Source organism: Terriglobus sp. RCC_193, assembly GCF_041355105.1.
Classification (GTDB): Bacteria; Acidobacteriota; Terriglobia; order Terriglobales; family Acidobacteriaceae; genus Terriglobus.
Genome location: NZ_JBFUPK010000002.1, coordinates 993,708 through 1,051,378, shown reverse-complemented (window position 1 = coordinate 1,051,378; position 57,671 = coordinate 993,708). Strand labels below are relative to the sequence as shown.

The following is a 57,671-nucleotide window of genomic DNA, read 5'->3' as shown; positions in this document are numbered from 1 at the left end:
AACGATAGCGCAGGATAAACCCCACCGCGCCCGTAAGAAACGCGATCCACGCACCCACCATAAGGCCCAGCGTGGCACCCAGCCGACCACCGATAATGGGCGAGACTTCGCGCCGTGGACGGCTGCGGTGATAGAGCGTAACGGCAGCCACCGTGAGCAGCGGCATAGCCAGAAGCGATAACCCTCCGGCGGAACCGATAGCCACAGCCCCGGGCAGCAGGCTTGGCAGGATCGCCCCTACGGCACCGACAACGGCCACCATACGCAGAGCGATCGCCCAATCCAGCCGTGTCGCGCGATCCGACCGCTTGCCGGGCTCGGCTTCCCCGGATGGCGGTTCCACGACAACAACGGCCTCAGAAGCGACACGCAGTTGCGGCAGGCCGCAGGCCGCACAGAACGCTGCCGTATAACCCTCGACTATTGGCAGCGCGGCTCCGCAGCGAGCACAGTATTCCGTCATATACAAAGGCTATCGCGTTTCAGAGGGCTCTGTCCGGCAACCGTAAAGTTAGTTCGCCTGCTTCGCGTCGTCGCCGTCTGAAGGCAGTTCCAGCGCCACCAAGCCGAACTTTGTGCCACCGTCCCTCGCCTCATATCCCACAATGTGCTGGCGTGACTTGGAACCGGCCTTCAGTTCGGTCTGGTTGACTTTGACATTGATCTTGTTCTTCTCATCACTGTTCACTGCAATGTGATTGTCGCTGTCGCAGGTAAGCCCCTGGGCCGTCCGCGAAGGCGAACCGTTCACCGGGTGCTTGCCCTGGCATTCGATCACGTCCCCGTATTGCTCCAGCGCCTTCTGATAAAAGGCACGCACCTTATCCGGGCTGTCCGTAGAGACATAGCTCTGCGCCAGTACACGCAGATGGAACGGACCGAAGTTCATATTCACGTCTGCGGAGTTCTGGTCGTCGTCCTTCTTCTTCTCAGGCATAGCGCCGGGATAGACCGGAAGGCCCAGCTTCGCGGACACCGCCGCATTGTCTGTCTTGACGGACATACCACCGAGTGGTGTCTGAATATCGACCTTGCTTTCGTTGCCCTTAGCATCCTTCTTCGTCTGGATAAAGCAGCCAGCCAGCGGCAGAAGGAGCGCAGTTACGGCAATCAGGCGAATACGTGCATGCATGAGAGAGCCTCCTCGCCGCGGAAAAAGCACGACGGCGATCCATGGGAAGAATACGGCTGTTTTTCCCTGCCGGTTCCCTGTGGATTTTGTCCACAGAAAAATTGCACCATTTTCTTGACAATCTTGATACCTTACCCCAATATTTAGTGTGGCTGGTGAAGTCCATCCCATCCGTAGCGTTGGCATAGTAGGTTCGGGGTCTTTTCGTCAGGGAGACGGCCCCAGGAGGCAAACCAACGTGGCGCCTGGAATCTCGACTGCCCGCTGTTCCTGTCCATGAGCGAGGCCCCGCCAGTGCGGGGCCTTTTTTTCTCGCTTTTCCGCCACGGCAAGAGGAACCACAGCCGTTCCCTGCCGCAAAAAAGCCGCGCAAACCGCACCTGCGAGAGCTACACTGACCCCAAACACGGCACTCGGAGCAGGCATTTTTGGCATCTCCCCAGACAACGCGAACGGACACAAAGCGGAAGCCGAAATCCGTCGCGCCCCTGCAGATTCCGGACAAACTCTACTTCCGCATCGGTGAAGTCTCCAGGCTGCTGGATCTGCCACCGTACGTACTGCGTTTCTGGGAGACGGAGTTTCCGCAGCTGAAACCGGGTAAAGGCGGCACCGGGCAACGACTTTATCGTCGCCGTGACGTGGAAACGCTTGCCGAAATCCGCCGTCTGCTCTACGACGAGGGCTACACCATCCCCGGCGCGCGTCAGGCCCTGAAATCCGATGCGAAGCGTCCTGAGCCAGTACCCGTTGCCGAAACTCAGCCTCCGAAGAAGGTGGCTGCGGAAGACACCACGGCGCTACGGCTGCGCAAACTGCGTTCTGACCTGAATGAGATTGCCTCACTGCTGGATCAGCCCACGCCGGGGCAGCGCAACACACATGCCGCACCGCATCGTGGACTCTCCGTTGCACCACGCCGTCGTTCCATATTGGAAATGCCGCCGCCACTCTTTGCGCAGCCGAACGATTCCAGCGGCGAATAGCGGTTCTTTCCCGCAAACATGGATGCGAAAGCCGCCCCGTGTGCGCTAACCTCAATAGCGACAGCCGGGCACAGCAGCGCCGCGGACTTACACGAAAGAAGATCTCGCCCGATGGCTTTTGCCGCCCCCACCTCCGGCTCGAATCATTTCCGCCGCACACAGACCGATTACCGCGCGATGACCATCGCGACCACGCTGTTCTTCATGTGGGGATTCCTCACCTGCATGAACGACATCCTGATTCCCCATCTGAAGAGCATCTTCTCGCTCTCCATTGCGGAGTCGGCACTGATTCAGACAGCGTTCTTCGGTTCGTACTTCCTCTTCGCTCTTCCGGCGGGCAAGCTGGTGGAATATCGCGGCTACAAATACACCATGGTCACCGGCCTAGCCGTAGCTGCTGTGGGTGCGGTCCTGTTCATCCCGGCGGCACGCCTCGCCTCGTATCCGCTCTTCCTGGGCGCACTGGTGATTCTGGCTGCGGGCATTACCGCTCTGCAGGTATCGGCGAATCCCTTCGTTGCCAGCGTTGGCCCGGAAGAAACAGCCTCCAGCCGCCTGAATCTGTCGCAGGCATTCAACTCTTTCGGCACCTTCATTGCGCCCATCATCGGCCGTTACACCATCCTGGCGGGTGTGGGTGCTGCCGCTGCCGTAACCATCGCCAGGTTCACACCGGCGGAGTTGGCAGCGTATCGCGCACAGCAGGCATCCACCATCACGACACCGTATCTGGTGATCACCGGCATCCTGATTCTGCTGGCCGTCCTGCTGTATACCGTGCGGCTCGACAGCAAGGAGCACCTCACCGTTGATCTGCGTCCCATCGCGGGCTTCGGCCCCGGCATCTGGAACCAGACGTGGCTGTGGCTCGGCGCGCTGGGCATCTTCCTCTACGTGGGTGCAGAGGTTTCCATTGGCAGCTTCCTCATCAATTACTTCGGCCTGTCCAACATCGGCGGCCTCAGCGAAGCATCTGCTGCCAAGTACGTCTCCTACTACTGGCTGGGAGCCATGATCGGACGCTTCATCGGTTCGGCCATCCTGCAGAAGGTACGCACCGGCACCCTGCTCGGCATCTTCGCGATGGTGGCGTTTGTGCTGGTACTGTCCAGCGTCTTCTCCAGCGGCCACGTTGCCATGTACACCATACTTTCGGTGGGCCTGTTCAACTCCATCATGTTCCCCAGCATCTTCACGCTGGGCCTGGCCGGACTGGGTGAACTGACCAGCAAAGGCAGCAGCCTGATGGTGCAGGCGATTGTGGGCGGAGCAATTATTCCCTACGTCTACGGCCACTTCGCCGATCACGTGGGCTATCAGAAGGCCTTCCTGATTCCCGCAGCCTGCTATGTGTACATTGCGATCTACGGCTTTGCCACGACGCGCCGCCAGATCCACACCGATCCGCTGGCGGGTCTGCGCATCGATCCGGCGTAACACTTTCTAACAACAAAACTTACAGATAACCCCGTCATGACAAAGTCATGGCGGGGTTTGTTCTTCCAGGCGAACCCTAAACGAACAAAGTTCCATCAGCCTAAACGAACAAAGTTCCATCAGCCTAAGCGAAGCTCATACGCGCAAAGCGCGTCATCCTGAGCGAAGCCGAAGGACCTGCTTTCTTCTCCTCCCACTACAACGCTCCGGGAAGCAGCACTCTTCGCACCAGCATGGGAACCTTACCAGCATTCCCAAGAGCTCCAAAGAAAGCAGGTCCTTCGACTCCGCACTTCGTGCTCCGCTCAGGATGACGACGCTTTGGCACATCGGAAAACTGAAGTGATGACGATACGATGCCTACTGTTGCGGAGGAGGAGGCACATCACCGTTCCGGCGACCTCCTGCACGCGGCTCCTGCACCCGCAGATCAGTCGGCACAAACACCCCGCCCTTCACAGAACCAAGACCGATGACACTGTCGCCCACCTTTACATCCGCCAACGTAATGGCTTCTCCCGCGGCATTCGGGGCCGACCGGTTCCCGCCGTCATTCCGGTTGCCCGGTCCCATGCCGCCACCACCGCCGCCCATGCCCATCATGCCGCCGTCCAGCCCCGCTGCCTGCATGGCTGCGGGGTCCATGCGACCGCCCTTGTGCAGGCTGGTGGTCTCATCCAGCGCAATGGTCTGCGAAACCTTGTCGCTCCGCATAATGGTCAGCTTCGTCTCGTCGATGGACGTGATGCGTCCCACAATGTAGGTCTTACCCAGGTTGGCTTTGGCCTTCGCAACCTCTGCGGCAGGCACATCCATCACCATCATGGCGTGCAGTTCGTGCTTGTCCGCGTCGGGCAAGCCCATGCTCATCACTTCATCACCCGGCTGAATACCGGAGACGGCCAGCGGCTCGCGGCCACGCATCACGCGCGTGTTTTCCGTGGTGACGATGGTCCAGGTGGTTCCTGCTTCATCCTTCACAACGATGTTCGATCCGCTGACCGATGCCACGGTGCCGCGCGTTGCGCTGCCGCGGCGTCCACCCGGACCACCGGGGCCACTTCGCATCCCTTGCGAATCCTGCTGTGGCTGTTGATCCCCGCCGCTGGTGGCGTTCTGCCCCAAGGCGAGCGTGGACAACGTGAGCGCAGAACACAGTACCGCAGACTTCCAGAGCGTTTTCATGACGAACATCCTCTTGCATGTACAGACGCGAAGGCGATAGGAAAGACGCGGTGGGCGCGCGAAAATGCATTTGCAGCGCAGCGGCATAGAATGTGTGGCTGGAGTCTCTTCATGAAAGTATTCCTTTCGGCTGCACTCGCGGCCCTGCTCACGACATGCCCTTTTGTTGTTCCCGCACAGCAGCGCGGCGTGAACACCTTCGCCATCGACAAGGCGGCCAAACCCGGGGATGACTTTTTCAAGTACGCCAATGGCACGTATCTCGCGAAGCTGACCATCCCGGCCGACCGTAGTTCCGTCAGCACTTTCTCCATGCTGGACGACCGCGCACAGAAACTCGTCGCCGCCATCGTTACCGATCCTGAACTGCAACGCGCTCCCGCAGGCTCTGAAGGACGCAAGATTGCCGATCTGTACCGCTCGTATATGGACGAAGCGGCGATCGAAGCCCACGGACGCGCAGCGCTTGACGCACAGTTGAAACCCCTGCTCGCCATCAAGGACCGTCACGAACTGGCCGTTCAGCTTGGCCGTTCTCTGCGCAACGATGTGGACGCGCTGAACAACACGAACTATCACACGGCCAATCTCTTCGGCCTGTGGGTAGCGCCCAGCTTTAACGACCCGGACCACTATGCGCCCTATCTGCTGCAGGGTGGCCTGGGCCTGAGCAGCCGCGATTACTACCTGAGCGATGCGCCGCGCATGAAGCAGGTGTGCGACGCCTACAGCAAGCACCTGACCGCCGTGTTCCGCCTGCTGGGCTACGAAAACGCAGCCGAGCGCGCCACGGCTGTGCTCGCATTGGAAACCGCCATTGCGCAGAAACAGGTGTCGCTGGCCGACAGCGAAAATATCGAACACGCCAACAATCCGTGGACTGTAGAAGACTTCGAAAAGAAAGCGCCGGGGCTGGATTGGAAGACATACTTCGCCGCCGCCGGGCTGGAGCATCAGAAGACTTTCATTGTGTGGCAACCGGCCGCATTCACTGCGGAAAGCGATCTTGTGACATCGCAGCCCATCGCCGTGTGGAAAGACTTCCTCATCGCGCACATGGTCACGGCGTACGGCTCCTACGTCTCAAAGGCATTTGCCGATGAGCGTTTCGAATTTGTGAAAGGCGTAACCGGCACACAGGCACAACGCCCACGCCAGCAGCGTGCGGTAATGCTGGTGGACGACAGGCTGGGCGATGCCGTGGGCAAGCTGTATGCCGCAAAGTACTTCACACCGGAAGAGAAGGCACGCGTGCAGGTGATGGTTACAAACCTGATGACGGCCTTCCGCACACGGCTGGAGACGCTGACATGGATGGCGCCTGCAACGCGCAAGGAAGCTATCGTCAAACTCGATGCATTACAGGTAAGCATCGGCTATGCGGAGAAGTGGCGCAGCTATGAAGCGCTGGAGATCAAGCCGGACGACCTCTTCGGCAACGTGTGGCGCGCGAGCCGCTTTGAATATGAATACGCGCTGTCGCAAATCGGCAAACCGACAGACCGCAAGGAATGGACGATGACACCGCAGACAGTGAATGCCGTGAATCTGCCGTTGGACAACGCACTGAATTTCCCCGCAGCAATTCTGCAGCCGCCATTCTTTGATCCCGCGCGCACCGATGCTGCCAATTACGGCGCCATTGGCGCTGTGATTGGTCATGAAATTTCACACACCTTTGACAGCGAGGGCGCAGCCTTTGACAGCAAAGGACGCGTGCGCAACTGGTGGACCGAGGAAGACCTGAAGCACTTCAACGAATCCACCGCGGCACTGGCAAAACAATATGACGCCTATACGCCCTTTCCGGACCTGCACGTAAATGGCAAGCAAACACTGGGCGAAAACATTGCAGACGTGGCTGGATTGCAGGCCGCATACGATGCCTATCGCGCATCGCTGAAGGGCAAATCCGCACCGGTGGTCGATGGGCTTACCGGCGATCAGCAGTTCTTCATCGCATTTGCACAGAACTATGCGGGACTGGAGCGCGAGAATGTACTGCGTGCGCAGGTGCTTGGCGATCCGCATTCGCCGGGCCAATATCGCGCCGCTACTGTGCGCAATCTGGATGCGTGGTACGACGCATTTGGTGTAAAACCCGGCGATGCGCTGTACCTGAAACCGGAGGACCGCATTCGCATCTGGTAACCGTTTTTGATCGTACTGCAACAAGGGGGCGCTGCTTGGCAGCGTCCCCTTTCTTCTGGTGCGGATAAACTAACAGGGACAATGAGATTAAAGCGCATCCTGCAATTGCTGGTGACGGCCTTCCTTGGCCAGGGACTAACCGTGCTGATGCAGCTGTTAGTGCCTCCCTTCTTTCTGAAGTTTTACGGACAGGGCGTGGAAGTCTACGGCGAATGGATCGCGCTGAGCGCCAGCGTGAACTATCTGGGCACGCTCAACTACGGCGTGCAGACCTATGCCAACAACCAGATGACCATCCTGTTCACGCGCGGCGACATTCCCGGCGCAAAAGCGATTCAGGCAAGCGCTTTCCGTCTTCTGTTGCTGGTGCTGTTCGTGTTTATGGTCGGCGGTCTGATTGTCTTCGTGATTCCAGTGGCAAGCATGTTGAAGCTGCGCCACGTTGGTCCGCAGGCCGCGGCTCTCACGATGTATCTGCTGATCCTGCAGATTGGCCTGAATATGTTCTTCAGCCTGCTGACGAACAGCTACATGGCCGTGGGCCGCCTGCATCGCGGCAACTACATCTCCAGCGCGCAGCGCTTTCTCTGGATCATCAGCATGGCAGTGGGTGTGGCCATGCGCAGTTCGTTCCCGGTGCTAGCGGCGTTGCAGCTTGCCACGCTGGTGATCTTCACGGTGTATGCACTGTTCGATCTGCGCCATACAGAGCGCGTACTGGTGCCTTCACTGCGCGATGGTTCCTGGGCGGAAGTGGGCCGTATGCTGAAACCCAGTGGCCACTTCGGCCTGATTGCCATGGCAGGATTCCTCACATGGCAAGGCCCTGTCATTGTGATTCAGCGGGTTCTTGGCCCTTCCATGGTCACGCTGTTTTCGTTGGTGCGCGTGGTCTTCCAGATGTCGCGACAGATTCTTTCCATGGCATCGAATGTCATCGGGCAAGACATTACGATGCTCGTCGGCAAGTCCGACTGGGGCGAACTGCGGCGACTTTATGATCTGTCAGAACGCGTGGTACTGTTCCTGATTCCGGTGGTCAGCATTGGTAGCCTGCTGATGTGTCCGCTGCTGTTCCACCTGTGGCTGCATGACCGCATCGACTACCATCCTTATCTCTGCATTGAGATGGCAATCGTCTCTGCCGTGCTGGGCCTGAAGGAACACAAGACGCAGTTCCAGTCATCAAGCAACGAGCATGAGAAGCTGTCGACACGCATCTTCATTGGCTACGCGATCATGCTTGCCATCTCGGTATTCACCATGCGCACATGGGGCGTGGCCGGATTCATTATGACGTGGCTGGTGTGGGAGGTTCTGCAGACCGCGTATGTGGTCTATCTGAATCACAAGCTCTTTCCCGATGACGCAATGATCGACAACAGTCTGCTACGTCGCTTTGTGATCTTCATCGTGGCCGCATTCGCGCTCACTTCATTCCCCGCAATTGCAGCCGCACACTGGACATTGCCAGTATCCACCGGCGTTGCGCTTGTATCCACTCTGCTGCTGGCTGTGGCAGCGTATGCCACCTTCCGCATGGATGAACTGCGTGTGATCCTGATGAGCCGCTTCCAGCGCAATCGTCCCACGGAGGCCGCATAGTCATGCGCTCTGGCGTGGCACTGAGCAAGCTGCTGGCACGCATGCACCTGTGGTATCCCGCAGCCGTGGTGCTGGCACAGACACCGCTGCGTGAGCTGGATCGCCACTCCATTGGAAGGCTTTCGTATGCGTTGATGTTGTCGCACCGCATACGGCCCGGCAGCGTACATGCTCTCTTTCGGCGCATTGTGGAAGACAATGGTGAACGCTCGCCCGAACTCACTCTGGAACTCGCCGAGATGGCGACGCGCATCGAAGAACCGACCCTGGCCGATGACTTTCTGGAAGACGCGGAAAAAAACGCGACCGCTGCAGGAAATGTCTTCGTTGCCGACACAGCCCACAAGTTACGCGCTCTCTCCGATACGTTGCGAGACGGTTCACTCCAGGCGCACATCCGCGATGAGGTGCAATCGATTGCCGCCAGCAGCAATGGCCCACCCATTGTTCTTGTACCGCTAAGCGGAGGCTATCTTTCGCTGTTTGAACTGTGGATGCAACAGGTGCGAAAGCACATTGGTTCACGTGTTGTGGTGTTGGCTATGGATGACGCCGCACTGCACGCCACGGAGACATACGAGGACACGCACGTCGTAGATTGCCGCCGTTTCTTTGCGTGGAACGAAGGCAAGCTGCATCCGAAGACACGCGGTGTTTTGTGGCTGGTGCGTGCGCTGTACCTGCGCGCACTGATTGCAGCAGGCCACTCCGTGATGGTGCTGGATCTGGATGCGATCCCCGTTGGCGACGTGCTTCCTCTGCTTGCCTCGCTTCCAGATGCGGATGTGATTGCACAACTGGATCACAGCATTCCCATGGACGTGGATCGGGCGCTGGGCTTTGTTCTTTGCTGTGGCTTCATGCTGTGGAGGCCTACGGTTGCCGCACAAACACTGCTGGATCGCTTCGCCGCAGCAACGCAGGTGGAACGCGACGATCAGCTCGCGCTGAATCATCTACTGGTAGCGGATGGCGTAGTGGAAAAAACAAACGGAGCCAACGCGATGCGTTTCGGCTCCGCTGGTGTTCAGTTTGCCTGTCCCGATCCGTCGCTGGTATCACGCACGCTGCATACCGGCAGCGTGGTACGACACTTCCATCAGCAGGGTCAAAGCATAGAGCAGCTGCGAAAGGCCCTCGGACTCCCAACAAGTTAGGAATCCTTCCTTACTTCTTCGCTCCAACCTTGATTTCGAAGATGGTGGGCCACTGCTTGCCGGTGACAAAGATGCGGCCTTTCGCCTCGTCATACGCAATGCCGTTCAGCACACTCTCATCATCTCGTTTTTCCGTTGCGGGCAGGATGCCGGTAAGGTCCACCCACGAGATCACCTTGCCATCCTTCGGCGAAATGCGCGCAATGCGTTCCAGGTGCCACACATTGGCCCAGATTTCGCCGTTGATGTACTCCAGCTCATTCAACTGCTCCACCGGCTTATCTCCATCGTGCACGTCAATGTGGCCAATCTCCGCAAACGTCTCCGGATTGCGAAAACGCAGTGTCGCCGTGCCGTCGCTGGTGATCAGACGCTTGCTGTCACGCGTCATGCCCCATCCTTCCCCGGTGTAGGTGAAGGTGTGCAGCGGCTTCAGCGTGGCGCGGTCCATCACCACACCAATGTGTGTCTGCCACGTCCACTGCAGCATGTTCGGGCCCCAGTCCACAATGCCTTCGCCGAAGAAATTGTTGGTCATCTTCCGTTCCTGCAACACCTTCGCCGTAGCCGGATCCAGCACCTGGATGCCACTGCGGCCCTCCATGCCGGTGCCTTCATAAAATTTGCCGTCCTTGTACAGAAAACCTTCCGTATAGCTATCTGTGGAGTGCGGATACTTTGCCACGACGCTGTAGCCGTACACCGGCGCGACCGTGGCAGGAGCAGCAGGCGCTGCAGCGACCTTCGCAACAGCTTTCGGGGCATCGGTAGGGGCCGCAGATGGCGCGGAAGCTTTGCATCCACAGGCGGACACGAGCAGGAAGGCGGCGGCGGGCAGAAGGGCGGAAAACGAACGCATGATCACGACAACAGATTAGAGCCTGCTATGCCTTTTGTGTGAGCTTCCGTTGCGGGTGGAGCGTGTTCCGGCGCGACGGAGGACGCAGACATTGGTAATTCCAGGGCATAACAAGCCCTGCGCGGCCCCCGGGGTGGATGCAATCCCATAGATGCCGCACAATAGAAAGCAGAGAGGTCTTACCACCGTGATCCTGATCCTGATGGGTGTAAGTGGCACCGGCAAAACCACACTGGGCACCATGTTGTCGAAGGAGACGGGATGGCCGTTCCTGGACGGCGACGATTTTCATCCCGCAGCAAACAAGGCGAAGATGGCCGCCGGACATCCGCTGGACGACAACGACCGTGCACCGTGGCTGGCCATTCTGCATGGCAAGATTGACGAATACGCCCAGCGCGGCGAGGGCATGATCATGGCCTGTTCTGCGCTGAAGGCTGCGTATCGTGATGTGCTTCGCGGTGACCTTTCGCTGGACACGGTGCGTTTCGCCGTGCTGACCGCGCCGCAAGAAACCATTGCAGACCACCTGCACCATCGCGCGCATGAGTTCATGAATCCGAACCTGCTCACCAGCCAGTTGGCAACGCTGGAAGATCCTTCCGAAGACGAGGCATGGCACATCTCCGTCGCCGGAACGGCGCAACAATCACTGGATCAACTGAACGCGAAACTGCGCGAAGTGGGAGCCATCGCATAGCTCGGTCATTCTGAGTGGAGCGAAGAATCCCAGCTGAAACATCACCGCCACCGCATTCGAACCCTTCCGGGCACGAATGTATTCACCCGAATAGCGTGGGTTCTTCTGCCGGAACAGGCAGGCCGGGCTTGCCACCATCGCACACCGGGCATTTGCGCTGATGCACGCGGATACCCGCCTCACCGTACTCATGCCCACAGCCTTTGCAGCGCAGCACGTAAACGCTTTGGCCGGGGAGATCATTCACGGCACGCGATGCCTTGCGCACAACGGTCTGACCGTGGTGGTTTGTGGTGCCTGGCTCAACGGTGGCTGCACGCGGAGCGGAACGCGCTGCACGTGCCGGGGGAATATAACGGCGTAACTGCATTCCCAATAGGATAAAGATCAGATGTCCACAACGCCTACTTACGATTGCATTGTGCTTGGCGCAGGAGCCGCTGGAATGTTCTGCGCGGCGCAGGCTGGCGCACGTGGCCTGCGTGTGCTGCTACTGGAAGCAGGCGAACGCGCAGGACGAAAAATCCTGATCAGCGGTGGCGGTCGCTGCAATTTCACCAATATCCATGCGGGCCCCGCGAACTACCTCAGCGAAAACCCACACTTCGCCAAGAGCGCCCTGGCACGCTACACACCGCGCGACTTCATCGCGCTGGTGGAGAAATATCGCATTGCCTATCACGAGAAAACCCTGGGACAGCTTTTTTGCGATGGCAGCGCACAACAGATGGTTTCGCTGCTGGAATCGGAGTGCCGCAATAGCAATGTGGAGACAAAACTGCGAACAGCCGTGGAGCGTGTGGAACCGATCGACGGCGGTTTTCGCGTGCATACCTCCGCAGGCGAATTCACATCGCGCAACGTAGTGGTGGCAACCGGTGGACTTTCCATCCCGAAGCTCGGAGCTGCCGGGGTCGGTTACGACATTGCACGCAGCTTCGGCCTGCGCATTGTGGAACCGCGCGCGGCGCTCGTTCCCTTTACGTTGAGTGATACGGAACGCGAACGCTGGTGCGATCTTTCGGGATTGTCCGCAGAAGTGATTGCAACCACCGCACCACGCAAGAAGGGTGCGGCACCTGAGTTTCGCGAAAAGATACTCATCACGCATCGTGGATGGAGCGGCCCTGCCGTATTGCAGATTTCGTCTTATTGGCAACCAGGCGAAGCAGTGCTATTTGATCTGGCACCGAAAGCAGATGTATTCACGCCGATGCTCACAGCCAATTACCGTCGCGATGATGCCACCGCGTTTGCGCTGTTGCGTGCTCATCTTCCGCAACGCATGGCGGAACGATGGCTGTATGAAAATGCCCCGCCAGACTGGAAGAACACCTCCATCACCAGGCTTGAAGAACGGCTGCACGCGTGGCCGGTAACACCCGCAGGAACAGAGGGCTTTGCCAAGGCTGAAGTCACCGCAGGCGGCGTCAGCACAGCAGAGTTGGACAGCACAACGATGCAATCGAAGAAGATACCAGGGCTTGCCTTCATCGGCGAAGTTGTCGACGTGACGGGTTGGCTTGGCGGTTACAACTTTCAATGGGCATGGGCCAGCGCCCATGCTGCAGCAATGGCACTGTAGCTACTGCACCTTCAGTGTGAGCGGCACAGTATGCGTCACACCTGCAGCAGTTGCAGAAACGGTGATGGTATAGCTGCCCGACGGCGTGGTGCCACTGCCGCCAGAGGAGCCGTCGTCCACCATCTTCCTGCCAGAGCCGCAGCCCTGCACGCCTGCAAGAACGGTGATCGCCATGAACGCAAGGGCCATGCCACGTGTAACTCTTCGACGCAGGAACCACAACGGAAGTGGCACAAGCGACAGAAACAGCGTTGTGCCGCTAATGGCGTTTGCAGTGGTACCCGTTAACAACGTCACCGTCACAGTGCCCGTCGCAGAGAGATCACGATACTGCGGCGTGATGGTGCACTTGGTAGAAGCAGGCACTCCGGAACATGCAAACGCAACCGCATCGGAGGTATTCACAGACGGTCGCAGCAGCAGCGCATAGGCCGCACTCTGGCCATTGCTGATGGTCACAGAACTTGGACCGGTCGCGGCAAAGCTAAAGTCGATTCCCATGCCGGAAAGTTGTGTCGTTTGCGTGGCTGCATTGCTGGTGATGACGACGCTGCCCGTGCGCGCACCAGCACCATCCGGAAGAAACGCAATGGCCATAGAACAACTGCCACCAACAGGAATCGCGGCTGAGGTAGTGCATGTGCTGCTGCCAGAGACAATGCCAAAGTTTCCCGTCACCGCGACGGCAGAGATCAGCAGTGGCACGCCGCCATTATTGGTCAGTGTCACTGTTTGTGCCGTACCCACTGTACCGACACCAGTATTTGCAAAGGTCAGGCTGGAGGGAGAAAGAGAAACACCCGCACCGGCAATCGCGGTACCGTTGAGCACAACCGTCTGCGCACGTTGCACATCGATTATTTGTAAAACGCCAGTCAAAGCTCCTAAATGTTTGGGAGCAAACGCTACGCTGACAGCACATGACACATGCGCCGGCAATGTTGGGCCACACGCATTCACTGCACTGAAATCACCCGCGAGTATCTGTGCACTCAGCAACGTCAGAGGAACATCACCGTTGTTGGTAACGGTAATGGTCTGCGATGCGCTGTTTGTATTCACCACCTGCTGACCAAAGCTGAGCGCCAATGTAGAAAGGGTATCGGTGGCTTGAGCGGTTCCCACACCCGCAAGAGGAACGATCTGTGTTCCTGCGTCGCTGACAATCGTGAGCGTTCCGGTTCGCGAACCGCTTGCCGTGGGCTTGAAGACGAGAGAAACGGTGCAGCCAACCTGCGATGCCAGAGACGTCCCGCAAGTGTTCGCTTGCACGCTGTAGTCACCGCCGGATACGGAGATGCTGCCCAGCGCGCCACCGCTGGTACCTGTATTGGACACGGTAACGTTCGCGGTCGCGCTGGTGCTTCCAACAAGTTGCGTCCCAAAATCGACGGACGTTGGCATCAACGTAATGTTGAATGCACTCTTGCCATTGCCGGTGAGAGCCACGGTAGCGACACTGCCCGAAGTTCCATTGCTGTCGCTTGGGATGGAGATAGAGCCGACATGCGTGCCTGCTGACTTCGGTGTGAATGTCACGGAGAGTGTGCATGTACCACCACCGGCGAGCGAGACACCATTGCAGTTGCTGCTCACGGCAAAATCGTCTGTCACCGTGATGCTGCCCAGTCTTAACGAACTGTTGCCACTGTTGGTCAGCACAACATTGCGCACGGCTGTGGTGGTATTCAGCGCGGTGTCATAAAACGCAATGGAGGCGGGCGATACGGCAAGCGTTCCAGCTACGCCCGTTCCCTGCAAGGAAACGGAATGCAACGCATCCGCATCGGCAAGGGAGAGGATTCCGGAACGGGTACCCGATGCCGTCGGCGCAAAGACAACCGCAATGCTGCATGATGCTCCGATGGCCAGGCTGCTGCCACAGGTGTTCGAGGCCATACGGAAGTCGCCATTGACCGTTGCCGCAGCAAGCGTAGCTGCAGCTGTCCCGTTATTCGTAAAGGTTACGGTCTGCGCTGCGGAAGTATTGCTCACCGTAGTATTGCTGAAGCTGAGCAAGGAAGGCGTAAACGTCAGCGATGCACTTCCTTTACCGCTTCCAGTTAATGCCACGGTGTGCGTACTCGCGTTGTCTGCCAGCGACATCGTTCCAGCGCGCGCACCATTGGCGGCGGGCACGAACGCAACCGTGACAGTGCAGGTGGCGCCTGCGGCAATACTGTTGCCACACGTAGTCGCGGTAACGCGGAAGTCGCCGGTTGCTGCCGGGCTCGCAAGACCGATCGATGCATCTCCCGTATTTGATACGGTGATCGTCTGACTTGCACTTTGGCCCAGCAGCACCGTCCCAAAATCAACAGCGCCTGGCGACAGCGATACCGCAGCCTGTCCCTGCCCGTTTCCACTCAAAGTAACTGTGCGCGTCCCCAGCCCATCCGTCCAGGCGAGCGTTCCGGCGCGACTACCCGAAACAGTCGGAGCAAAGGTGATGGATAACGCACACGTTGCACCCACCGCCAGGGAGGAACCGCAGGTATCTGCGGCGATATGAAAGCTGCTATCGCCGCTGATGCTTCGCCCATTCAATGCGAGTGCAGCCGTTCCGGAATTCGCAATCTGCACGGTTTGCGCCGGGCTGACACTACCGATGCCCACATTACCGAACGCCAGCGTGGAAGGCGAAACAGCTACCTGCGCTGTGCCGCGTCCCGTGCCACTCAGCAGTGTGGTCGCAACGGCACCGCTCGACGCCGTATCGGACATGGTGATGAAGCCATTTCGCTGTCCGTCCACAGTGGGTGAAAAAACCACCGTAAGCTGGCAGGAAGCACCTGCGCCTAAAATCCCATTGATCGCCGCGGTGCAGGTATTTGCCGTGACACCGAAATCTCCGTACACCTGCGTGATCCCAAGATTCATTCCATAACCCGAGGAGTTCGTCACGGTGATGATCTGGCTTGGAGACGTGCTGTTCACATTCGTCGTGGGAAAGGTGACCTGCAGAGGCATCACAAGCGATGGAGAGATCAGCCCCAATCCAGACAACGCAATCGAGTGACTTCCTGCATTGTCGACAAAGGTCATGCTGCCCGTTCGGACTCCGGTTCCCGAAGGAACAAAATAGGCGATGATCGTACAACTGCGTCCGGCAAAAAGAACCGTATCGCAGGTATTGCTATGTGCGCGAAAATCTCCCACGAATACCGGACCACTTAACGTGCTGGACGCGGTTCCGGTATTCGAAATGGTGAACAGGGCGACCGTCGCTGAGCCAATGGCCGCACTGTGGTAGACCAACGACGTTGGAGAATACACAACATTCGCTGTACCAACACCATTGCCACTGAGAAATATCGTGTTGGTTCCAGCGTTATTTGTCAGCGTAAGACTGCCGTTATTGGCGCCATCCGCTGTTGGCGCATAGGCAACAGCGAACGTGCATGTCGAGCCTGCATCCAACGTGGTACTACAGGTGCTGGCAGTCACACGATAATCCGCAGTAAGGACCGGCGTATTCAGTGTTGCTGCAGCAGTGCTGGCATTGCTCACCGTGATCGTCTGCGATGTGGAAACGGCGTTCACCGCAACATCGCCAAAGGAGATGGACGTTGGCGAAACCAAAACTTTCGCCACGCCTGTAGCAGTTCCGGCAAGCGCCACGGATGCGTAGCCACCCGGAAGATTCGCCGTCACCTGCACTGTGCCCGTGATGTTCCCCGCAGCGACAGGGGCAAAACTAACCGTCAGGGTACACGTGCTATTGACCGGCAGCGAAGTTCCGGAGCAGGTATCCGTCTCCACGAATCCTGCGCTGGGTGACACGCCTGTAATCTGCATGGCGGCTGTGCCAGTGTTCTTAAGTGTGACTGTCTGCGATGCACTGGCCGTACTCACAGCCTGGGTGCCGAATGTGAGCGACCCAGGCGAGAACGTTGCTGCCGGAGCGCCTATTTGACCTGCTGTGAGCAGGGGGACTTGCCAGATGCCGCGACCATAAGTGCCGGCACGGAGCACACCCGTTATGGAGCTCCCGGGGATACTGATACCCGGTGAGGCAAACAGCGATGTCACCGGCGCATTCGGCAACGACGTACCGTAGACGCTCCAACATGCCCCCGTGGTTCCGGTCACTGTTGCGACGCAAGTGGTCACATCCTGCGCCACGTACACCCCCGTGTCCATCGCAACGTACACCACCGCCGGATTATTCGGGTCAACCGTGACGGCATTGGCCGGTGCATTCGGTAAATTCGCCGAGATATTCAGCCATGTGGCACCGCCGTTCGTGGAGCGATACACATGTGGATAGCCAAAGCCCTGGATCGTCGCGTAGACCGTCAAGCCTGTGGGGTCACTGGGGTCGACGGCAATGCCGGACACATCCACACCACCTGCGTTGAAGCGGCGAGAGGTGTCATTGGTGACGGCGTTCGTGGTCAGATCGGTCCACGCAGTCGACGATCCCGCAGTGGAAGCCGATGTCGTGCTGTAGATATGCCCCGCAGAGATAGAACCACCATCCAGCGTGCCACTTAACCCTGCATACAGAACGGACGAACCGCTGTTCTGCGATGCGCTGCTGAACTTCGCCTGTCCGCCTGCTGCCAGGGAACGAATCGTCGTATCACTACTATTGCAAGGACTATGTACCGTACTGCCCATCGGCGAACTGATCGCGTTTGAGGTGCTCCACAGGCCACCGCCATCTTCCGGCCCGCGCCACACACGGCATGTGCCCACCAGCGCATTGGTGTTCAAGCCGGGGTCAAGCAGAACAGGTGGATCGGTAAGCGATGTGTCTCCACTCACCTGCGAAGATCCGATGGTCGCGGGGCCACTGAAGTCCGTCGCGGTACAGAGCTTTCCGTTGGTGCATGCGTGCAGGGCCACGCCCGCGCCTGCCTGCAACAACCAGTTGCGACCGCTGCCTTGATCAATCGCCACCACACCGCTTTCAGCAGCATTCAACTGCGTCCACGGCGCAATGGAAGAGGCCTGAGCCAAAGTCGTACTCGCGGCGCTACCATTGGCACCCAGCGCCACAAGAAGCACGCTCGCATCGGCTGGATCCGATGCCATTCCCGAGACCTCCGCAAGCGACCCCAGCGAACCGTTCAGGTTGTCAAAGTGCGTGGCATCGTCAGCACTGCATACGCCTGCCTGCTGCCGCACACCATCCAGCGACCGCCAAAGACCACCGTCGTTGCCGAAGAACATGGTGGGCGTGGCAGAGTTCGCCGCATTCACGCCCCACGCCACTGCATGTTGCGCAGGAGCCACTCCAGCAGGAGCCGCACAACCTGTAGTTGCGTTGGTCGTATTGCGCAGCGAACATCCGCCGGACAAGCTGCAACGATACAGATCCGATGTTCCCAGGAAAAGCAGCGTGTCGCTGGTGGAAAGCGATGTGGCTGCAGGAATCGCTGCCAGCGTCAGGTTGTAATCGCCCTGCGGAATGCTGCCACCGCTCTCCACGGCGGAGGTATCAATCTTTGTTGCCCACGCCACCGTTGTGGACGCGCAAGCCGTGCCGGATTTCGCGCAGGCATCCTGCCATAAACCCTGGCTACCGTTGTTCGAATCGACCGTTACAGCAAACATGTCGCCCGACGTGGGCTGCACGGTTAACGTGCCCCGAAAGAGGGGGCAGGACAGCAGACCATAATCACCCGGACGCGAGGGACAGTTTGCCGTCGTCAGTCCGACGCCGGGCTGATTCGTCATGCGTGTCCACGTAACACCGTCGCTGGATTCGTAATAGCCGTGCAAACGAATCGCCGCATAAAACTTCTTGCGGATGGGATTCCACACGACAGACGTAGCTGCATTGCCGCGAAAGCTGGTGAAGCTGGTGGTACGGTTCTGCACGATGGTGCTGCCATCCTGAATGGTGGCAAGCGTCCACGTCTGACCTCCATTCGCAGAGTAATAAAGACCGCGCACGCCCGGATAGTTGGTGGCGCGAACATTCGCAGCCTCTGCCGACGCCGATACCGCCGCCACCACCAGTTGCGGAGACGAGGTACTCCATGCAAACCCGGCAATGCCCTCACCCACGAACGAAGCACTTCCTGCCGTTTGTATCAATGACCACGTCTGGCCGTTGTCCGTCGACCGGAGAACGCCCTCACCGTAGTAGCTGTCCAGCGCATCGTTCGGGTCGCCGGTTCCCGCCAGGATCACACCGGTGCCACCCGGCTGCACAGAGACGGCGCCAATGGACAGTGAAGGGATTGCCGACGTGCCGGCATTTGGCGAAAACACGGAGAGCGTATCAGTCAGCGGTGCAAAGCTGGCCGGGCTGGAAGCAGCATTCGTACTCTTCCAGACACCACCACCGGAAGTCCCTACATACAGCGTGTTGTTACTGGCATCATTCGGGTCCAGCGCCAGCGACGTGACCCGCCCTGTAACCAGCCCATAACTCAGCGACTGCACCTGGACCGGACCGACCGCGATCCACGGCGTTGCCAGCGAAGTAGCCTGTGCCTGAACCAGACCAACCTGTTGCGCCTTTGCCGATACCAGTGCCGCTGCAGGCGAATCCCCCTGCGCCATCTGATGCGACTGGACAAACGCCCTTGCCCTGCGGGCAGCCGCGGCAGGTTCTTCCGCCGCCGTTCGCGCACGCATGGCCTGTGGTGATTCCAATTGCTGGCAACGCACCATGCTCCCGGAAAAGGCAAAAAGGAGCGCAGCCACCGGCAGGCAGCCCATGACAGACCACCGCTGCACACATCTCAAGTGGGCTGTTGCATCTTTCCACAACGGCAAAGTACGAAATCCCCTCAAACAGGAACCTGGTGATACGCAAACGCGCATCAGTGCGCGTTGCACGGCATATGCCGCAACCCAGGGATACCTGTGAGAGAACTCTCAGTTTCAACAGCCACTGAAAGCAGAAACGGGGCAGCTACCCGCCCCGTCTACAGCTCTTATGGCCGATGGTCTACCTTGTTTGCCCGCTGATTCTTAGCAGCGAACAATCTTTGGTGACTGAATATGACGCGTGGCGTTTCTCGAATCTACCACCAGCTTCGCTTCCGCAACAATCGTTTCCATCTCATATGCCGAGTGGTCGGTGGCAATCAAAACGCAGTCAAATTCGCTAACCCGCTCCAATGGCGTGGATTCCATGTTCAGAGCGTATTTCCGACCGTGTCCCACTTTGGGAAAGAAGGGATCGTTGTAGCTGACGTCGCATCCCAGCCCCTGCAATTGCTCGATGATGGCCAGCGACGGCGACTCGCGCAGATCATCCACATCCGCCTTATACGCCACGCCTAGCACCAGCACCTTCGCACCCTTGGTGGCCACGCCGCGAGCATTCAGCGCACGCGCAACCTGCCGCATCACAAACACCGGCATGTCCTCATTGACCTCACCCGCAAGCTGGATGAAGCGTGTGGTGAAGCCGTATTCCTTGGCCTTCCACGTCAGGTAGAACGGATCGACCGGAATGCAGTGACCGCCAATGCCAGGGCCGGGATAGAACGCCTGGAAACCGAAAGGCTTGGTGGCCGCCGCATCGATCACTTCCCAGATGTTCACGCCCATCTTCATGCAGAGCTGCTTCAGTTCGTTTACCAGCGCAATGTTCACGCTGCGGTAGATATTTTCCAGCAGCTTGGTCATCTCGGCCGTGGCAGGCGACGACACCGGAACCGTCTTCGTAAAGATAGAGCCATACAGGGCGCAGGCGGCCTCCGTGGCCGTCGCGTCCATACCACCCACCACCTTCGGAATCTCGCGACGCGGCGTGATCATATTGCCGGGGTCTTCGCGTTCCGGCGAAAACGCCACCAGGACGCCATCAATCTGCTCAATCTCTTCGGGCGGAGCAATCTGCACATGCACGCCGCGCTCTACGCCTGCATCGGTGAGAATGCGCACCACGATCTCTTCCGTCGTGCCGGGATAGGTGGTGCTCTCCAGCACAATCAGCTGGCCGGCACGCACATAAGGCGCGATCGCATGGACCGTCGTCTCCACATAGCTCAAGTCCGGTGCGTGATGCTCCGTAAGCGGTGTGGGCACGCAGATCAGCACGGCATCCATCTCTGCAATGTGCCGGAAGTCTGTCGTCGCGCGAAATCCTTTCGCCTGTGCCGCGGCAATGTGTTCCGGCTCAATTCGCCAGATGTAGCTGGCACCACTATTCAGCGTGTCGACCTTCTTCTCATCCACGTCGAAGCCGGTCACGCGAAAGCCTTCACTGGAGAACAGCAGCGTGAGCGGCAAGCCCACATAACCCAACCCAATGATGCCAACGCGGGCCTGGCGGCTTTGAACCCGCGCACGCCATGCTGCCAGCGTGGTCACTGCGGGAATGCTTCCGCCAGTTGCGGGTGTCTGTACGCTATCTTCCATGTTGCCTGTCGCCATGCTGCTCCTGGGTACACTGTTTCCGCTGGCGAACTGCGCCCGGCGAAACCGTCACCAAATACTTTCCCCATTGGACACCCCCGCCGCCCTGCAAGTTCCGCGCCACGGGCTGCCAAATGCCGCCAATATTTAAGGAAAATTGAAACGAAAGGGTTAAGACCTGTGATGGTGCTGTTCGCAATACCATGCGACGGTGCGCTGTAGACCTTCTTCAAAGCCCACCGACGGCGCATATCCAAAGGCCTGGCGCGCCGCCTGGATACTTGCCAGCGAATCCTTCACATCGCCGCAGCGTTCCGGTCCATAAGCAGGCTCCAGCCTGGATTTCAGAAGTCCTGCGATGACGCGATAGGTTTCATTCAGCGTATGACGTTCGCCACAGGCAACATTGAAAACCTGCCCGGCAACCTTGTCCGCCGGAGCTTCACTGGCCAGCAGATTCGCCTGCACTGCATTCGCAACATAGGTAAAGTCGCGGCCTTGTTCGCCATCGCCATAAATCGTTGGCCGTTCGCCCCGCTGCAGTTGCAGGATGAACTTCGCCATGACGCCGGAATACTCTGAATTCGGCACCTGCCGCGGTCCGAAGATGTTGAAATACCGCAGGCAGACCGTCTCCAGCCCGTATACCTGCCAGTAACTCTTCATGTAGAACTCGCCCGCCAGCTTCTGCACCGGATAAGGCGCAATAGGCATGGGCACCATCGTCTCCACACGCGGAAATCCCGGCTGATTGCCGTACGCAGAGCTGGACGCCGCATACACAACGCGTTTCACACCCGCCGCACGCGCCGCCTCCAACACCTCAAACGTCCCTTCAACATTCGCCACATGCGAACTGCGTGGATCTTTCACGCTGCGCGGCACGCTGGGCAGCGCGGCAAGATGAAAGATCACATCGACACCGCTGACGGCTTTCGCCAACGCTTCACGATCCGTCAGCGAGGCTTCCGTGAACTCAATGCGGTCGCGCACCCCGGCAAGGTTTTCCGCACGCCCGGTCGCAAAGTTGTCCAGTCCACGCACACGCTCGCCGCGCTCCACCAGCGCGTCCACCAGGTGAGAACCAATAAACCCAGCCGCCCCTGTCACCAGAACCGTTCTCATTGCCATTCAGTATCGCAGCAGGGGCATGGCGCAATTAATGTGCAACTTTGAGGTTGCGCAATTCAAACCGCGATGCCATAGTTATTGCAACCGGGAGGTTGCGTATATGCAGGACTGTATCGACAAGGAAATTTTCATTGAAGCGCCCGTTTCACGGGTATGGAAGGCTGTAACCAGCGCGGACGAATTCAGCGCATGGTTTGGTGTGAAGCTGGAATCACAGTTCGCCGAGGGCGCCGTGATGGAAGGCATGATCACAAGCCCGGAATACAGCCACATCCGCCTGAAACTGACGGTGGAAACCATTGAGCCGGAGACGCGCTTTGCCTATCGTTGGCTGCCCTATGCTCTGGATCCCGAGGTCGACTACTCCAGCGAAACACCCACAACCGTCACCTTTCACTTCACACCTGCCAATGGCGGCACACATCTGCGCGTGACAGAATGCGGCTTCGACAAAGTGCCGGAGTGGCGTCGGGAATTGGCCTTCAAGATGAACAGCAGCGGATGGGAGCAGCAGGTGCTGCGCGTCCAGCGGTATGTCCTGACCGGCTCGCCCAATGCGTAAACCAGCCGCAGCCGAGCGGCTACGCCAGCAGTGTGTCCCCATCTTTGCGGCATTGGGCGATGCCACACGGCTGTCACTGCTGTCGCGACTGGGCGAAGAGGGCGAACAATCCATCCAGTCGCTGACGCAATCGACCAGCGTAACCCGGCAGGCCGTGACCAAACACCTGCACGTGCTGGAACGCGCCGGACTGGTGCGCTGCCGGGAGCAAGGTCGTGAGCGGCACTATAGTCTTACCCCCAACGCGCTGGACAGCGCCCGCGATTACCTGGAGGCCATCGCCCAACACTGGGACGACACCCTGATGCGCCTCAAATCGCACGCTGAACGCAAATAAGTAAGACAAAACAGCAAAAAAAGTGTGCTTTTCCGATACGAAATCATGCAAAAAAGCAAAAGTTCAGATTCTGGCGAAGGCACGCTATAATCAAACCTGTCTCGCCGTTCCGCGCTGTTTATGCGCGTTTTGAGCGCGCAAGGCTCCGCGGAGAGTTGGCCGAGTGGCTGAAGGCGGCGGTTTGCTAAACCGTTATAGGGTCAAAAGCTCTATCGGGGGTTCGAATCCCCCACTCTCCGCCAGTCAGTCTCAGTTTGTGTTCTCTGTCCCGATAAAATCGCAAATTCCGCCTGAAATTGCGCTGGAGTAGGGACTAAACAGTTAGTAGAGCGCTTCTGACACGATTAAGGCCTCTACTCGAGCCTTCACTTCATCGCGGATCATTCTTACCTCAACGAGTGGCAATCCCTTCGGGTCACGGAGTGGCCAATCGTCTCGTCGCAGACCAGGCACATACGGACACTTATCGCCACAGCCCATCGTGACAAGAAGTTGGGCGTCCCTCGCGAGTTCTTCGGTTAGCTTTTGCGGTCTGGCTGAGCTCAGATCAATACCAACTTCCAACATGGCGGTTTGCACGCCGGGATGAACACTCGCACCAGGCTCTGTCCCCGCGGAGAGTGCATGGGCCCTTTGCGGGTTCGCAAGGCGGTTGAAAAATGCGGCTGCCATCTGCGATCGTCCAGCGTTATGAACACAGGCGAAGATTACTTTGAACATCTTGTCTCCCTCGCTGCTACGGGCAGCATCCCGGTGGGCAGCACGGTACGCTCGCCTCTATCGTGGGTATTTGGGGCTTAATAGCGTAGATTTTGACGCTTGATGCCGCGGCGTTGACATCATAGTTGCTGAGTAGCTCAGCCAACTCCGCGTGCAAGTTCGGTTCCGGAGCCGCAGGCGAGCAGCAGCATCCTTCCTCCATCGCAGGTGAGCAACAGCCAGATTGGTTTTCAACTTTGGCGTAGGCGTTGAGATCTGCGTCGCTATCCACAATTTCTACGTGACCGAAGCCAGCAGCCAGCAGACCCGCACGGTAGTCTTCGATCTGGATCGCTCCTCCGATGCAACCAACATACGCGGCCATGCTTCGCGCAATTGCCTGGGGCAACTCACCCTTGAGGGCGATATCGCTGATGGCGAGACGACCGCCCGGCTTCAAAATACGGGCAATTTCCCGAAAGACTGCGGGCTTGTCCGGGGCAAGATTCAGTACGCAATTAGAGATGACACAATCCACCGAACCATCCGGCAGTGGGATATTGTCAATCGTGGCTTGAAGGAATTCGACGTTGGTATATCCGCCCGATGCCGCGTTGACGCGGGCGCGATGAATCATCGCCGGAGTCATATCAATACCGATTGCACGGCCCTCCGGGCCAACTTTCTTCGCAGCAAGAAACACATCCAAGCCGCCGCCGGAACCAAGATCGACGACAACCTCACCAGTTCTCAAGTGAGCAGCCGCAGTCGGGTTGCCGCAAGACAGCCCCATATTTGCTTCGGCTGGTATTGAAGTGAGTTCTTCCACCGAATAGCCAAAGGCTTCGGCAACTGACTTGACGCCTTCATCCCTGGTCGAGAGTGTGCTCTCCGCAACCGCACCATACTTCGATCGAACCGATTCGAGAACATCTATCATCTTCCACCCTCAAACATACATGCTTAGGCGAATATATGTCTTGCAAATACATTCGTCAAGGCATATATATAAAACATGGCTCGTAAACAGTTTGACCTGCCGCGTTTCTTCCAGGCTCTTGGCGACATCACCCGCCTCCGGCTCCTCAACCTGATGGGAGATCAGGAGGTCTGCGTTTGCTACTTCGTCGAGATTCTGGATGCTCCTCAGCCGAAGATATCCCGACATCTTGCGTACCTGCGGAGCGCTGGCATCGTCTCGGCGCGGCGTGAGGGCAAATGGATGCACTATCGCATCGAGATGCCTGTGCATGCAGGAGCCGCCCAGATTCTTCGACAGACTCTCGACTCGCTGAAAGACGATAAGTCGATGCAGGGCGATCGATCTCGGCTGAGTAGAGCATGCTGCTCTCCTGCCAAGTACGCCCTTAAAGGTGCACCGCTACCAGCCACTGTTTCCGATGCCTGCTGCGAGGTTTGCGAATGACTGCAATTGCGACACAAGGGCGCAACTGTGCTCCAGCGCAGCGGAAACGCTTATCTTTCCTTGACCGTTACCTGACACTTTGGATTTTTCTGGCGATGGCAGTGGGAGTAGGCATTGGGCACTTCATTCCCGGTTCCGCTGCTTTTGTGAATAGCTTCCAGACCGGGACCACCAACATCCCCATCGCTATCGGCCTCATTGTGATGATGTTCCCGCCGCTAGCGAAAGTGCGCTATGAGAAGCTCGGCGAAGTCTTCCGCAATCGTCGCATTTTAGGTTTATCGCTACTTCAGAACTGGGTGATCGGCCCCGTACTGATGTTTGCGCTCGCGTTGCTGTTCTTGCGAAGCGAACCAGCCTACATGCGTGGACTTATCCTGATTGGTATTGCTCGCTGCATCGCAATGGTATTGGTATGGAACGAGCTTGCCGGAGGGGATACCGATTACGTTGCAGGCCTGGTCGCAATAAACAGCATCTTCCAGATGCTCTTCTACAGCTTCTATGCGTGGGTGTTTCTGGCTGTCGCTCCAACGTGGTTTGGCCTTCAAAGCAGCGTGGTGCATATCGGTATCAACCAGATTGCAAAGAGTGTTGGCCTATACCTGGGAGTGCCGTTCCTAGCCGGTTTCGCGACGCGATGGCTACTGCTCAGAACCAAAGGGGAAGAATGGTATGCCACTCGCTTTCTGCCACGAATCAATCCACTCTCGCTTTTGGCGCTACTCTTCACAATCCTGGTCATGTTCTCACTCAAAGGAGACCTGATTATCCGTCTGCCCTTAGACGTTGTGAGGATCGCGATTCCGCTGATGATCTACTTCATCATCATGTTCCTGATCAGTTTTCTGATGGGATGGCGACTGGGCGCTAACTACTCACAGTCAGCCACCCTTTCCTTCACCGCAGCCGGGAACAACTTCGAACTTGCGATAGCGGTGGCCGTGGCGGTGTTTGGCCTGAACTCTGGAGAAGCATTTGTTGGAGTCGTGGGGCCATTGATCGAAGTCCCAGCGCTCATCGGACTTGTCCACGTGGCTCATCGACTGCGTGACCGCATGAGCTGGAATCTTCCCACGTAGACAGTGACCAGATACGACGCTTCATCGCAAGACTCGGATGCCTATGACACTTCTAAAGTGTCTAAGCTTGATACAGGCCGATACGAAACGACATGCGAAACGTATCGTGAGAATCCCTCACTCTCTCCGCCAGTCAATCTTTCCTTGTCTGCGTTGCCAGCAATCATTCCTCATTGCTGATAACGATCCAGCACGTCCTGCAACGTCAACACACCTTCGAGCACGCCACGCATCGCACGATTGGAAACAGGCAGCAGAGGCCAGTTCTTGAAGTAAGGCAACGCATGCGCCAGCGGCTGATCCGGAAACAACATGGGAGTCCTGCGCGCAGCGACGCTCTGTTCCAGCGTTCTATCACCATTGTCCTGCGCCTGCTGCAATAACGCCTGCATCTCTGTCTGCCGCGCCGCGTACCATCCATCATTACAACGAATCAGCACAACAGAAGCAGCGGCAATCTCCTCGCCCAATTCCTGCAACATCTCACCGCCATTCAGAACCAGCACATCGGCAGGCCGCAGGGCATCCTCCACACGCAGTTCCGAATCTTCACGCTCCTCTTCCAGCGACGGCAGATACAAACCATCCTGGTGCGTAAACACTTCCAGAATCGGCACCGGCTGCAGCGAACGCGAAATGATGTACGCAATCGTGTTCGACACAATGACAGGCAACACAATCGTGTAGTTGCCGCTCATCTCCATGATCATGAACACGCTGGTCAACGGCGCACGGATGAACGCCGCAAAAAAGACCCCCATACCCACCAGCGCATATGACCCCACCGATCCTGTCAGCGACGGAAAGAAGTGATGCTCAAACGTTCCCACTGCGGAACCCAGCATCGCGCCAATAAACAATGCTGGCGCAAACAACCCACCAGGCGCACCGGATGAAAATGAGAACGTAGTCGTCAGCAGCTTTATCCCTGCCAACAACAGCAGAAAGCCAACCGTATACTCCGCATGCATCGCGGCATCCATTGTGCCGTACCCAACACCCAGCACTTGCGGCACACCAAAGTACGCGATCGCGCCCACCAACAGCCCCGCAAGCGCAGGTGCAAAAATCTGCCGATTCGCAGGCAGATTACGTAAACGAGGGCGCATATAAGCAAGCGCACGTGTCAGAGCAAGTGATGCAAATCCGCCGATCACACCCAACACGGCATATGCCATCAACTCGCGCGGATCGCGCAGATTCACATTGGGAACGCGGAACATCGCCTGCGATCCCCAGAACCATCGCGCCACCACCACCGCGGACACAGCCGACAATACGATGGACCCAAGAATCGCCGCGGTCCACTGCCCGATCACTTCTTCAATCACAAACAGCACAGCAGTAATGGGCGCGTTGAACGCTGCAGCCAGACCTGCTGCCGCACCCACCGGTCCAAACAATCGCATCCGTTCGCGCGACAACCCCACATAGCGCCCGATGCGCGAAGCCACACCCGCTCCCAGGTGCAGCGAAGGGTCCTCCGGCCCCAGCGATTGTCCCGATCCAATCGACAACGCGGCCAGCAGAAATTTACCGATCATCGTCTTCGTAGAGATGTAGCCGTTGTGAATATAGAGAGCAGCTTTCGTCTGATTTACACCAGAACCGCGCACGTCTGGAAAAACATAACGCGTCATCAGCCCCAGCACCACACCCACCACCGCGGGCACAATCAACAGCCGCAACTGGTGCGGTGCCGGCGCCGATCCCTGCAGCAACACTGTCAGCCATTCGATGGCCATGCGGAATGAAACTACCAGCAGACCAGAAATCACTCCGATGAAAATACTCAACAGAAGAAACAGTCGGTCTTCACGCTTCGGAGCATGTTCCACCTGCTGTTCTGCCGCGTCCTCCATCACCTGCGAAACCACTGCCGTTTCATGTGTGCTCATGGCTGCCCTCCGAACTGTTTCGCTGGATGGTCCGCCAGGTAGAGCAGCAACGCATCATCGCCCGCAGGCGCTCCGCATATAGCGGCTGCGGTCCGTTCCGTGTTGAAGATCGCCGTTCGATACTGATCCTGCACATCATCGTCGTGCCGTAGCGCTGCACGATTCTTCGCTGTATCCAAAGCCTTCCACTGCACTTGCAACTGCAGCATGTCAGCTTGCCCTGCATGTCGCTCAAGACATCCATTCACCCGCGTCACCGCAATCTGCGCCGCCTCCAACAGATGCTCTGCGCGCAGCGGCGAAGCAACATCATGCGAAAGCATCAACGCCTGCAGCCGTTCCGCATTCTGCTGCATAGTGCTCATGCGCAGCTTCTGCTCCGCCGTCCAGGATGGTTTACGCAAGGCCTGCGTCAACTCCTCCGCAGAACATTGATAGTCACCCTGCGCATAGCAAAGCTCGCCCAGCTTCGCCTGCGCAGTCGCCGCAAACACCTTATCCTCACTCGCATTGCGATAGGCAGTCGCGGCCTCTTTCGGAGCACCTGCCGCCTCCAGCGCTTCACCGATCCGAAGCTGCGAAGATGCATCGGGATTATTCCCCGCCGCAATCAACAGCTCCGCACGCGCCGCTTTGCTTTGTCCCAGCTCCACCAGGTAGCTCGACAGCTCCAGCCGAATATCCCGTCGCCGAGCAGGGCCATCCCCACTCCAGGTGCCGAAAATAGCAGCCCGATAATACTCAATTGCGTTAAATGACTTTCCCTGCTGCCGCGCCAGCCGAGCCAACTCCAGGTTGATGCCGCCGTCACCCGGCTGCATCTGCCACAAGTTCACAAAATAATTTTCCGCCTCATCCACACGTCCGCTCGCAGCCAGAGCATGCGCCAGGGCAAGCTGATTCTCGCGAACATCCGAACGAAACCCCAGCGAAGTACGTAGAGCCGTCACGGCCTGATCCGGTTTTCCCGCTGCCAGCGCCTGCTGCCCGCGCTCGGCCCATCGCACCGCAAGCTCTTCTCGATGCGCTTCAAAGCTCCGAAACAGCAGCGTCGTCACGCCGCTCATGAGCAGTGCGACCAGAGTCAACGTTAAGAACTTAAGGCCATCTCGCAGCATCAGGCGTCGTCGTGCAGTCTGCACCTGCGACGGTAAAGGAGCCACTGCGGCATCGCGACTACGTGCATCCATTAAACCTAATGGTAGCGCGCACGCAGCCGCGGTTGTTCCGGCACACCATGTCAAAACGTGCAGACACGACAGGCTATGAACCTCAAGCCTAAGAAGCAGCTGTCTTTATTAGATAACCGGCGACAAGTGCCATTACCCCGCGGTAGCTCTGGCAAACCATCTTCTGAATCCAGACTCCTGGTTGGGATCGGGCCTGGCTTCCGTGTATCGCATTGTGAAATACATGCTGCAATGCGTTGTATCAAGTCGCCTGAGAGTTCTTCAATGGAAGAGGCATCGTTTGGCTAATGTTGACAGAGAAATTGCGCAATTTCACACAAGAAAAGTTGGATCGCAGCGCTCATTCAAAATGAAACGTACAGGCGATGGGTGTTTCGCGGCTCGCCTATTGTGAGGCCGTCCTCCTATAGTGCCTGTTTGGTGAGGAGCACGAACTTTGATGTGGCGGCGGATGAATGAGGCGTGATCGTTCGTCACACTGCATGAAAGCAAGTTCCACCCTTCAGGAGATGTATGTACCGTCCCATTGCAGCGCTTGTCAGTCTAGGAAGTTTTGCTCTGGTGTTGTGCGGGCATGTTTCGTGTCAGACGCCAGCGGATGCAAGCGCGCAGCATGGTGGAATCGCGATTCCCTATGAGTCGAAGCAGGATGGTTTGTTAACGATTGTTCTGGAAGATGATAAGGGCAATCGCATCAAGAACCTTGCTCCGGACATTCCCGTACATACGGGGCATAACGATATTGCATGGGACGGAAGTTCACTGGATGGCGTGGCTCATCCGGGACGCTACCATGTGCGAGGTTTGCTGCATCAGCGGATTGTGCCGCATCTACAGTACTCCATTTACTCGCCGGGGACGCCGCCCTGGCCGAAGGCGGATGGCACGGGCGCGTGGCTCGCAGACCATACCGCACCGGCATCCGCGCTGTTTCTGCCGGAAGGAAGTGTGTGGCCCACACACTCAACATCGCCGCAGATTTTGTTAGGTGCGCAAGCTGCAGAAGCCGGGCACGCGCTGATGTGGACCGATCTTGATGGACGCAAACTGGATGGCATCAAGATACGCGGATGGAACGGTGGCATTGCTCTTGCGCGTGACGACGGACGTGAGAGAAATCCAGATCACATTGCCTACACGGTGTATGTCGTTAATCCAAGCCGGGATTTTGGCAAGACAGACCCGGGTGGCTTGCAGGTATTCATACTGACAAAGACCGGTCTGACTCCGCTGGAGAAAATTGTTGGCGGAATACAGATGCACGATGCATTCCGCCAGCTTGTAGGGCTTGGCGTGCAGAATGGCCTTCTGCTGCTTGCCAATCCTGCAGCCAATGAAATTGTCGCGTTCGATGTGAGGCATGGCGCACAACCATCATTTGCGAAGATAGCCATGCCACGATTGGGGTCGTTGGCGTTTGAGCCGGATGGTCATCTGCTGGTGGGCACCGATGGTGGCATCACACGATTCGCAGTGCAGAACGATTGGCATACGCTTCGCCTGACGGATCCACAGAAAGTGATTCCTGCATCGCTGCTCGAATCACCGAAGCAGATCATTGAGAAAGATCATGAAATCTATGTAACCGACTGGGGACGCAGCCATCAGGTGAAAGTGTTCTCCGCTGCTACGGGCAAACTGGCGCGCGTTATTGGACGCCCCGGCGGCCCTCAGATTGGCCCTTATGATGAGCAGCGCATGGCGCATCCTCTGGGTATGACGATTGACTCCAACGGCGTGCTGTGGGTTGCAGAAGAAGATTATCTTCCGAAGCGCATCAGCCGTTGGGATGCCAGGACAGGGCGCTTTCTCAACGCATGGTATGGGCCAACGCAATATGGCGGCGGAGGTTTTGCTGATCCGCATGATCTCTATCGCGCCTACTATCCCTCGATCGGCAATCCGGGCAGCATGGGCCTGCTTGAATTTCGTATTGATCCTGCCACTGGCAACGAACGACTTACAGCTGTGCGCTATCGCTTTCCTGATCCACTGAACGACAGCATTAGTTACAGCGGCTATCAGCCCAAACCTATCTTCTTTCCCAACGACATGATTCCCGTGGGTTCACACGGTGGCATTACTCCCGCGCAAAACTTCTATTACAAGGGCCATCAGTACTTCACCGATTCGTACAACACCTACTGGTATAACCAGACCACCGTCACTACACTCTGGATTCTTGAAAACGGTGTCTGCCGTCCCATTGCCAGTGCAGGTTGGGTGGGACCAGTTGGCAATCCGCATCATTGGGCCACACTCGATCAACCAGCTATCCGAAACAGGATGCCATCAGGTGATCCCAGCCAGACGTTCTTCGTGTGGGCTGATCGCAACGACGATCATGCTGTGCAAGCCGATGAAGTCGAATTCTTCCGACCCTCTGCGCACGGTGGCGCTGGTGTTGTCTTTCAGCCGGACCTCTCCATCATCAGCGGCGGCCCTTATCATTTGCCAACGGCATCGGTCGATGCAGCGGGTGTACCCTCGTTTAATCTTTCGAAGCTTGCGCTCCTCTCGAAGACGCCTGCGAACGGTGATGTGGCACTGAGTCCTGATGGTTGGTTTGTCGCGGATATGAGCGGCTATAAAGATGGTCAGTCGCGCTGGCGCATACCAACACGTCCCTCGTCTCTTCCACCTGCAGGTGCTGGCGATATTCAAGATCCCAAACGTATGTTGGGCTATCCCGTTCGCCCCGCTGCAGGGCAGGCAGGATATCTGGTGGCACGCTACTCCTACATGGGTGAGATATACATCTACACCGTGGATGGCTTTCTTGTAGCCACGCTCGGCGGCGATACACGCAGTTCACCCTTCTGGCCTTATCCCAAGCAGACTCGCAACATGGAAGTGACTGGTCTCAGCTTCGACGCCGAACACTTCTGGCCCTTCATGTTTGGCGAGGACGATGGCAACGTTTACCTCGCTGTTGGGAAGTGGCATACATCCATTGTTCGTCTTGATGGACTTGCATCTATCCAACGCGTGGATCTTGGTTATCTCACAGTGAGTCAGAAGGAGATTGTTGACGCTGCGCCCTTGCGTGAAGAATCTGTCCGGCACGAAAAACTGAAGGCTGAAGTAGAGGTTCACCATGTTGGCGCATCGATGAAAGCCTCTGCTGAAAGCTGGCCTGCGAAAGATTGGGCAACGATCGACAAAAATGCGTCCTTCCAACTTGGCACCGATAGCAAAAACCTGATCGTTGCGTATCGCACCAGCTACCCTGATCTGCTGCGCAACTCCGCAACAGAGTTTCCATTCGCCTTTACGCAGGGTGGTGGACTCGATCTGATGGTGCGTGCTTCCGGCGCCAGTGATGATCGTCATGCCACAATCGGTGATGCGCGCCTCTTCGTGACGCGTCGCAACGACAAGCTGCTGGCAGTTCTTTATCATCAGAAGGCAAGTGCACCGGGTCATCGCGTTAGCTTTGCTTCACCTGTAAGTGAAGTTGTCTTCGATGATGTGGAGGATGTCAGTGATCGCGTTACGGTTACTGCTGACGGCGGCTTCTACCAGGTCTCCGTGCCATTGTCTGTTCTTGGGCTTGAGGCGTCTTCTGGCAAGCAGTATCGCGGCGATGTAGGCTTTGTCCTCAGCGATGGCACGCGCGCACAGGCTCGTGTCTATTGGCACAATAAGGTGGATGCCATGACTGCTGATATTCCCAGCGAGGCGAATCTCAACCCCGGCCAATGGGGCCTGTTTCGATTTTGATGATTGATCCAATTCCCAATACAGGCATACGCTGCCTCGCCGCTACCGGAGACCTCTGTGGCGAAGGTTGCGTGTGGCATCCACAACAGAACGCTGTTTTCTGGACCGATATCAATCGCGGTTTACTCCATCGACTGGAGATCGAAAACGGCAATGTAGAAACCTGGCGTTTCGATCAGCCGGTCACTGCTGTCGTTCTCACCAACCGCACTGAGCTTCTCGTTCTCATTCTCGGTGGCAGGATCGTTCTTTGGAATACTCGTACGCATCGAGAGACAGACACTCTTTTCCGCCTGCCTGAATGGCCCGCTCTCCGTTGCAACGATGCACGTGTCGATCCTGCCGGTGTGCTTTGGTTCGGCACCATGCAGAACAATGTGCGAAGCGACGGCACAACCCTGGATATTACGGAATGGTCGGGCGCGCTTTATTCGCTCGCAGCCAGTGGCGAAGTAAAGCAGTGGCACTCCGGCTTTGGCATCAGCAATACACTCGCATGGTCACCGAATGGCGAGACGATGTACTTCGCCGATACGCTTGCGAATACGATCTACCGTGGCCACTTCGACCCTATACACAGCATCCTTGAAGGCCGCGAAATCTTCTTTCGCGGTTTCGAACGTGGACTTCCTGATGGTTCCACGATAGATGCTGAAGGATATCTGTGGAACTGTCGCTATGGCGGATCATGCATTGTCCGCATAGCTCCTGATGGAACTGTTGCGCGGATCATCGATACACCAGCCACCAATCCCACCACATGCACTTTTACTTCAGGCGACAAGGAAACACTGATTTTCACCACAGCGGGTAATGCGATGTCACAAGGCAAACCTGCAGAGTCCCTCTTCGCGTTTGAAAGCGGCGTGCGAGGTTTGCCCGTCACGCCATTTGCTCTATAGACGCACGGCAAGCTGCGCCAGCAACCCACCGTCTGCGCGATAAGACGCTCCGGTAATAAACGAAGCCTTCTCGCTCAGCAGAAACGTAATCAGATTTGCAATCTCATCCGCACGGGCTACGCGCCCCAGAGGATGATCCTCTCCCCACTGCTGCAACGTCTGTTCCAACCCATCGGCTCCGCTAAAGCGTTCTGCTGAGGAGCGAACCATTGGTGTGTCGACTGTCCCTGGCAATACTGCATTGACTCGGATGTTGTCCTTCGCATGATCAACGGCCATCGCACGAGTAAGGGCTTCCAAAGTGCCTTTGCTGGCAGCGTAGGCCGCGACACCTTCCTGGCATGCCAGCGCCTGTACAGAGGAAACCAGAACAATTGCGCCACCGTTGCGCATGACAGGAATTGCCGAATGGCACGCCAAAAAAGCCCCGCGTGCATTGATCGCCTGCACCAGGTCATACTCGTCCACCGCTGTACTGACGACCGATCCGTAGTGCTGAATACCTGTGCTGTACACCAACCAGTCAAGCGGCTTTGTTTCCGTTGCACGCCGCACAGCCTCACTCACCTGTGTTTCATCGCACACATCGCATGGGATATACAGTGCTGCACTGTTTTCCGATGGTGTGCTCACATCTGCAATGACAACCTGCGCTCCGAGATCCATCAGGGCCTTGGCCGTGGCCCACCCGATGCCCGAAGCTCCACCGAAGATCAGTGCGTTTCTATTCAGTAAATCCATCTCTTCTCAGCCTTCCGTCATCCATCGTTCTGCCATCATGAAGGCCCCGCGCAGCTCTGCCAAACCACGCAAACGTCCCACTGCGGGATATCCTGGAGCTGCTCCACGCTCTCGATCATTCAACAGTTCCTGCCCATGATCCGCACGGTACGGCAGGCTACGATTGTCTCCGCGTGCGCTTCTCCGGTGCTTTTCTCGAACCACTTCGAGGATGATGCTGATCAGATCGGCGTCACCTTCAAGGTGTGCCGCTTCGAAAAATGATTCGACCTCCGAATCGGTTCGCTGTTCTCTCTCCGTAGACCGCAGATGGAGAAACCCGATGCGCGGTGCGAACTCCGCGACCATCTCTCGCAACTTGTTGTCGGCTCGCACACCAAGTGCACCTGTGCAGAACGTCAGCGAGTTTGCGTCTCCCACATATTGCTCAAGAATCCAGCGCAGGTCATCGGTGGTGCTTACGATTCTGGGAAGACCCAGCAACGGCCGAGGCGGATCATCTGGATGGATGCACAACCGCACGCCGCATTCTTCCGCTACCGGAGCAACGGTTCGCAAGAACTCTCCCAACGAGGAACGAAGCGCATCGGCACTAATCCCTTCATAACTACGCAGCATTTCAGCAGTCTCTTTGAGAGTCAGCTTTGTATGTCCCCCCGGTAAGCCATCGAGAATTGTTGAGCGCAGTGAATCTATCTGTGCGGGGGAAAGAGCCTTGAAATAGCGGAGAGCCTCCCGGCTCTGATCCTCGCCCCACTCTGCTTCGGCGTTGAGGCGCTTCAGCATGTACATATCAAAAGCGGCAAATGCCAGCGTATCGAACCGCGTTGTGTAGCCTCCGCCCGGCGCAGGCTCATGCAGATGTGTTCTTGTCCAACTGAACAACGGCATCCAGTTGTAAGCAATGGTCCGGATACCGCAATCCGCAAGATGGCGAATGGATTGGATGAAGTTCTCCACGTCCTGTTGCCAGCCGGGTGCGCGCATTTTGATGCGTTCTGTCACTCCCAGACTTTCGACAACGGTCCACTCCAGGCCAGCCGATCGAATGACCTCCTGCCGCTTCTGAATTGTTTGGATCGGCCACATTTCGCCTGTCGGGATTTCGTGCAGAGCGTTCACAATGCCCGTCGCTCCGGCTTCGCGTGCGTCTCGCAATGTGACACGATCCCCTGGACCGAACCAACGCCATGTCTGCTCCAGTACCATCCTCGCCCTTTCTGACAGAGCGGCTTCCGTTCCACAACCGGCCAGCGCATACTTTGCCTACTACACTTGCTTTGCGATAAGTTTCGAGTGCTGAGTTTCAACAGGTCGAAGGAAGTCCCTCCACCAGCCTCAAGATGCTACGGCGCATAACGTGTCACAGAAAATAGAAGTTCGATTGCGAGAGAATCGTTTTACATTGTGAAACATGCTTCTCGCCACCGAAATGTTCATCTGCCGCGGAGGTCCCTCATGAAATCGTCGACGAAGTCTGTACGAAGTGAAGCCAAACCAAAGCGCGGATACACGATTCAGGCTGTCGTACGGGCCGTTTCTATCCTCAACGCGTTTCAATCCACATCGGAGGTGCTGGATCTGCGCGTAGTGGCCTCGCGGGTTGGGCTGCATAAAGCAACAACCTTCCGATTGCTGGAAACGCTGGTGGAAACACATCTTCTGGAAAGAGCCGGGAAGCAGGGTTACCGCTGCTGTGTGCAGTTTGCACGCAACAAGCGATACCGCATTGGTTATGGCTCTCAGACCAGCCTGCTGCCCTTTACCGGAGCAGTAAGTGATGGCCTGGTTGTCGCAGCCAACAATGCAAACATTGATCTGCTGGTGCTGAACAACGCTCTTAGCCCTCGTACCGCATTGCAGAATGCGGATACTTTCGTGTCGGAAAAGGTCGACCTCGTCATTGACTCGCAGATCAATGTCGGTATCGCAGCCCAGATTGCAGTGAAATTTGCCGCCGCTCGCATTCCATTTATCGCCATCGACATTCCGCATCCCGGCGCTATTTACTTTGGAGCAGACAACTATAAGGCGGGCCGCATGGCAGGCCGTCATCTGGCGCGATGGGCCGCAAAAAACTGGAAGAGCGGTCCAGAGCAAATCATTCTTCTCGGCGTCGATGCCGCGGGCCCTCTGCTGAATGCGCGACTCTCTGGCGTGCTCGACGGTATACACGAAGTGAGCCCCACTGCGCATCGCATTCCAACACATCATTACGACACTAAGGGTGGTCAATTCGAAGCTACCCTCGACGTTGTTCGCCGCCACATTCGCCGCCGTGCGCCAGAGCGTGCTCTTATCGGTGCGGTGAATGATTCTGCTGCGCTGGCAGCGTTACAGGCCTTTCGAGAGGCCGGGATCGAACGCTGCTGCGCCATTGCGGGGCAAGATGGAAGTCTCGCCGCGCGCGAGGAGATGCGGAGACGTTCAAGCCGTCTCATCTGTTCGGTCGCGTACTTTCCGGAAACCTATGGGGAAAGACTTATCCGGCTGGCGCTGGATGTGCTCAAACACAAACCCGTGGCCCCTGCCGTTTTTGTGCAACATGAACTACTTACGCCGCAGAGTGTCGACAAAATTTATCCCAACGATACATGGATGAAATCGTCTCCCGAGTCGATCTAAGTGCGGTGTAGCTCCTAACTACAGCACCTGACTCATCTCGCATTGTGCAACGCATGTCGAGACATCTTTGCACCTACATATAGCGAGCGACCTTTCCGCGAATAGTCATACTGGCATTGAAAATACCGTCTCCATAAGCCTTTTCTTGGCCCATGCAACGACGGGCGGTCATTTCACAATGCGATACGGAACCGAGAGTCTGCTTTAGCGAAGCGACATCGTTGACATGCTTTTCTGCGAAGAACTACAAAGCTGCTCGATTCCGACAACGCAGAAATGTACGTGTATGCGCGTTCGTCGTCATACGTGAATTTCCCGGGAGGCCTGATTCAAATGAGTCGACACGATAAGAGAGAAGAACGAGATTTTATGAGAAGGTTACGCATCGGCTCTGCAGCAAATGTAGCGCTATCTTTTCCCTTACCCCGTCACAGCACAGCCATTGCGCTGTTGGCATTCGCGGTCAGTGCGTCTGCCCAGACTGGACAGGGTGCCATCGGTGGTTCAGTAACCGACAACCTGGGGGCTCTCATCCCAGGGGCAAAAGTGGATGTTGTCAGCCAGTCAACTGGCGTGAAACAGACAACGACCACGAACGGCAACGGTCTGTTTCGAATTCAGTCATTAAATCCGGGAATATATACCGTCACCGTTGAGAAAGACGGTTTCCAGCGTGTATCGGAACAGTCCGTCAATGTATCAGCCGTTGGAACCACGCCGCTTGATATTAAGCTGGCCATTGGCACAACGACCGACGTCGTCACGGTAACATCGGATTCCGACCTGCTCAGCAAATCGGAATCGAATGTAACTACTACCGTGGATCACGCCATTGTTGAGAATCTTCCCTACCCAGAACGCAGCTCACTCGAAGCTGCACTGCTGGTGCCCGGTGTCGTTGGCGATCCCCTTCAACCGGGCGGCATCTCGACCGAAAATCCCGGCGCTTATACAAGTTATGTCACTCCAGGCGCTGGCATTGTTGTGGGCGGAGCGCCTCCGGGCACCAGTTCCATCGTGGTGGATGGTTCCGATGTAACACAGCCCAGCCTTGCACGCACGGGTGTCAATCTCTCTGGTCGCATGGTGCAGGAGACAACCGTGATTACCACCGGGCTTTCCGCCAAATATGGCAGAACAGGCGGTGGAGTCATTGTTCAGAGCAGTGCGGCAGGCACAAACCAGTATCATGGCGCAATCACCTATAACCATACTGATCCCTACTTCAACGCCTTCCCTGACGGTAATACAGCTCCAAGCGCGCTACACCAGAATTACTATGGCTTCTACGTCGGCGGCCCTGTATACATTCCCAAAATCTATCCGTTCAAGAACAAGACCTTCTTCTATGTCGGCGTTGAACCTGCCCGCATGAAGAACTCTTTCGGGTTCCGCGGCATCTTCCCTACACCCGATGAACTGGCGGGCCACCTCAACAATTCGCTCACGCTGCTTAACCAAAGCGTCCTAAAGAGTTCTGGTTATGCGGCAGCGCTTGCAGCCCCGCGCATTGGCGCCATCAATTACCAATCCACCATCAACGCGAATGGTTTCCCCAATGGCCCCTATGACGCGTCTCAGATAAGGGCCATTCCGAACAACGATGTATCCGCGCAACTGGCACAGAATTCTTTTGCCAAGTTTGTACTGTCACAGTTTCCGACGCCGTCCAATCCTGGCCCCTATATTAAGTTTGATAACCCCCAAGCCACTTCTCAGAATGACGGCACCAATGCGACTTACAAGCGCGGCGTAATCAACACGGACAATCGCTACTCCATCCGAATCGATCAGCACTTCAACAACGACCAGTTTTTTGTCCGCTATACAGTAATCCCGGTCGGCGCTCAACGCTTCTTTGCCGTCGATGCAAGTAATCCACTGACGATCGTGCCGACTGATGCTGCCTCTACGCACGATGTTGCGATCGGCTATACACACACACTTACCAGCAATCTGATCAACAGCTTTCACTACTCCTTCATGCGCGTCAATCAGCAGAGGCTCGCGCCTCCCAGCACACGCAGCAAAGACTATGCCGGATCTTATGGACTTACACCAGCCTCTTTCGGTTACGGTTTTCCGAGCCTCGGTAACCTGAATGCAAATGGTGTTGGTTACACCATGCAGATGGGTCTTTCCAACGCTGCAATTCAAGTTGATCAGAACTTCATTGCAGGTGACGACATCACCTGGGTACATGGGCTCCATCAGTTCCAGATGGGTGGAGAGGTTCGCTGGCTCCAGTCCAATCAGTACGATCTTGGTGGTGCTACCGGCGGTCGTTATTCTTTCGCAGCCGGACAGACAAACAATGGTTCCACCGGTGGCGCGCCACTTGCCACTTTTATCCTGGGCACGATTTCTTCTTTTTCAAACACACCCGTTGAAATCCCCGGCTACTATCGCTGGCGTTACTACGCGGGTTACTTTCAGGATGACTGGCGCATACTGCCGAACCTCACCATCAACGCGGGCCTTCGCTATGAAATCGAAACACCAAGGATGGAGAAGTTCAACAACCAGGCCTACGTCCGGCTCAATATGCCAGGCACTTTGAATAACCTTACGACCTCGACAGCGCTCTGCTTTTCCGGTGCGTGCGGTAATCCCAAGACGCTGTGGCCCACGAACTATGCAGGCTTCGAACCACGTATTGGCTTCGCTTATGCACCCACGCCAAAGACCACGGTTCGCGCCGCCTATACGTTGCAGCGCCTCCCACTGACTGGCTATGAGAACGTTCCCGATCCCAACTTCAATGTTGCCTCGCAGGCAGTGGGCGGCCAGACTGGTGGCACGATAGCGAACTCGACCGTGAACTACATTACAAATCCTGTTGGCCCTCTTACCTCCGCGTATACGGCGCTCAATGGAAACCGTGGACCCATTCTGTACACAACGGGTTTGACACCTGTTTACGTCAACCAAACAAATAAGGTTCCCTATACACAGATGTGGTCGCTCACGCTGCAGTATCAACCCTTCACGCGTACCGTTCTGCAGGCAACCTATAACGGCTCTAAAGGCACGCATCTAGCGGGTGCATTCGGTGGTGGTGGTTATTCCAACGCGCTGAATGTTCCTTCTCTGGGGACGATCACCAATGCAATCCAGACACATCAGAACCTGGGCGCTTCTGCCCCCAACCCGTGGGGTATTACTCAGAACGGCGCATTGGTTTCCGAAACTGGACTACAGTTACTCAACCCGTATCAGAACTTCTTCAGCCAATCGATCAATGAACTCTTTCCGCGCGGCGGAACGATGGAGTACAACGGCCTATACCTGTCAGTGAACCAGCGCCTGGGTCACGGACTTTCTGTACTTGCCAACTACACATGGTCGAAGACGCTGGATAACATCCCCGACACTAACACCGGCGCTAATGGCGGTGGCTTCGGCTATGTTCTTCCACAGAATCCGTATAACCCTTCTGCTGAATGGTCTGTGGCCAGCTTCGATCAGGCAAGCCGACTCAAGATTGGCTATACCTACGATCTGCCGATTGGCACAGGACAAAGCCTTGACCTGCATAACCGTTTCCTCAACAACATCATTGGGAATATCTCCACTGCTGGAATTGCAACCTATGCGGATGGTCTGCCTAACGCCATTGCTCTCGGTACCGTAGGTAACTTCGTATCTGTGACACCAGGAGGAACCAACGGATGCAATCCAAGCGGCGCTAACAAGTTCTGCACTGCAACTGCATTGCCTACCGGATACAACCTTCGCCCTAACATCATCCCCGGCGTTCCGCTGCTCAACAAGAACTGGAAGAAGAACGCTCTCAATTCGGGCTTTGTTCCTTACCTCAACCCCGCCGCCTTTGGTTGCACAGTGAACGGAGCAGGCATCGCAACAAGCTGCCAGGCTCCCGGCTCATTAAATGCACCTGCGCTTGGCAACGCACCACGTACACTCGCCGGTGCACGTTCTCCGCGCGAAGCACTGTTCGATATGCGCTTCAGCAAAGGGTTCCGACTTGGTGCGCGCTATAACCTGCGGATCAACAGCACCTTTATCAACGCGTTCAACCATCCCGTGTATTTCGGCGTGAATCGCTCACTGTTGAGCTCAACAGTGGCGTCTAACGTCGCGGGTACTCTGACGCATACTGCAGCGGCAAACTTTGGACAGTTCAATCAATCCCAAACCGCAGGCATGTCACGCGTCATCCTGGTAGGTGGCGAGTTCACCTTCTAACAACGAAACAAACGAAGATATGTTTCTGGCCAGCGATCCCGCAGAAAAGCGGATCGCTGGCCAAAGCATTTTAGGGAGATGACGGAGCGTGAAGAGAATGTTGGAGGTTGCGATGTGGGAAACGTACGCCGCTTGTTTTGCTGTTGCCGAAGTGGAAGCACCGTCTTCCGCCTACAACGATTCCACTCTGGTCCGAGACGGTTCCGCTATCAAAAGGATCGACGGATGCAGACCTACCTTCCGTGGATGTCTATCTACCCGTCAAGGACCCTACACAGACCGGTATCCTCGTCATTCCTGGCGGAGCTTAGGGATGTCTGGAGAACAAAACGAAAGGCGCAACATCCTGAGGATGCTGCGCCTTTCAGATCTCGCTCCATGATCAAGCCATAAGAGGATCGGTCTTGGTTGGTGCGCCCGTTTCCACACGTCCTGCGAACTGTGCAAAGGAGCTATCGCCCACACGTTGAATGGTCAAGTCATACCACTGATAACTGTTTGTAAGTGGGATGGTAACTACCTGCGTTGCGCCCGCCACAACTGACTTCTGTATGGGAGCTGCTCCGTAGCTATTGTCCTTAATTGTGAATTGCTGTGGAGTTGAACCCGCGTTGTGGAGGTGCAGTTCCAGCGCACCTGTTGGATTTCCATTGCGCGTCTGCAGCTTCGCCGTGACCTGAGGTGTTGCAGAGTGCGGATTACCCGTAAAGCGACGATAGAATCCATTTGCTGCCAGCACTTCAATTTCATACTGGCCATCGCGAAAATCATCGAGCGCAAAGGACGGCTTCAACGTATCGCCTGCCTTCACGGTATACGTTGCCGCGCGCATACCCGGCTTCGCGATGAGATTGCGAAGATACACATTGAAGGGAGCACCGGCTGCGCGGTCTTGAAAAACCTCTCTTGCCGCAGTCAATTGCAGTTCGAAGTGTTTGCCATCGGCAGACAAGACACCATGCGAATAGAGCTCGTACGGAAGCGCGCAGGATGGCCGTATTCCAGACTCCTGATGCGATGTTGCAGCGGCTTTGCTTGGACGTGCGTTGATGGCGCTAATCTCTTCTGCTGACAGTTCCTTGAATCCCGTAGGAAGTCCCTTATTGCGCGCGTTGACAATCAATTCAATAAATTGGTCGCGCTGCAAAAAATTCAATGCTGCGTCATCTTCCCGATGAGGCCGGAAGCAGGAAGTGAGATCACCCGCAACCGCACGACGCCAGTCGCTGATGTTGTCTTCGCGCACATTCTTGCCAAACTTAGTCTGAATGAATTTCTCCAGGAACTGCAACGTTGACGTGTGATCGCAAAGTTGCGAGTTCACCCAACCGCCACGGGTCCATGGCGAAGCAATGATCGTCGGAATGCGGAAGCCCATACCGATGGGGCCGCTGCGCGCTTCATGGCTGGGAACACCCTGCGCTATCTCATCAGCCCTATAGGTGTATTCCAGCGCAACATCAATCCCTGCCGATGCTGCACCTGTCTCTGGCCGTTTCGGATCAGGTGCGACGTAAGACGGCGAATGATCGAAGTAACCATCGTTTTCGTCGTACGTGAGGATGAAGATAGTCTTCTTCCACACCTCAGGATTCCTGGTAAGGATGTCCATGATCTCAGACACCCACCACGCGCCGTACCACGGCGATGAAGGATGATCAGAGAAATGTTCCGGCCCTGCCAGCCAAGATACAGTGGGTAACTTCCCTGCTTCTACATCGGTACGGAACTGGTGCAGAATATCGCCCTTGGGAACATTGATGGTTTCTTCGTGGCCATCACTGTTGAAGCGAAGCGGCTCCAGTGAACGATAGTTCGGATCTTTGCTATTGGTTACAAATGCAGCATCATGCAGGGAGCGTTCTTTTGCGGAAAGCTGCTTATAGCGCGCATCGCCCGCACTGGCTACCGCCTTCTGCAGATGGGCAACATGTTCCTGCGCCAGGTCAAGTTGCACATGCAGCTCGTCACCCATCTCAGGGTTAGACAATTCTGAAAGCTGCTCCTCCAAACGTGATACCTGCTTTTGTGCTGCCTCTAACTGCGCCTTCAGCAGTTCTGGCGCATAGCGGTATGCATGCACGTTATATGCGGCAAAGCACTCCAACACGTTGCATCCATAGTTGGAAAGCCAGGAACGCTCTTCCGCAGTGAGACCACTCGTCATGGAAAGATCGTTCTGGTAGAAGCGCCATGAGATGCCCGCCTCAGTCAGCCGTTCCGGATAGGTCTTCCATCCCAATGGATCGCGAAAGAGTTCATCGTTGCGCATGTATACACGCGAATCCGCGGACTTCTTATCGCGGATGGTGCCCGTCCAGAACATGGAGCGATTTGGCGTGGTGGAACTCATCACAGCGCAGTAGCTCTGATCGCACACCGTGAACGCATCAGCCAATGCGTAATAGAACGGCAGGTCCTCACGCGTGTAATGTCCCATGGTGATGGGCATATGCTGATAATCCTTGTTGCCGGACTTCTTCGCATCGAGCCAATTGTCATAATGGCCGTCGTTCCATGCATCCACTTGCGAGTTGCGTGAATGCGGAATGGATCCCATCCACGTGATGCGCGTATCGCGCAGATCCAACCGCCACGGCGCAAACGATTTCCCCGTAGCCTTCGATGTCTGTACGAAAACAGAGTTGCCATCCGGCTGGCGGATCGCGCGAGGATCGTTGAATCCACGCACGCCCTGCAGGCTGCCCAATGCATGGTCGAAGGAACGATTTTCCTGCATCAGAATGACGATGTGTTCCGCATCAGCGAAGGTGCTGCCAGGCGCCGGTTCAATGGCAAAAGCGCGCTGAATAGAGTCAGGAACAAAACCAGAGATACCGGTGGCCCCGGAAAGCATGGCGGCAAATTTCAGAAAATCACGGCGCGATGTAGACATGAGAAGTATTAAATCAAAGCGGCAATTTCATTGTCGTGAACTTTAGCAACGTCATCTTACCCCGTGACGCAAAAGCCAATAGAAAAGGCCGGAGCAAAATACTCCGGCCCTCTCATAACCGCTGTTTCCTTAATTACGACGATCGCGTCCACCGCTGCCGAAAAGCTGCAACAGGATCAGGAAGATGTTAATGGCATCCAGATAAATACCCACAGCAAGCTGCGTCGCAGTCATCCCATCGCCACCGGCACGGATGCGTGCAAAATCGGCCACGGTCAGCGCTGTAAAGATGGCCAGCGCCATCCACGAGTAAGTCGTCGGCGACAGGAAATGGAAGAACATGCTGGCCACGCCGACCAGGATCAGCACCAGCAGCCCTGCACCGGCAATGCCGCTGAGCCTGCGGTAATCAATGCTGAATAGATAGGAAACACACGCCAGCGCTGTCATACCCAGGCCCGTGGTCATGGCCGCCTGGAAAACAACGTAAGTTCCAATCATGCGTACGTAGGCGTGGATGATGGGCGCAATCTCCCAGCCCATAAAGAACGCCAGCGCAAGAAACAGTCCCAAAGCCAATACGGGGCTCTGTCGCTTCACGCCGTTGATGGCGAAAACCAGAGCAAGCACCGCGATGAGACCAGGCAGCATGCTCCATGAGGGCGCAGTCGCCACGCCAATGGCAGTAATGAAAAATCCAAGCGCAGTGATACCCAGCACCTTCGCCAGCAGCGGTGCAGTACCTTCGCGCGGAACGTCGATTACGGTGGGATAACCGTTGGTGCGATTCACGTACATCGTATGAACTCTCTCCGGAGCGGCGTCAGGTCACTCGCCGCGCCATACCTTTACAGATTAGACGCATAAGCGCTGGCGAAGCTTCGAAACGGTCAGGAACGCCGTCCGGGCTGGTGCTTTGCCTCTTCCACCGCCTCCGCCGAAAGAGGATTTTCCGGCCACTTATGCCGTGGATAACGCCTCATAAGTTCGCGACGCACTTCAGGATACAGCCGCTGCCAGAATCCGCGGAGATCAGCCGTCGTCTGCACCGCGCGCTGATTTGGCCCCAGCAGATGCATTACCACCGGTGTCCGTTCCGGGCCAACACGCGGCCCATCTTCCATGCCAAAGAAGTCCTGCATTCGCGACGCAATCCACGGCGGTTTGCCCGTTTCGTAATGCACCTTCACCTGCCGTCCGGCCTTCAGCTTCAGCGTTGCAGGAGCCAGTTCACGGAGCCGTTGCGATTCCAGTTTTGCCTCGAGTGTCGGCAATAAACTCTCTGCAACACGTCGCAGCTCTTCAAACGAAAAACGGCTCAGCCCTATGCAAAGCTCCTCCAGTTCCTGCTGCACATCCGGCACGGGAAGCCCTGCAAATACAGCACGCGCCCGCAGATTCTCCATTGCCTCCGCATCCAGAAAACGGCCAACACCCGCAGCCACAGCCTGCTCTGCCAATAGCTTTGAGGCATGTTCCGCATCTGGACCTGCATCGCGCCACTCTTGCAGCAACAGCCCCTCGTAGCGCAATGACGTGACCGCTTCCACACGCTCTGCGTTGCGATTCCACGTGAGCGTCTCTTCTTCTTTCACACGTTCCGGAAACAGGTCGATCAACCAGTCTGGCTCGATACGCGACGCCATGCGCACCAGTGGCAACGGACGATCGCTACGGTCTTCTGCATCCATCACCACGGCAAACTCGTAAGGCAAAGCGTCACCCTGCACTTCCGCAGAGCCACCGCCGCTCAACAGCATCTCTTTACCGTTGCGCCTTCTCGCAACACGGTCGGGAAAACCCTGCAGCACAGAAAGCAGCAGCGGTTCATCTACTGCACCATGCCTTGCCCCTGCGGCAACGCCGGCAATCCGACGAAGCTGCTGCTCCGTCTGCCGTACCTTTGGATCGGGTTGCGCAACCTGTGCGTCCATTGCAGCGAGCAGATCATTGCGCTCAACTTTCCCACCCACGCTTAGCAACGCCGCAGCCGTTGCAGCTTCTGCTGCCACGCCCCGTTCCTGTGCCGCCACCATCATGCGCGCCAGCCGCACCGGCAGTGGGTATCGTGCAAGCTGACGCGCCATCTCATCCTCTGCTCCAAGCCGATCCAGCAATGTCTCTGCCTGCGACAACGCATCCGCGTCCGGTGGTGTAAGCCACGCAACATCTTTCGCGCACAAAGCTGGCTTCATGGCGCGCAATGCAAGTGCAAGCTCTGACAGATCGCTGCGTAGAATCTCCGGCACATCATGGTCTGCGCGCGGCGAGAAATCCATCTCGGAATACAAACGCAATACCTGCCCAGGAGCGGTTCTGCCAGCGCGCCCCGCACGCTGTTTCGCACTTGCCTTACTGATGCGCTTGATCTCCAGCGTGGGCAAGCCCGTCCACGGTGAATGCGATGCAATGCGCGCCAGCCCACTATCAATCACCGCGGTAACCCCTTCCACCGTGACGGAACTCTCCGCAACATTCGTGGAGAGAATCAGCTTCTGCTGCGTCGATGGCCCAACCGCACGATCCTGTTCCGCGGGAGAAAGATCACCATGCAAAGACAACATCAACAAGCCATGACTTTGCGTAACGTTTTCGCATTCACGCATAGCACGACGAATCTCCGCAGCGCCGGGTAAGAACACCAACATGTGACCACGATGTCCTTCGCGCATCAATCGCTGCACTGCCATGCGCACCTGCACATGAAGAGGCTCTGCAGCCTGTGGCGTGTATGCAATCGTCAACGGAAACACACGCCCCGGCGCATCCATCACCGGGCATCCACCAAGAAACTCCGCAATGGGCGCGGCATCCAGTGTGGCCGATATCACCAGTATCTTCAGGTCAGGCCGCGATGTCTGCTGCACTCGACGCATCAGCGCCAGTGCAAGATCACCATCCAGATGCCGTTCATGAAACTCATCCAGCACCACTGCCCCCACACCGCGCAATGTAGGATCGGCAATCAAGCGGCGGAGGAAAATGCCTTCCGTCAAAAAGCGAAGCCGCGTCTTTGCACTGACCTTCTCATCGAAGCGCACCTGATAGCCAACGGTGGCTCCCACCTCTTCGCCCATCTCCTGAGCAACACGCCGCGCTGCCATGCGCGCAGGAAGACGGCGTGGCTCCAGCACAATCACATCGCCCTGCACCACATCCAGCAATGCTGGTGGAACACGTGTTGTCTTGCCTGCACCAGGTTCTGCCTGCAATACCAACGCGTGTGACGAATGCATTACCGCAACAATCTCCGGTAACAGATCGTCGACAGGCAGATGCAGTTTGCGAGACGACAGCGCAGCGCACATTGCTAACTACGCTTGCCCTTCTTCTTTCGGCTTGCTGCAATCAGGTCTTTGTTCTTGCGTCGCCGAGGCTTCACACCATCAATCGTCGCAAACTTCGCAAAGGGAGATTCATTCGACAATTGCGGCTTAGCAGTACGCGACTTACCAGTACGCGACTTAGCGCCCTTCGCAGGACGCAGCCCCTCTGTTCTCGCAGTCGGCTGCTTCTCTTTACGCTCTATTGTCTTGCCTGTCCGCTTGCTGACAAATGGGCGCGTGCCTTCCGCTGCAACTTCTTCATGCGGGATAATCGCAAACTGCAGCCTGCGATTGCCGCGATCAATACGATCAAGCAGGACACGCACCTGCATCCCAGGACGGATCGTCTTACCGCTTTTCGATCCGCGTATTTCGCGAGCATTTTCGCGATATGTGTAGTGGTCGTCTGTAAGGGAATGAATCGGCACAAGACCTTCCACATACAGATCGTGCAATTCCACATACGCTCCGTATTTTGTTACGGAGAGCACCATCGCGGCAAAGTCTTCCCCCACGCGGTCACTCATGAACGCGATCTTCTTCCACTCGATCAGTTCACGTTCCGCATCGGCAGCACGACGCTCCGTCTCGCTGCACTCCTGCGCAATGGCCGCAATCTCTTCGCGCGGATACAGCTCGTCATAACCTTCTGCATGAATTAATTCGTGAGAGTGAGTCGCTGCGAATCGTTGCGCTGAGGACGATGCCGTCTCCTCTGGGCCTCCGAATGGCGAAGCGCCTTCCGCAAGCAGCGTCTTCACCACACGATGCACAATCAAGTCAGGATAGCGGCGAATCGGCGAAGTAAAGTGCGTATACGCAGGCGCAGCAAGCGCGAAGTGCCCCTCATTCTTCTCGGAATACTTCGCCTGCTTCAACGAACGCAGCATCAGATAACTGAGAATGCGCTCTTCCGGCCTGCCCTGTATCTTTGCGGCCAGGCGCTGATACATCTGCGGCTCCACTTCAATATGCGCAGACACTTCATGCTGATGCGGTCTGCGGCCATCGCGGCCTCGTTCACTCTGACGACGCTGATCACGACGATCCGCCTTCATCGTCAACGTCTTCACAGGCAACGCACCAACACCAAGCGATACACCGAATGCCGCCGCCGCATCTTCAAACTCCACAATGCGCTTCGGATCTGGCATCTCATGAATGCGATACATTGCCGGCACACCGCTTGCTTCCATCCACCGCGCCACGCATTCATTGGCGCACAACATGAACTCTTCAATAATGCGGTTGGACCACGCGCGCTCTGCCTTATGCACACCTCGCATCGCGCCGTTTTCGTCGAAATCAATCACCGGCTCCGGCAGATCAAAATCAATCGAACCGCGCTTCACTCGCTTGCCATTCAACTTCTGCGCAAGCTCCAGCATGAGTTCAAACTGCGGCACAAACCCCGCATACTCCGCACGCAGTTCTTCATCGCCGTCGAGGATCTTCTGCACCTTCGTATACGTCATGCGGCGCGCAGAACGGATAACGCCTTCGCATACTTCATACCCCAGCACATTGCCTTCGCTATCGATCGTTGCAATGCAGGACAACACCATGCGATCTTCATCGGGCCGTAGCGAACATTCGCCGTTCGACAGCTCCTGCGGCAGCATGGGCACCGCACGGTCCGGGAAGTACACACTGTTGCCACGCAAGCGCGCTTCCAGATCAAGATCCGTGCCATCAAGCACGTACTCCGCAACATCGGCAATGTGAACCTGCAACTCCCATGTGCCGTCGTCACGTTTGCGCACCAGGACTGCATCATCAAAATCTTTCGCAGTCTCCCCATCAATGGTGACGATTGCTTCGCCGCGAAAATCCCTGCGTGCACGTATCTCGTTGTCATCCAGTGAAGCGACATTGCGCAGTGCTGCGTCCTGCGCCTCGGCTAACACATTCGCAGGGAACACATGCGGTAAGTGATGTTTGCGAATGACAATCTCGACATCCACACCAAATGCATCTGGCGACCCCAGCACTTCAATCACGCGCCCACGCGCCGGCGAATACTCCGTGGGATACTGCGTGATCTCCACATCCACCGCAAGCCCGTGCAGGTTCTGCAATGTGCCATCCCACGCATGCTCTTGCGCGCTCGCCTCCGCGCCAAGCGTGCGATGTGGTGTGATAGCCGCGGCCGGAAGGTCGTGGTCATTCTCAATCAGTACCGGTTGAGGCATACGCACATCCAGAGGCGTGACGTAGCTGCCTCGAAGCCGAACGTCGTCACTGCTGTGATCGATCGCACGACCACGCGCACCTGCTGCATGGAATATCCCAACGACCGTAGGGTTGCGACGCGTGAGCACGCGCACAATGCGACCGCTGCGGCGACCGTCACGCGAAGGAGGAGCAGGCAAAACCAGCACCTGGTCACCCTGCATGGCTCCGTTCAACTCATGCGGTGGAATGAACAGATCGCCATCCGATGATGTGCTATCCGTCGGCCGCACAAAACCATAGCCGTCACGATGCAACTGCAGCTTGCCCGCAATCAGATCCTTGCGGCTGCCCTCACGCGCATCCATGCGTTCCCGCACGCGGCGCTTCAGATCATGCGCGAAGCCACGGCGACCACCAGCAATGCGACTATCGTTCTTTGCACGTTCGACATTTGCTTCCGGTAGCGCCCAGTGCTCCTGGTCGATCTTCACCAGGACGCCACGAGCCGTCATGCGCATGAGTTGCTCCAGCAACATGCGGCGTTCGCGGCCGCCGCCCATGCCCAGTTCGCGAACCAGTTGTTTGTAACCCGCGCGACCGCCAGCGCGTTGAATGCGCCGCAGAATCTCGCGATCCGTGTGCTGATAAGGGTGACCCGGCATCTGCCTGAAGCATACTCTGTGCGCCGCCCGATTGCAGAACTGGCCAGGCCATCCTCATGGACATAGCAGTAGTGCGCGCAACAACGGCGGCTTACTTATGGGCGAACTGTTTCGTACCGCCGGTACGCTCGTTCGTCACACGCATGACTCCATCCGCACCGATGGCAATGACCACATTCCTGCCATCGGTACCTGGTGTATTGGCAATGAAGGCCTCCGGCACATTGTGCTCCGGGCCTTCCTGCGGCGTTTTCCCAGGATTTGGCGAGCCTGCGGGTGGCGCCAGATGAAGTTGATACAAGGCCTCCATTCGTGACGATTTACGAATCGTATCAATCACCGATGTACTCGCCCCTTTGTGCGCGCCGTTATCCATAATGGCCACGCGCGGCGCAATGGAATTGATAAATACCGGGCTGCTGCTCCAGTCCACACCATGATGCGAAACGATGAGCAAGTCGACAACGCCAAGTTTGTTCACGGGGCATACCAGCGAATATTCACGATCTGAAGTGAGGTCACCCGCATCCACAATCTTCCGCCCTGCAAAACGAATCATGATGCCAAGCGACTGGCCGTTCTCCTGCGTATCCGTGGCAGGCTGCTGCACATTCGCGCACAGAGGATTCGAGCCCCTGTGGACTGCGGGAGCCTCACGATCATGATCCATCACGACACCCGCACTGCTAATCGCCACCGCGTCAAAGCCCGGAGCAGGCAGCTTATCTCCCGCCTTTACGACGAAGTGTTTGTACTTGCCGGTCGCCAGCAACTGCCGGTAATTCGCAAGAAAAGACGTGTCATTGGGATCGCTCGGAATGCGCTCTCCATGATCCAGAAAGGCGCCAATGGGAAACCGCTCCGCAAGCTGAGGCACACCGCCGATGTGGTCGTCGTGATAGTGCGTCAACAATACCGTGTCGATGCGCGAAAGCCCCATCGCCTTCGCCGCCGCAACAATGCGGTCCGCATCACGCCCATTGTTCTTGTCCCAACCTGTATCCACCAGCAGCGACTGTCCGGAAGGCGTAACAAATAAGGTTGCCTGCCCACCCTCTACGTCAATGGCCGTAATGCGCAACGAATTCTTCTGCGCAAAGGCACCCAGAGTAAGCAAAGCGGACAGACTGAGCGTGGCAAGAGAGGTAAGAATCTTCATGGTCCAACAGCATACCGTGTCGAATGAACAGTAGACAGCACGATTCATTGGCCGCCGAATACGAGTCGCTCGCAAACGCAGAAAGGGACCGCCGAAACGGTCCCTTTCTGTTGTTGAGTTAGCGGTTAGAAGTTCAGCTTGAGTGCAAACTCCGCCTGGCGAGGAGCACCCTGAGCGAAGGTACCCGCACCACGCAGCGTGCGCTTGGTGGAGTTCACCGCAAAGCTATTCACACCGGTGATGAAGCCGTTTCCGCCAGTGCCGCTGTTGACCGTGCCACCCGCGGTGGTCGTGTTCTGCAGCGTGCCAGTGTAGGTGCCGAAGTTGCTGAAGTTACCTACGTTGTAGAACGCGACTGAGGGTACCAGTTCCATACCTTCACGCAGCTTGTGGAAGCGGATGGGGTAGGAGATGTTGGCATCGAGAGCGCGGTACATCGGGTTATTAGGAGCCAACGCCTGTGGAGTCTGCGCGATGGGCTGAACCACACCCTTCAGCGTGGTGAGCTGGGCGGTTGTCATGAGGCCGCTGCTTACCACAGCCTGTCCGGCAGGTGTCAGCTTGCCAGCGTAGTTTCCATTGAAGTTAGTGATGTAGTTGCTGATCGAGCCGCCGTTGACAGCGTGCATGTAGTCATAGGGCTGGACTCCCGGAGCCTGTGCGTTGGCACCATCGCCGGAGAGGTTGGTCTGGAAGATCGCACCGTTACCGATACCGCCGTCCAGAGTCATGTTGCTTGAGAAAGCCGAGAAGAAGTGGCCGATGAGACCAATCTGCGGACCATGCTTGATAGTGAATGCGCCACCGAACGAAAGCTGATGCTTACGATCGAGAGAGTTGCGGCCCATGTAGGCGCTCGGGTTGTCCTTGTCGTACGCAGCTGAGGAGAAGAACTCGTCAGAAGAGCTCAGGTTCGAGACGATACGCGAGAGGTTGTAGGACACCTGGAAGTTTGCACGATCAATACCAGGAGCGGGATGCGACTGCGACTGACGGTACACAACCTGGAGAGCATCGTAGCCAGACCGCCCCGTAGGACGGATGAAGGCACCCGAACCAAGGTCAGCATTCAGACCAGGGAAGGCGGCCGGAGTAACCGAAGAGGCCGTTCCCTTGGAGTACTTGTAGTTCGTGCTCGCAGTATAGTTTGCCGCCGTATCGAGACCCTGACCAGCAAAGGTATTGATGGTGTAGGTCGGATTCGCCGTGATGATGCACTGCACCACAGCCGAAGCGGTAGCCGTAGTTGCCGTTCCGCAGGTTCCCTTGGTCGCGGCAAGAGCGGACACGCGGTTGATTGCAGCCAGAGCATTTGCTGAGCTGAAGGTACGAGCTGCACCGATGTGGTTGAGATCGATGGTTTGGCCGATCTTCAGCGAGGAGTTATGAATGTAATCCGCAGTGATGACGGCCCCCTTCCACAGTTCACGCTGGATACCGAAGTTCCACTGCAGGGAGTACGGCTGCTTGTAGTTCTGGCCGTAGATACCCGAAGCGCTCAGACGGTTTGCCACATAGGTGGGGTTCGCGGTGGGCGTGTACATCGCCTGATATTTCTGAGCGATGGCCACGATCTGGCCGGCGGCCTGCGATACGGTGGAGTTCTTGCACCACGTCTGCAAGTCCTGACCGCTCGGTGTGGTGGTAGCAATGCTGCCATCCGGATAGGTAATGCTATACGCGGAACAGACCGAGGTCACCGTCGAGTAGCCGTAGTACACGGGCAGGATGTTTCCACGAGCGTTGGAGCTGTTGTTCCAGACAACCGACTCATAGAACACGCCAAAGCCGCCGCGCAAGCTGGTCTTGTGGTTGCCCGGAGCGTAGTTGAAGCCAACCTGCGGTCCGAAGTTCTTCGTCGGCTGATTCACCTTACCGGTCAGGCTGGAATCCCAGAGCGACGAGAGGTAGGTGTTGCTGGCCTTACCGTTACAAACATAGGCCGCATTCGACGTTGCGAAGGGGCTACCCGAAGCATACGCAGCACAAGTAGGCTGATCGATATCGTTGTTTTCACGGTTCGTATCGATGGAGTAACGCAAACCTGCAACCAGGCTCAAACTCGGGGTAACCTTCCAGCTATCCGAAACGTAGCCCGAACCGCGCCAAGAAGCAGAACCACCATACGGGGCATTGAATCCCGGAAGTTCTGTGGAATAACCGTAGCCGTTGGAGAAGGTGAAACCACCGACGAGGTTATAACCGTTGACCGGATCACTTGCGCAGGTCGTAGTGGTGACAGCACCGTTGCAGCCTTCACCCAGCGGGTTGTTCGACGTTACGGTACCACCAAGCAGGGCGTTCGCGGTCAGTGTGACACGCGGAGCGAGCTTGTAGAACGCGGCATATGCACCAGCCTGAACACGGTTCAGCGCACCACCAAAGCGGATGTTGTGCGCACCAACAGTCCAGCTGCCGTCATAACGCATCTGCTTGTCGGACTGGTAGGTCGCCTGAGGTGCATTGGCATTGGGACCAAATGCGATCTGGCCGGTGTAGGTCAGTGCGACCTTACCGCCGAGCGGGTTATATACGCTGCTTCCGGTCGCGTCCACGATCAGGTTATGGAACTTCTCATAACCGCCGCGGAACGAGTGGGTCAGACGACCATGCGAGAAGTCCGCTCCAAAGGCCAGGCCGTAGGTGTTGTCGCGGTTCTGGTAGACCGAGTAGTAGGTACCGGTTACCGACGAATCCACGTTGTAGTTGCCACGCGCAAAGTAGTGGCCGCCAAGGGGGCCCTGATAGTCCAGGCGGATCGTTGAATAGGTTTGGCGATAAGGCGCTGCAATCGTCGGAAAAGACGTCGCGATGCTAGACGAGTTGAAGAGGGTTCCCAGGTTGGAAGGAGCCGCGTTGACCTGCTGAATACGCTCGGCGTTGCCGAAGTAGAACAGCTTGTCCTTGAGGATGGGGCCGCCTACGCTGCCACCGAACTGGTTACGCTGGAAGTACGGCGGCGTGTTCGGAGCGGTATAGTTCGGGTTCGCGTAACCTGCGCGCTGATCCTGAAACTGGTAGAAGCCCTGGCCGTGAATCGCGTTGGTGCCTGAGCGGGTGGAAACCAGCACTTGGCCCTGCGAGGTGACTTCACCGGACACGTCCTGCGTGGAACGATTCAGCTGGAACTCATTCACCGCGCCCGAAGACACGTTGAAGATGGTGGTTCCCACGAACTCGTCAGTAATGTCCGAACCGTCAAGGATGATACGGGTGGTACGGCCAGAGACACCGTTGACAGAGAGGCCCGTGTAGCCGGATTTGGTGGGATCGAAGCTGGTACCGTTCTGGAGCTGAACGCCTGGCTCAATCTGTGCGAGGTCGAGGAAGTTACGGCCGTTGACCGGAAGAGCTTCCACCTGCTCCCGCGTGATCACGTCGCTTACGCCGGCCTGATCGGTGTTCACCTGAATGTCGCCAGCGGTAACTTCCACCGTCTCAGATGACTGGCCAACCTGGAGCTTGAAGGTACCGGAAGTAGCAGTACCCGTACGAATAACGGTCTTCACTTCCAGCTGCTGAAAACCCGAAGCCGCCACAGTGACTGTGTAGTCACCAGGATTCAGAGGACCAACGCTGTAAAAGCCTGATTTATCCGTGGTGATGGTCTTGGTGGCGCTGGTACCAGCGTTAACGATAGTGACGCTTGCGCTCGAAATGGCTGCGCCCGATGCGTCGGTGATGGTTCCCTGAATGGCACCGCCGTTTACGGAAACGGCCTGTCCATATGCCGCGACGCAGACCATAGCCAGCGGTGCGGTGAGCAAAAACTTCTTCATTTTGTACTGCCTCCTGAAACACGCGGAGCCGATGAAGGTCAAAATCACCGCGCGATGTACAGCAAAAAGGGAATCTCGCCAAAAGGCACAGACAAACGGCCTGCAGCGAGACTCTGATTGATCTTTGTTTGCGTTAGATTGCCCTACTTTTTCCACCGTGTCAACGCCAAGAAACGCCGATTTTTTACTTTTCTCACTTTTTATTCACTACGCAGAAACATCCGCTCTGAGATTCGTCCGAGATTGGCCTCGGTAAATGCAGTTGGCAAAGGCTCAAAATCTTCTTCTTGGCGAACAAGAGGCGAACAAAACAGTAAACTGGTTCTATGGATTTGCCCGATCCATTTCTCAATCCGCAACTGAGCGATCTTCCGGACCGCTTCGGATTCCTGCATGTGGATCTGAACAGCTTCTTCGCCTCGGTGGAGCAGGAGCTGCATCCGGAGTATCGCGACCGTCCGATTGCCGTTGTTCCCACCTTTGCCGATACCACGGTTGCCATTGCGGCCAGCTATGAGGCGAAGGCCCTTGGCATTAAGACTGGCACGCGCGTCGCGGACATGAAACGCATCTGCCCGGACATCATCCTGGTGGAGGGCGACCACTCCAGTTACGCCGAGTTCTCCCACAAGATTCATGACGCAGTGGAGCGCATTTGCCCCGTCGCGCATGTGCCTTCCATTGATGAGGTAGCCTGCCAGTTGATTGGCCGCGAACAGGAGCCATCGCGCGCACGCCAGATCGCTCTCGATATCAAACAGGCCATCCGCGACGACGTGGGCAAGACGCTTCGCTGTTCCATTGGTATGGCACCCAACCGTTATTTGGCAAAGATTGCCAGCGATATGCAGAAGCCCGACGGCCTCATCGGTCTGCTGCCGTCGCAGCTGCCGCGGGCGCTCGTTCACCTGGAACTACGCGATCTTCCCGGTGTGGGCGCACGCACGGAGCAGATGCTTCATCGCAAAGGCATCACCACCATGGCGCAGTTGCTGGATCTGAACCGCGAGGGGATGCACAACCTGTGGAACTCCGTGTGGGGGGACCGCCTCTATCACTGGTTGCGTGGACACAATACCGGAGACGATGGCGCGCCACTGCCCAACGAGATGCAGAAGTCGCTGGGGCATTCGCATGTGCTGGGGCCGGAGCACCGCAATCCGCAGGGTGCATGGGCCATTGCGCACAAGCTGCTGCACAAAGCTGCCATGCGTCTGCGCATGGAAAAAATGTGCGCTGGCTCGCTCGCACTGACCATCCGTTATCAGTTGAATCGTGAGCAGGCGGAACAGAAGAACAAAGTTCGCCATCACCAGAGCGGCATCAAGCACGATGGATGGGGCATGGAGGCACGTTTCCCCACCTGCCAGGACACGCTCACGCTGCTGGAGATGTTGCAGAAGCTGTGGCAGCAACAACCCACCGGCCCGGAATATCAACGCCCCTTCTTCATCGGCGTTACATTAAACCGCCTGATTCACGAAGACGAACAGCAACCCACGCTGTTCGCCGATCCAGACAATCGCAATGAGCTAAGCCGCACACTGGATAAGTTGAACCTAAAATACGGTCACACCACGTTGCATTTCGCAGGCATGTTGCCGGCAAAGGAAAGCGCGCCAACTCGCATTGCGTTCACCCAGATTCCCGTGCAGTACGGCGTGGATTACATGTAAGCAGCAATTGCAGTAGCCTCATGCTCAGACATGAAGCGCCTTTTCACATTGCTCTCTGCCGTTCTTGTTTCCATTCCCTGCTTCGCGCAGGCTACGGCGAATCTTTCATCACAAGGCTATTACGCCGATCCGGAGATTCGCGTCTTCGATCACCAGTATTGGATCTACCCAACTTCTTCCAACACCGGTGAGCAGAGCGATGAGAGCCGCTTCAACACACAGCAAACAAAGCTGCGCAAGCAGCACGTCGTGCATAAGGCTTACCTCTCACAGACATCGCTGGATGCATTTTCGTCGCCAGACCTGGTGCATTGGACGAAGCATCCGCAGGTACTCAGTGTGAGG

At 56.9% G+C, this 57,671-nt stretch carries 37 protein-coding genes and 1 tRNA gene (2 of these 38 cut by a window edge); 18 read left to right on the top strand and 20 right to left on the bottom strand.

Going from position 1 to position 57,671, the window contains the following annotated elements:
* Both AB6729_RS13105 and AB6729_RS13100 read right to left on the bottom strand, forming a co-directional pair.
* A protein-coding gene (locus AB6729_RS13105; protein WP_371082068.1) for a hypothetical protein crosses the window boundary here: on the bottom strand, positions 1 to 463 show its 5' portion. 242 nt of this gene lie to the left of the window's left edge; only the first 463 of its 705 coding nucleotides appear in the window; its start codon is at positions 461 to 463; the stop codon falls past the left edge of the window.
* A 48-nt stretch (positions 464 to 511) separates the two neighbouring features.
* Positions 512 to 1,132 (bottom strand): hypothetical protein, encoded by a 621-nt coding sequence (locus AB6729_RS13100; RefSeq protein WP_371082067.1) that lies wholly within the window; start codon positions 1,130 to 1,132, stop codon positions 512 to 514.
* 428 nt (positions 1,133 to 1,560) lie between these two features.
* On the opposite strand from AB6729_RS13100, the gene AB6729_RS13095 reads away from it, so the two are divergent.
* Together AB6729_RS13095 and AB6729_RS13090 are read left to right on the top strand one after the other, a co-directional pair.
* Positions 1,561 to 2,118 carry a MerR family transcriptional regulator gene (locus AB6729_RS13095; protein WP_371082066.1) on the top strand — a complete coding sequence of 186 codons (558 nt, stop codon included), beginning with the start codon at positions 1,561 to 1,563 and terminating at the stop codon, positions 2,116 to 2,118.
* A 111-nt stretch (positions 2,119 to 2,229) separates the two neighbouring features.
* A complete protein-coding gene (locus AB6729_RS13090; protein ID WP_371082065.1) occupies positions 2,230 to 3,558 on the top strand; it encodes a sugar MFS transporter in 1,329 nt (442 codons plus the stop codon).
* Between the two features lie 360 nt (positions 3,559 to 3,918).
* On the opposite strand, the gene AB6729_RS13085 is transcribed toward AB6729_RS13090, so the two are convergent.
* Positions 3,919 to 4,743, bottom strand: coding sequence for a DUF5666 domain-containing protein (locus tag AB6729_RS13085; RefSeq protein ID WP_371082064.1), 825 nt, complete (start codon positions 4,741 to 4,743; stop codon positions 3,919 to 3,921).
* Between the two features lie 111 nt (positions 4,744 to 4,854).
* On the opposite strand from AB6729_RS13085, the gene AB6729_RS13080 reads away from it, so the two are divergent.
* The 3 genes from AB6729_RS13080 (at position 4,855) to AB6729_RS13070 (ending at position 9,656) form a co-directional block, all read left to right on the top strand.
* Positions 4,855 to 6,894: a M13 family metallopeptidase gene (locus tag AB6729_RS13080; protein ID WP_371082063.1), complete on the top strand. Its 2,040-nt coding sequence runs from the start codon at positions 4,855 to 4,857 to the stop codon at positions 6,892 to 6,894.
* An 81-nt stretch (positions 6,895 to 6,975) separates the two neighbouring features.
* Positions 6,976 to 8,499 carry a lipopolysaccharide biosynthesis protein gene (locus AB6729_RS13075; RefSeq protein WP_371082062.1) on the top strand — a complete coding sequence of 508 codons (1,524 nt, stop codon included), beginning with the start codon at positions 6,976 to 6,978 and terminating at the stop codon, positions 8,497 to 8,499.
* Between the two features lie 2 nt (positions 8,500 to 8,501).
* Positions 8,502 to 9,656, top strand: a complete 1,155-nt coding sequence (locus AB6729_RS13070; protein ID WP_371082061.1) for a putative nucleotide-diphospho-sugar transferase — start codon at positions 8,502 to 8,504, stop codon at positions 9,654 to 9,656.
* Positions 9,657 to 9,666: 10 nt separating this feature from the next.
* Here AB6729_RS13070 and AB6729_RS13065 read toward each other — a convergent pair whose 3' ends face one another.
* Positions 9,667 to 10,515 carry a glutaminyl-peptide cyclotransferase gene (locus AB6729_RS13065; protein WP_371082060.1) on the bottom strand — a complete coding sequence of 283 codons (849 nt, stop codon included), beginning with the start codon at positions 10,513 to 10,515 and terminating at the stop codon, positions 9,667 to 9,669.
* A 151-nt stretch (positions 10,516 to 10,666) separates the two neighbouring features.
* On the opposite strand from AB6729_RS13065, the gene AB6729_RS13060 reads away from it, so the two are divergent.
* Positions 10,667 to 11,215, top strand: coding sequence for a gluconokinase (locus AB6729_RS13060; protein WP_371082059.1), 549 nt, complete (start codon positions 10,667 to 10,669; stop codon positions 11,213 to 11,215).
* Between the two features lie 82 nt (positions 11,216 to 11,297).
* Here AB6729_RS13060 and AB6729_RS13055 read toward each other — a convergent pair whose 3' ends face one another.
* Positions 11,298 to 11,585, bottom strand: a complete 288-nt coding sequence (locus AB6729_RS13055) for a hypothetical protein (protein WP_371082058.1) — start codon at positions 11,583 to 11,585, stop codon at positions 11,298 to 11,300.
* 21 nt (positions 11,586 to 11,606) lie between these two features.
* Here AB6729_RS13055 and AB6729_RS13050 point away from each other — a divergent pair, with 21 nt between their 5' ends.
* Positions 11,607 to 12,800, top strand: coding sequence for an NAD(P)/FAD-dependent oxidoreductase (locus tag AB6729_RS13050; protein ID WP_371082057.1), 1,194 nt, complete (start codon positions 11,607 to 11,609; stop codon positions 12,798 to 12,800).
* On the opposite strand, the gene AB6729_RS13045 is transcribed toward AB6729_RS13050, so the two are convergent.
* The 3 genes from AB6729_RS13045 to AB6729_RS13035 all read right to left on the bottom strand — a co-directional run bounded on the left by AB6729_RS13045 (position 12,801) and on the right by AB6729_RS13035 (position 22,253).
* Positions 12,801 to 19,394 (bottom strand): choice-of-anchor D domain-containing protein, encoded by a 6,594-nt coding sequence (locus AB6729_RS13045; protein ID WP_371082056.1) that lies wholly within the window; start codon positions 19,392 to 19,394, stop codon positions 12,801 to 12,803. It lies immediately after the preceding gene.
* 339 nt (positions 19,395 to 19,733) lie between these two features.
* Positions 19,734 to 21,146 (bottom strand): nucleotide sugar dehydrogenase, encoded by a 1,413-nt coding sequence (locus AB6729_RS13040; RefSeq protein ID WP_371082055.1) that lies wholly within the window; start codon positions 21,144 to 21,146, stop codon positions 19,734 to 19,736.
* A 153-nt stretch (positions 21,147 to 21,299) separates the two neighbouring features.
* A complete protein-coding gene (locus tag AB6729_RS13035; protein WP_371082054.1) occupies positions 21,300 to 22,253 on the bottom strand; it encodes an SDR family oxidoreductase in 954 nt (317 codons plus the stop codon).
* A gap of 106 nt (positions 22,254 to 22,359) precedes the next feature.
* Between AB6729_RS13035 and AB6729_RS13030 the strand changes: the two genes are divergently transcribed.
* From AB6729_RS13030 to AB6729_RS13020, 3 genes are all read left to right on the top strand, one after another.
* Positions 22,360 to 22,821, top strand: coding sequence for an SRPBCC family protein (locus AB6729_RS13030; RefSeq protein WP_371082053.1), 462 nt, complete (start codon positions 22,360 to 22,362; stop codon positions 22,819 to 22,821).
* Positions 22,814 to 23,158 carry an ArsR/SmtB family transcription factor gene (locus AB6729_RS13025; protein ID WP_371082052.1) on the top strand — a complete coding sequence of 115 codons (345 nt, stop codon included), beginning with the start codon at positions 22,814 to 22,816 and terminating at the stop codon, positions 23,156 to 23,158. Before AB6729_RS13030 ends, AB6729_RS13025 begins: the two co-directional genes overlap by 8 nt.
* A gap of 149 nt (positions 23,159 to 23,307) precedes the next feature.
* A tRNA-Ser gene (locus tag AB6729_RS13020) sits at positions 23,308 to 23,400 on the top strand.
* 79 nt (positions 23,401 to 23,479) lie between these two features.
* Here AB6729_RS13020 and AB6729_RS13015 read toward each other — a convergent pair.
* Complete coding sequence (locus AB6729_RS13015; RefSeq protein WP_371082051.1) at positions 23,480 to 23,878, bottom strand: arsenate reductase ArsC; 399 nt, start codon at positions 23,876 to 23,878, stop codon at positions 23,480 to 23,482.
* A gap of 16 nt (positions 23,879 to 23,894) precedes the next feature.
* A complete protein-coding gene (arsM, locus tag AB6729_RS13010) occupies positions 23,895 to 24,797 on the bottom strand; it encodes an arsenite methyltransferase (protein ID WP_371082050.1) in 903 nt (300 codons plus the stop codon).
* A gap of 75 nt (positions 24,798 to 24,872) precedes the next feature.
* Here arsM and AB6729_RS13005 point away from each other — a divergent pair, with 75 nt between their 5' ends.
* Both AB6729_RS13005 and arsB read left to right on the top strand, forming a co-directional pair.
* On the top strand, positions 24,873 to 25,283 hold the full coding sequence (locus tag AB6729_RS13005; protein WP_371082049.1) for an ArsR/SmtB family transcription factor: 411 nt from the start codon (positions 24,873 to 24,875) through the stop codon (positions 25,281 to 25,283).
* Positions 25,280 to 26,365: an ACR3 family arsenite efflux transporter gene (arsB, locus tag AB6729_RS13000; RefSeq protein ID WP_371082048.1), complete on the top strand. Its 1,086-nt coding sequence runs from the start codon at positions 25,280 to 25,282 to the stop codon at positions 26,363 to 26,365. Before AB6729_RS13005 ends, arsB begins: the two co-directional genes overlap by 4 nt.
* A 170-nt stretch (positions 26,366 to 26,535) precedes the next feature.
* Here arsB and AB6729_RS12995 read toward each other — a convergent pair whose 3' ends face one another.
* Positions 26,536 to 28,263: a chloride channel protein gene (locus tag AB6729_RS12995; protein WP_371082047.1), complete on the bottom strand. Its 1,728-nt coding sequence runs from the start codon at positions 28,261 to 28,263 to the stop codon at positions 26,536 to 26,538.
* Positions 28,260 to 29,453: a tetratricopeptide repeat protein gene (locus AB6729_RS12990; RefSeq protein ID WP_371082046.1), complete on the bottom strand. Its 1,194-nt coding sequence runs from the start codon at positions 29,451 to 29,453 to the stop codon at positions 28,260 to 28,262. Before AB6729_RS12990 ends, AB6729_RS12995 begins: the two co-directional genes overlap by 4 nt.
* Positions 29,454 to 29,966: 513 nt before the next feature.
* Here AB6729_RS12990 and AB6729_RS12985 point away from each other — a divergent pair.
* Together AB6729_RS12985 and AB6729_RS12980 are read left to right on the top strand one after the other, a co-directional pair.
* Entirely contained in the window at positions 29,967 to 33,176 is a 3,210-nt protein-coding gene (locus AB6729_RS12985; protein WP_371082045.1) for a hypothetical protein, read from the top strand.
* Positions 33,176 to 34,078 (top strand): SMP-30/gluconolactonase/LRE family protein, encoded by a 903-nt coding sequence (locus tag AB6729_RS12980; protein ID WP_371082044.1) that lies wholly within the window; start codon positions 33,176 to 33,178, stop codon positions 34,076 to 34,078. Before AB6729_RS12985 ends, AB6729_RS12980 begins: the two co-directional genes overlap by 1 nt.
* On the opposite strand, the gene AB6729_RS12975 is transcribed toward AB6729_RS12980, so the two are convergent.
* Both AB6729_RS12975 and uxuA read right to left on the bottom strand, forming a co-directional pair.
* The gene (locus AB6729_RS12975; RefSeq protein ID WP_371082043.1) at positions 34,073 to 34,819 is read right to left on the bottom strand and encodes an SDR family NAD(P)-dependent oxidoreductase; all 747 of its coding nucleotides are present in this window, start codon (positions 34,817 to 34,819) and stop codon (positions 34,073 to 34,075) included. The two genes, AB6729_RS12980 and AB6729_RS12975, sit on opposite strands and share 6 nt — an antisense overlap.
* Before the next feature lie 6 nt (positions 34,820 to 34,825).
* Positions 34,826 to 36,028, bottom strand: a complete 1,203-nt coding sequence (gene uxuA / locus AB6729_RS12970) for a mannonate dehydratase (protein ID WP_371082042.1) — start codon at positions 36,026 to 36,028, stop codon at positions 34,826 to 34,828.
* 249 nt (positions 36,029 to 36,277) lie between these two features.
* On the opposite strand from uxuA, the gene AB6729_RS12965 reads away from it, so the two are divergent.
* Both AB6729_RS12965 and AB6729_RS12960 read left to right on the top strand, forming a co-directional pair.
* Positions 36,278 to 37,444 (top strand): substrate-binding domain-containing protein, encoded by a 1,167-nt coding sequence (locus AB6729_RS12965; RefSeq protein ID WP_371082041.1) that lies wholly within the window; start codon positions 36,278 to 36,280, stop codon positions 37,442 to 37,444.
* Positions 37,445 to 37,813: 369 nt separating this feature from the next.
* A complete protein-coding gene (locus AB6729_RS12960) occupies positions 37,814 to 41,653 on the top strand; it encodes a carboxypeptidase regulatory-like domain-containing protein (protein WP_371082040.1) in 3,840 nt (1,279 codons plus the stop codon).
* Between the two features lie 382 nt (positions 41,654 to 42,035).
* Here the strand turns inward: AB6729_RS12960 and AB6729_RS12955 are convergent, their stop codons facing one another.
* The 6 genes from AB6729_RS12955 to AB6729_RS12930 all read right to left on the bottom strand — a co-directional run bounded on the left by AB6729_RS12955 (position 42,036) and on the right by AB6729_RS12930 (position 55,650).
* Positions 42,036 to 44,549: a phosphocholine-specific phospholipase C gene (locus AB6729_RS12955; protein ID WP_371082039.1), complete on the bottom strand. Its 2,514-nt coding sequence runs from the start codon at positions 44,547 to 44,549 to the stop codon at positions 42,036 to 42,038.
* Between the two features lie 129 nt (positions 44,550 to 44,678).
* Positions 44,679 to 45,347, bottom strand: a complete 669-nt coding sequence (locus AB6729_RS12950; RefSeq protein ID WP_371082038.1) for a Bax inhibitor-1 family protein — start codon at positions 45,345 to 45,347, stop codon at positions 44,679 to 44,681.
* 92 nt (positions 45,348 to 45,439) lie between these two features.
* Positions 45,440 to 47,857 carry an ATP-dependent helicase HrpB gene (gene hrpB / locus AB6729_RS12945; RefSeq protein ID WP_371082037.1) on the bottom strand — a complete coding sequence of 806 codons (2,418 nt, stop codon included), beginning with the start codon at positions 47,855 to 47,857 and terminating at the stop codon, positions 45,440 to 45,442.
* A 2-nt stretch (positions 47,858 to 47,859) separates the two neighbouring features.
* Positions 47,860 to 50,712, bottom strand: a complete 2,853-nt coding sequence (locus tag AB6729_RS12940) for a ribonuclease R family protein (RefSeq protein WP_371082036.1) — start codon at positions 50,710 to 50,712, stop codon at positions 47,860 to 47,862.
* 91 nt (positions 50,713 to 50,803) lie between these two features.
* Positions 50,804 to 51,871 carry a ComEC/Rec2 family competence protein gene (locus tag AB6729_RS12935; RefSeq protein WP_371082035.1) on the bottom strand — a complete coding sequence of 356 codons (1,068 nt, stop codon included), beginning with the start codon at positions 51,869 to 51,871 and terminating at the stop codon, positions 50,804 to 50,806.
* A 125-nt stretch (positions 51,872 to 51,996) separates the two neighbouring features.
* Positions 51,997 to 55,650, bottom strand: coding sequence for a carboxypeptidase regulatory-like domain-containing protein (locus AB6729_RS12930; protein WP_371082034.1), 3,654 nt, complete (start codon positions 55,648 to 55,650; stop codon positions 51,997 to 51,999).
* 326 nt (positions 55,651 to 55,976) lie between these two features.
* Here AB6729_RS12930 and AB6729_RS12925 point away from each other — a divergent pair, with 326 nt between their 5' ends.
* On the top strand, positions 55,977 to 57,326 hold the full coding sequence (locus tag AB6729_RS12925) for a DNA polymerase (protein WP_371082033.1): 1,350 nt from the start codon (positions 55,977 to 55,979) through the stop codon (positions 57,324 to 57,326).
* A 30-nt stretch (positions 57,327 to 57,356) separates the two neighbouring features.
* A protein-coding gene (locus AB6729_RS12920; protein ID WP_371082032.1) for a glycoside hydrolase family 43 protein crosses the window boundary here: on the top strand, positions 57,357 to 57,671 show its 5' end (the start). It continues 750 nt past the right edge of the window; the window shows 315 of its 1,065 coding nt (coding positions 1–315); the start codon lies at positions 57,357 to 57,359; its stop codon lies beyond the right edge, outside the window.

Coding starts and splice junctions, on each gene's coding strand:
- AB6729_RS13070 (WP_371082061.1), top strand. CDS start 8,502: ATGCGCTCTGGCGTGGCACTGAGCAAGCTGCTGGCACGCATGCACCTG.
- AB6729_RS13045 (WP_371082056.1), bottom strand. CDS start 19,394: ATGCGTGCGCGAACGGCGGCGGAAGAACCTGCCGCGGCTGCCCGCAGG.
- AB6729_RS12980 (WP_371082044.1), top strand. CDS start 33,176: ATGATTGATCCAATTCCCAATACAGGCATACGCTGCCTCGCCGCTACC.
- AB6729_RS12935 (WP_371082035.1), bottom strand. CDS start 51,871: ATGAAGATTCTTACCTCTCTTGCCACGCTCAGTCTGTCCGCTTTGCTT.
- AB6729_RS13005 (WP_371082049.1), top strand. CDS start 24,873: ATGGCTCGTAAACAGTTTGACCTGCCGCGTTTCTTCCAGGCTCTTGGC.
- AB6729_RS13050 (WP_371082057.1), top strand. CDS start 11,607: ATGTCCACAACGCCTACTTACGATTGCATTGTGCTTGGCGCAGGAGCC.
- hrpB (WP_371082037.1), bottom strand. CDS start 47,857: ATGTGCGCTGCGCTGTCGTCTCGCAAACTGCATCTGCCTGTCGACGAT.
- AB6729_RS13055 (WP_371082058.1), bottom strand. CDS start 11,585: ATGCAGTTACGCCGTTATATTCCCCCGGCACGTGCAGCGCGTTCCGCT.
- uxuA (WP_371082042.1), bottom strand. CDS start 36,028: ATGGTACTGGAGCAGACATGGCGTTGGTTCGGTCCAGGGGATCGTGTC.
- AB6729_RS12985 (WP_371082045.1), top strand. CDS start 29,967: ATGTACCGTCCCATTGCAGCGCTTGTCAGTCTAGGAAGTTTTGCTCTG.
- AB6729_RS13040 (WP_371082055.1), bottom strand. CDS start 21,146: ATGGCGACAGGCAACATGGAAGATAGCGTACAGACACCCGCAACTGGC.
- AB6729_RS13090 (WP_371082065.1), top strand. CDS start 2,230: ATGGCTTTTGCCGCCCCCACCTCCGGCTCGAATCATTTCCGCCGCACA.
- AB6729_RS12960 (WP_371082040.1), top strand. CDS start 37,814: ATGAGAAGGTTACGCATCGGCTCTGCAGCAAATGTAGCGCTATCTTTT.
- AB6729_RS12975 (WP_371082043.1), bottom strand. CDS start 34,819: ATGGATTTACTGAATAGAAACGCACTGATCTTCGGTGGAGCTTCGGGC.
- AB6729_RS12925 (WP_371082033.1), top strand. CDS start 55,977: ATGGATTTGCCCGATCCATTTCTCAATCCGCAACTGAGCGATCTTCCG.
- AB6729_RS12990 (WP_371082046.1), bottom strand. CDS start 29,453: ATGGATGCACGTAGTCGCGATGCCGCAGTGGCTCCTTTACCGTCGCAG.
- arsM (WP_371082050.1), bottom strand. CDS start 24,797: ATGATAGATGTTCTCGAATCGGTTCGATCGAAGTATGGTGCGGTTGCG.
- AB6729_RS13035 (WP_371082054.1), bottom strand. CDS start 22,253: ATGAGAACGGTTCTGGTGACAGGGGCGGCTGGGTTTATTGGTTCTCAC.
- AB6729_RS12995 (WP_371082047.1), bottom strand. CDS start 28,263: ATGAGCACACATGAAACGGCAGTGGTTTCGCAGGTGATGGAGGACGCG.
- AB6729_RS12950 (WP_371082038.1), bottom strand. CDS start 45,347: ATGTACGTGAATCGCACCAACGGTTATCCCACCGTAATCGACGTTCCG.
- AB6729_RS13085 (WP_371082064.1), bottom strand. CDS start 4,743: ATGAAAACGCTCTGGAAGTCTGCGGTACTGTGTTCTGCGCTCACGTTG.
- arsB (WP_371082048.1), top strand. CDS start 25,280: ATGACTGCAATTGCGACACAAGGGCGCAACTGTGCTCCAGCGCAGCGG.
- AB6729_RS12930 (WP_371082034.1), bottom strand. CDS start 55,650: ATGAAGAAGTTTTTGCTCACCGCACCGCTGGCTATGGTCTGCGTCGCG.
- AB6729_RS13015 (WP_371082051.1), bottom strand. CDS start 23,878: ATGTTCAAAGTAATCTTCGCCTGTGTTCATAACGCTGGACGATCGCAG.
- AB6729_RS13100 (WP_371082067.1), bottom strand. CDS start 1,132: ATGCATGCACGTATTCGCCTGATTGCCGTAACTGCGCTCCTTCTGCCG.
- AB6729_RS13030 (WP_371082053.1), top strand. CDS start 22,360: ATGCAGGACTGTATCGACAAGGAAATTTTCATTGAAGCGCCCGTTTCA.
- AB6729_RS13025 (WP_371082052.1), top strand. CDS start 22,814: ATGCGTAAACCAGCCGCAGCCGAGCGGCTACGCCAGCAGTGTGTCCCC.
- AB6729_RS13060 (WP_371082059.1), top strand. CDS start 10,667: ATGCCGCACAATAGAAAGCAGAGAGGTCTTACCACCGTGATCCTGATC.
- AB6729_RS13065 (WP_371082060.1), bottom strand. CDS start 10,515: ATGCGTTCGTTTTCCGCCCTTCTGCCCGCCGCCGCCTTCCTGCTCGTG.
- AB6729_RS13080 (WP_371082063.1), top strand. CDS start 4,855: ATGAAAGTATTCCTTTCGGCTGCACTCGCGGCCCTGCTCACGACATGC.
- AB6729_RS12955 (WP_371082039.1), bottom strand. CDS start 44,549: ATGTCTACATCGCGCCGTGATTTTCTGAAATTTGCCGCCATGCTTTCC.
- AB6729_RS12940 (WP_371082036.1), bottom strand. CDS start 50,712: ATGCCGGGTCACCCTTATCAGCACACGGATCGCGAGATTCTGCGGCGC.
- AB6729_RS13075 (WP_371082062.1), top strand. CDS start 6,976: ATGAGATTAAAGCGCATCCTGCAATTGCTGGTGACGGCCTTCCTTGGC.
- AB6729_RS12965 (WP_371082041.1), top strand. CDS start 36,278: ATGAAATCGTCGACGAAGTCTGTACGAAGTGAAGCCAAACCAAAGCGC.